The organism is Tepidibacillus sp. LV47, from assembly GCF_048381575.1.
Taxonomy (GTDB): Bacteria; Bacillota; Bacilli; order Tepidibacillales; family Tepidibacillaceae; genus Tepidibacillus.
This window is the reverse complement of sequence record NZ_JBLWIF010000009.1, coordinates 1-56,293: the sequence shown is the minus strand read 5'-3', so window position 1 is coordinate 56,293 and position 56,293 is coordinate 1. Positions and strand designations below refer to the sequence as shown.

General features: G+C 37.5%; 76 protein-coding genes and 2 other annotated features (1 of these 78 cut by a window edge). Of the genes, 74 read left to right on the top strand and 2 right to left on the bottom strand.

What is annotated here, in order from left to right:
• The 71 genes from ACMW72_RS10420 to ACMW72_RS10070 all read left to right on the top strand — a co-directional run.
• Positions 1–164: the final stretch of an ATP-dependent Clp protease ATP-binding subunit gene (locus ACMW72_RS10420; protein ID WP_418368778.1), read on the top strand. Its footprint begins 2,254 nt before the window's first position; only the last 164 of its 2,418 coding nucleotides appear in the window; the start codon falls outside the window, past its left edge; its stop codon occupies positions 162–164.
• A 136-nt stretch (positions 165–300) separates the two neighbouring features.
• Positions 301–1,671 (top strand): DNA repair protein RadA, encoded by a 1,371-nt coding sequence (gene radA / locus ACMW72_RS10415; RefSeq protein ID WP_418368777.1) that lies wholly within the window; start codon positions 301–303, stop codon positions 1,669–1,671.
• Positions 1,671–2,747: a DNA integrity scanning diadenylate cyclase DisA gene (disA, locus tag ACMW72_RS10410; RefSeq protein ID WP_418368776.1), complete on the top strand. Its 1,077-nt coding sequence runs from the start codon at positions 1,671–1,673 to the stop codon at positions 2,745–2,747. Before radA ends, disA begins: the two co-directional genes overlap by 1 nt.
• Positions 2,748–2,767: 20 nt before the next feature.
• On the top strand, positions 2,768–3,406 hold the full coding sequence (locus ACMW72_RS10405; protein WP_418368775.1) for a phosphatidylserine decarboxylase family protein: 639 nt from the start codon (positions 2,768–2,770) through the stop codon (positions 3,404–3,406).
• On the top strand, positions 3,399–4,112 hold the full coding sequence (gene pssA, locus ACMW72_RS10400) for a CDP-diacylglycerol--serine O-phosphatidyltransferase (protein ID WP_418368774.1): 714 nt from the start codon (positions 3,399–3,401) through the stop codon (positions 4,110–4,112). Before ACMW72_RS10405 ends, pssA begins: the two co-directional genes overlap by 8 nt.
• Positions 4,113–4,441: 329 nt before the next feature.
• Positions 4,442–4,945, top strand: coding sequence for a CarD family transcriptional regulator (locus ACMW72_RS10395; RefSeq protein WP_418368773.1), 504 nt, complete (start codon positions 4,442–4,444; stop codon positions 4,943–4,945).
• A gap of 101 nt (positions 4,946–5,046) precedes the next feature.
• The gene (locus ACMW72_RS10390; RefSeq protein WP_418368772.1) at positions 5,047–6,135 is read left to right on the top strand and encodes a PIN/TRAM domain-containing protein; all 1,089 of its coding nucleotides are present in this window, start codon (positions 5,047–5,049) and stop codon (positions 6,133–6,135) included.
• Positions 6,136–6,147: 12 nt separating this feature from the next.
• Positions 6,148–6,837 carry a 2-C-methyl-D-erythritol 4-phosphate cytidylyltransferase gene (gene ispD, locus ACMW72_RS10385; RefSeq protein WP_418368771.1) on the top strand — a complete coding sequence of 230 codons (690 nt, stop codon included), beginning with the start codon at positions 6,148–6,150 and terminating at the stop codon, positions 6,835–6,837.
• Entirely contained in the window at positions 6,834–7,313 is a 480-nt protein-coding gene (gene ispF, locus ACMW72_RS10380; protein ID WP_418368770.1) for a 2-C-methyl-D-erythritol 2,4-cyclodiphosphate synthase, read from the top strand. The genes ispD and ispF overlap by 4 nt, the downstream gene beginning before the upstream one ends.
• Before the next feature lie 66 nt (positions 7,314–7,379).
• Positions 7,380–8,840 (top strand): glutamate--tRNA ligase, encoded by a 1,461-nt coding sequence (gene gltX / locus ACMW72_RS10375; protein WP_418368769.1) that lies wholly within the window; start codon positions 7,380–7,382, stop codon positions 8,838–8,840.
• Positions 8,841–8,874: 34 nt separating this feature from the next.
• Positions 8,875–9,089: a binding site (T-box leader), on the top strand.
• Between the two features lie 70 nt (positions 9,090–9,159).
• Entirely contained in the window at positions 9,160–9,798 is a 639-nt protein-coding gene (gene cysE / locus ACMW72_RS10370; protein ID WP_418368785.1) for a serine O-acetyltransferase, read from the top strand.
• The gene (gene cysS / locus ACMW72_RS10365) at positions 9,795–11,210 is read left to right on the top strand and encodes a cysteine--tRNA ligase (RefSeq protein ID WP_418368768.1); all 1,416 of its coding nucleotides are present in this window, start codon (positions 9,795–9,797) and stop codon (positions 11,208–11,210) included. The genes cysE and cysS overlap by 4 nt, the downstream gene beginning before the upstream one ends.
• Positions 11,195–11,635 (top strand): Mini-ribonuclease 3, encoded by a 441-nt coding sequence (locus tag ACMW72_RS10360; protein ID WP_418368767.1) that lies wholly within the window; start codon positions 11,195–11,197, stop codon positions 11,633–11,635. The genes cysS and ACMW72_RS10360 overlap by 16 nt, the downstream gene beginning before the upstream one ends.
• Complete coding sequence (rlmB, locus tag ACMW72_RS10355; RefSeq protein ID WP_418368766.1) at positions 11,613–12,389, top strand: 23S rRNA (guanosine(2251)-2'-O)-methyltransferase RlmB; 777 nt, start codon at positions 11,613–11,615, stop codon at positions 12,387–12,389. Before ACMW72_RS10360 ends, rlmB begins: the two co-directional genes overlap by 23 nt.
• A 2-nt stretch (positions 12,390–12,391) precedes the next feature.
• Positions 12,392–12,907 (top strand): NYN domain-containing protein, encoded by a 516-nt coding sequence (locus ACMW72_RS10350; protein WP_418368765.1) that lies wholly within the window; start codon positions 12,392–12,394, stop codon positions 12,905–12,907.
• Positions 12,908–12,983: 76 nt separating this feature from the next.
• The gene (gene sigH, locus ACMW72_RS10345) at positions 12,984–13,640 is read left to right on the top strand and encodes an RNA polymerase sporulation sigma factor SigH (RefSeq protein ID WP_418368764.1); all 657 of its coding nucleotides are present in this window, start codon (positions 12,984–12,986) and stop codon (positions 13,638–13,640) included.
• A gap of 290 nt (positions 13,641–13,930) precedes the next feature.
• Positions 13,931–14,080, top strand: a complete 150-nt coding sequence (gene rpmG, locus ACMW72_RS10340) for a 50S ribosomal protein L33 (protein WP_418368763.1) — start codon at positions 13,931–13,933, stop codon at positions 14,078–14,080.
• 15 nt (positions 14,081–14,095) lie between these two features.
• Positions 14,096–14,323: a preprotein translocase subunit SecE gene (gene secE / locus ACMW72_RS10335; protein WP_418368762.1), complete on the top strand. Its 228-nt coding sequence runs from the start codon at positions 14,096–14,098 to the stop codon at positions 14,321–14,323.
• Between the two features lie 36 nt (positions 14,324–14,359).
• Positions 14,360–14,893, top strand: a complete 534-nt coding sequence (gene nusG / locus ACMW72_RS10330) for a transcription termination/antitermination protein NusG (RefSeq protein ID WP_418368761.1) — start codon at positions 14,360–14,362, stop codon at positions 14,891–14,893.
• Between the two features lie 147 nt (positions 14,894–15,040).
• Positions 15,041–15,466, top strand: a complete 426-nt coding sequence (gene rplK / locus ACMW72_RS10325) for a 50S ribosomal protein L11 (RefSeq protein ID WP_418368760.1) — start codon at positions 15,041–15,043, stop codon at positions 15,464–15,466.
• Between the two features lie 83 nt (positions 15,467–15,549).
• Positions 15,550–16,239 carry a 50S ribosomal protein L1 gene (gene rplA / locus ACMW72_RS10320; RefSeq protein WP_418368759.1) on the top strand — a complete coding sequence of 230 codons (690 nt, stop codon included), beginning with the start codon at positions 15,550–15,552 and terminating at the stop codon, positions 16,237–16,239.
• A 47-nt stretch (positions 16,240–16,286) separates the two neighbouring features.
• Positions 16,287–16,414, top strand: a sequence feature (ribosomal protein L10 leader region).
• Between the two features lie 54 nt (positions 16,415–16,468).
• The gene (rplJ, locus tag ACMW72_RS10315; protein WP_418368758.1) at positions 16,469–16,963 is read left to right on the top strand and encodes a 50S ribosomal protein L10; all 495 of its coding nucleotides are present in this window, start codon (positions 16,469–16,471) and stop codon (positions 16,961–16,963) included.
• Between the two features lie 53 nt (positions 16,964–17,016).
• Positions 17,017–17,382, top strand: coding sequence for a 50S ribosomal protein L7/L12 (gene rplL, locus ACMW72_RS10310; protein ID WP_418368757.1), 366 nt, complete (start codon positions 17,017–17,019; stop codon positions 17,380–17,382).
• A gap of 129 nt (positions 17,383–17,511) precedes the next feature.
• Entirely contained in the window at positions 17,512–18,126 is a 615-nt protein-coding gene (locus tag ACMW72_RS10305; RefSeq protein ID WP_418368756.1) for a class I SAM-dependent methyltransferase, read from the top strand.
• A gap of 228 nt (positions 18,127–18,354) precedes the next feature.
• Positions 18,355–21,876, top strand: a complete 3,522-nt coding sequence (gene rpoB, locus ACMW72_RS10300) for a DNA-directed RNA polymerase subunit beta (protein WP_418368755.1) — start codon at positions 18,355–18,357, stop codon at positions 21,874–21,876.
• A 21-nt stretch (positions 21,877–21,897) separates the two neighbouring features.
• Positions 21,898–25,509: a DNA-directed RNA polymerase subunit beta' gene (gene rpoC, locus ACMW72_RS10295; RefSeq protein ID WP_418368754.1), complete on the top strand. Its 3,612-nt coding sequence runs from the start codon at positions 21,898–21,900 to the stop codon at positions 25,507–25,509.
• A gap of 75 nt (positions 25,510–25,584) precedes the next feature.
• Entirely contained in the window at positions 25,585–25,836 is a 252-nt protein-coding gene (locus ACMW72_RS10290; protein ID WP_418368753.1) for a 50S ribosomal protein L7ae-like protein, read from the top strand.
• Positions 25,837–25,945: 109 nt separating this feature from the next.
• Entirely contained in the window at positions 25,946–26,365 is a 420-nt protein-coding gene (gene rpsL / locus ACMW72_RS10285; RefSeq protein WP_418368752.1) for a 30S ribosomal protein S12, read from the top strand.
• Positions 26,366–26,405: 40 nt separating this feature from the next.
• The gene (gene rpsG / locus ACMW72_RS10280; RefSeq protein WP_418368751.1) at positions 26,406–26,876 is read left to right on the top strand and encodes a 30S ribosomal protein S7; all 471 of its coding nucleotides are present in this window, start codon (positions 26,406–26,408) and stop codon (positions 26,874–26,876) included.
• Between the two features lie 37 nt (positions 26,877–26,913).
• Entirely contained in the window at positions 26,914–28,986 is a 2,073-nt protein-coding gene (gene fusA / locus ACMW72_RS10275; protein ID WP_418368750.1) for an elongation factor G, read from the top strand.
• A 123-nt stretch (positions 28,987–29,109) separates the two neighbouring features.
• The gene (tuf, locus tag ACMW72_RS10270; protein ID WP_418368749.1) at positions 29,110–30,300 is read left to right on the top strand and encodes an elongation factor Tu; all 1,191 of its coding nucleotides are present in this window, start codon (positions 29,110–29,112) and stop codon (positions 30,298–30,300) included.
• Between the two features lie 95 nt (positions 30,301–30,395).
• Positions 30,396–31,301: a DMT family transporter gene (locus ACMW72_RS10265; protein WP_418368748.1), complete on the top strand. Its 906-nt coding sequence runs from the start codon at positions 30,396–30,398 to the stop codon at positions 31,299–31,301.
• A 185-nt stretch (positions 31,302–31,486) separates the two neighbouring features.
• Positions 31,487–31,795, top strand: coding sequence for a 30S ribosomal protein S10 (rpsJ, locus tag ACMW72_RS10260; protein ID WP_418368747.1), 309 nt, complete (start codon positions 31,487–31,489; stop codon positions 31,793–31,795).
• Between the two features lie 34 nt (positions 31,796–31,829).
• Positions 31,830–32,456 carry a 50S ribosomal protein L3 gene (gene rplC / locus ACMW72_RS10255; protein WP_418368746.1) on the top strand — a complete coding sequence of 209 codons (627 nt, stop codon included), beginning with the start codon at positions 31,830–31,832 and terminating at the stop codon, positions 32,454–32,456.
• 27 nt (positions 32,457–32,483) lie between these two features.
• Positions 32,484–33,107, top strand: coding sequence for a 50S ribosomal protein L4 (gene rplD, locus ACMW72_RS10250; RefSeq protein ID WP_418368745.1), 624 nt, complete (start codon positions 32,484–32,486; stop codon positions 33,105–33,107).
• Positions 33,107–33,394 carry a 50S ribosomal protein L23 gene (gene rplW / locus ACMW72_RS10245; RefSeq protein WP_418368744.1) on the top strand — a complete coding sequence of 96 codons (288 nt, stop codon included), beginning with the start codon at positions 33,107–33,109 and terminating at the stop codon, positions 33,392–33,394. The genes rplD and rplW overlap by 1 nt, the downstream gene beginning before the upstream one ends.
• A gap of 28 nt (positions 33,395–33,422) precedes the next feature.
• Entirely contained in the window at positions 33,423–34,253 is an 831-nt protein-coding gene (rplB, locus tag ACMW72_RS10240) for a 50S ribosomal protein L2 (protein ID WP_418368743.1), read from the top strand.
• 64 nt (positions 34,254–34,317) lie between these two features.
• Positions 34,318–34,599, top strand: coding sequence for a 30S ribosomal protein S19 (gene rpsS / locus ACMW72_RS10235; protein ID WP_418368742.1), 282 nt, complete (start codon positions 34,318–34,320; stop codon positions 34,597–34,599).
• Positions 34,600–34,625: 26 nt separating this feature from the next.
• Complete coding sequence (rplV, locus tag ACMW72_RS10230) at positions 34,626–34,967, top strand: 50S ribosomal protein L22 (protein ID WP_418368741.1); 342 nt, start codon at positions 34,626–34,628, stop codon at positions 34,965–34,967.
• 3 nt (positions 34,968–34,970) lie between these two features.
• Complete coding sequence (rpsC, locus tag ACMW72_RS10225) at positions 34,971–35,630, top strand: 30S ribosomal protein S3 (protein ID WP_418368740.1); 660 nt, start codon at positions 34,971–34,973, stop codon at positions 35,628–35,630.
• 1 nt (position 35,631) lies between these two features.
• Positions 35,632–36,066, top strand: a complete 435-nt coding sequence (gene rplP, locus ACMW72_RS10220) for a 50S ribosomal protein L16 (RefSeq protein WP_418368739.1) — start codon at positions 35,632–35,634, stop codon at positions 36,064–36,066.
• A complete protein-coding gene (gene rpmC / locus ACMW72_RS10215) occupies positions 36,056–36,256 on the top strand; it encodes a 50S ribosomal protein L29 (protein ID WP_418368738.1) in 201 nt (66 codons plus the stop codon). The genes rplP and rpmC overlap by 11 nt, the downstream gene beginning before the upstream one ends.
• 26 nt (positions 36,257–36,282) lie before the next feature.
• On the top strand, positions 36,283–36,546 hold the full coding sequence (rpsQ, locus tag ACMW72_RS10210; RefSeq protein WP_418368737.1) for a 30S ribosomal protein S17: 264 nt from the start codon (positions 36,283–36,285) through the stop codon (positions 36,544–36,546).
• A 37-nt stretch (positions 36,547–36,583) separates the two neighbouring features.
• Positions 36,584–36,952, top strand: coding sequence for a 50S ribosomal protein L14 (gene rplN / locus ACMW72_RS10205; protein WP_418368736.1), 369 nt, complete (start codon positions 36,584–36,586; stop codon positions 36,950–36,952).
• A gap of 36 nt (positions 36,953–36,988) precedes the next feature.
• Entirely contained in the window at positions 36,989–37,330 is a 342-nt protein-coding gene (gene rplX, locus ACMW72_RS10200; protein ID WP_418368735.1) for a 50S ribosomal protein L24, read from the top strand.
• Between the two features lie 26 nt (positions 37,331–37,356).
• Positions 37,357–37,899, top strand: coding sequence for a 50S ribosomal protein L5 (gene rplE, locus ACMW72_RS10195; RefSeq protein WP_418368734.1), 543 nt, complete (start codon positions 37,357–37,359; stop codon positions 37,897–37,899).
• Positions 37,900–37,925: 26 nt separating this feature from the next.
• Complete coding sequence (locus tag ACMW72_RS10190) at positions 37,926–38,111, top strand: type Z 30S ribosomal protein S14 (RefSeq protein ID WP_418368733.1); 186 nt, start codon at positions 37,926–37,928, stop codon at positions 38,109–38,111.
• Positions 38,112–38,138: 27 nt separating this feature from the next.
• Complete coding sequence (gene rpsH, locus ACMW72_RS10185; protein ID WP_418368732.1) at positions 38,139–38,537, top strand: 30S ribosomal protein S8; 399 nt, start codon at positions 38,139–38,141, stop codon at positions 38,535–38,537.
• A gap of 29 nt (positions 38,538–38,566) precedes the next feature.
• Positions 38,567–39,106, top strand: coding sequence for a 50S ribosomal protein L6 (gene rplF / locus ACMW72_RS10180; RefSeq protein ID WP_418368731.1), 540 nt, complete (start codon positions 38,567–38,569; stop codon positions 39,104–39,106).
• Positions 39,107–39,139: 33 nt separating this feature from the next.
• The gene (rplR, locus tag ACMW72_RS10175; protein ID WP_418368730.1) at positions 39,140–39,508 is read left to right on the top strand and encodes a 50S ribosomal protein L18; all 369 of its coding nucleotides are present in this window, start codon (positions 39,140–39,142) and stop codon (positions 39,506–39,508) included.
• 24 nt (positions 39,509–39,532) lie between these two features.
• Positions 39,533–40,030, top strand: coding sequence for a 30S ribosomal protein S5 (gene rpsE, locus ACMW72_RS10170; RefSeq protein WP_418368729.1), 498 nt, complete (start codon positions 39,533–39,535; stop codon positions 40,028–40,030).
• A gap of 12 nt (positions 40,031–40,042) precedes the next feature.
• Positions 40,043–40,228, top strand: coding sequence for a 50S ribosomal protein L30 (gene rpmD, locus ACMW72_RS10165; RefSeq protein ID WP_418368728.1), 186 nt, complete (start codon positions 40,043–40,045; stop codon positions 40,226–40,228).
• A gap of 29 nt (positions 40,229–40,257) precedes the next feature.
• Positions 40,258–40,698, top strand: coding sequence for a 50S ribosomal protein L15 (gene rplO / locus ACMW72_RS10160; protein ID WP_418368727.1), 441 nt, complete (start codon positions 40,258–40,260; stop codon positions 40,696–40,698).
• Complete coding sequence (gene secY, locus ACMW72_RS10155) at positions 40,698–41,993, top strand: preprotein translocase subunit SecY (RefSeq protein ID WP_418368726.1); 1,296 nt, start codon at positions 40,698–40,700, stop codon at positions 41,991–41,993. Before rplO ends, secY begins: the two co-directional genes overlap by 1 nt.
• Before the next feature lie 57 nt (positions 41,994–42,050).
• A complete protein-coding gene (locus ACMW72_RS10150; RefSeq protein WP_418368725.1) occupies positions 42,051–42,701 on the top strand; it encodes an adenylate kinase in 651 nt (216 codons plus the stop codon).
• Positions 42,701–43,447, top strand: a complete 747-nt coding sequence (gene map / locus ACMW72_RS10145; RefSeq protein ID WP_418368724.1) for a type I methionyl aminopeptidase — start codon at positions 42,701–42,703, stop codon at positions 43,445–43,447. Before ACMW72_RS10150 ends, map begins: the two co-directional genes overlap by 1 nt.
• A 9-nt stretch (positions 43,448–43,456) precedes the next feature.
• The gene (locus ACMW72_RS10140; protein WP_418368723.1) at positions 43,457–43,774 is read left to right on the top strand and encodes an RNA-binding protein; all 318 of its coding nucleotides are present in this window, start codon (positions 43,457–43,459) and stop codon (positions 43,772–43,774) included.
• A 3-nt stretch (positions 43,775–43,777) separates the two neighbouring features.
• Positions 43,778–43,996 carry a translation initiation factor IF-1 gene (gene infA, locus ACMW72_RS10135; protein WP_418368722.1) on the top strand — a complete coding sequence of 73 codons (219 nt, stop codon included), beginning with the start codon at positions 43,778–43,780 and terminating at the stop codon, positions 43,994–43,996.
• Positions 43,997–44,051: 55 nt separating this feature from the next.
• Positions 44,052–44,165, top strand: coding sequence for a 50S ribosomal protein L36 (gene rpmJ, locus ACMW72_RS10130; RefSeq protein WP_029091518.1), 114 nt, complete (start codon positions 44,052–44,054; stop codon positions 44,163–44,165).
• Positions 44,166–44,183: 18 nt separating this feature from the next.
• Positions 44,184–44,552: a 30S ribosomal protein S13 gene (rpsM, locus tag ACMW72_RS10125; protein WP_418368721.1), complete on the top strand. Its 369-nt coding sequence runs from the start codon at positions 44,184–44,186 to the stop codon at positions 44,550–44,552.
• A gap of 13 nt (positions 44,553–44,565) precedes the next feature.
• Positions 44,566–44,964 carry a 30S ribosomal protein S11 gene (rpsK, locus tag ACMW72_RS10120; RefSeq protein WP_418368720.1) on the top strand — a complete coding sequence of 133 codons (399 nt, stop codon included), beginning with the start codon at positions 44,566–44,568 and terminating at the stop codon, positions 44,962–44,964.
• A gap of 203 nt (positions 44,965–45,167) precedes the next feature.
• Positions 45,168–46,112 carry a DNA-directed RNA polymerase subunit alpha gene (locus ACMW72_RS10115; RefSeq protein WP_418368719.1) on the top strand — a complete coding sequence of 315 codons (945 nt, stop codon included), beginning with the start codon at positions 45,168–45,170 and terminating at the stop codon, positions 46,110–46,112.
• A gap of 32 nt (positions 46,113–46,144) precedes the next feature.
• Positions 46,145–46,510 carry a 50S ribosomal protein L17 gene (rplQ, locus tag ACMW72_RS10110; protein WP_418368718.1) on the top strand — a complete coding sequence of 122 codons (366 nt, stop codon included), beginning with the start codon at positions 46,145–46,147 and terminating at the stop codon, positions 46,508–46,510.
• Between the two features lie 163 nt (positions 46,511–46,673).
• The gene (locus ACMW72_RS10105) at positions 46,674–47,501 is read left to right on the top strand and encodes an energy-coupling factor transporter ATPase (protein WP_418368717.1); all 828 of its coding nucleotides are present in this window, start codon (positions 46,674–46,676) and stop codon (positions 47,499–47,501) included.
• Positions 47,486–48,367, top strand: coding sequence for an energy-coupling factor transporter ATPase (locus ACMW72_RS10100; RefSeq protein WP_418368716.1), 882 nt, complete (start codon positions 47,486–47,488; stop codon positions 48,365–48,367). The genes ACMW72_RS10105 and ACMW72_RS10100 overlap by 16 nt, the downstream gene beginning before the upstream one ends.
• Positions 48,354–49,157, top strand: coding sequence for an energy-coupling factor transporter transmembrane component T family protein (locus ACMW72_RS10095; RefSeq protein ID WP_418368715.1), 804 nt, complete (start codon positions 48,354–48,356; stop codon positions 49,155–49,157). The genes ACMW72_RS10100 and ACMW72_RS10095 overlap by 14 nt, the downstream gene beginning before the upstream one ends.
• Positions 49,158–49,162: 5 nt before the next feature.
• Positions 49,163–49,912: a tRNA pseudouridine(38-40) synthase TruA gene (truA, locus tag ACMW72_RS10090; RefSeq protein ID WP_418368714.1), complete on the top strand. Its 750-nt coding sequence runs from the start codon at positions 49,163–49,165 to the stop codon at positions 49,910–49,912.
• 152 nt (positions 49,913–50,064) lie between these two features.
• On the top strand, positions 50,065–50,508 hold the full coding sequence (gene rplM / locus ACMW72_RS10085; RefSeq protein WP_418368713.1) for a 50S ribosomal protein L13: 444 nt from the start codon (positions 50,065–50,067) through the stop codon (positions 50,506–50,508).
• Between the two features lie 15 nt (positions 50,509–50,523).
• Positions 50,524–50,916 (top strand): 30S ribosomal protein S9, encoded by a 393-nt coding sequence (gene rpsI / locus ACMW72_RS10080; RefSeq protein WP_418368712.1) that lies wholly within the window; start codon positions 50,524–50,526, stop codon positions 50,914–50,916.
• Between the two features lie 124 nt (positions 50,917–51,040).
• Positions 51,041–51,799, top strand: a complete 759-nt coding sequence (gene cwlD / locus ACMW72_RS10075) for an N-acetylmuramoyl-L-alanine amidase CwlD (RefSeq protein ID WP_418368711.1) — start codon at positions 51,041–51,043, stop codon at positions 51,797–51,799.
• 86 nt (positions 51,800–51,885) lie between these two features.
• Entirely contained in the window at positions 51,886–52,959 is a 1,074-nt protein-coding gene (locus ACMW72_RS10070; protein WP_418368710.1) for an Mrp/NBP35 family ATP-binding protein, read from the top strand.
• 54 nt (positions 52,960–53,013) lie between these two features.
• Here ACMW72_RS10070 and gerD read toward each other — a convergent pair whose 3' ends face one another.
• Positions 53,014–53,646, bottom strand: coding sequence for a spore germination lipoprotein GerD (gene gerD, locus ACMW72_RS10065; protein ID WP_418368709.1), 633 nt, complete (start codon positions 53,644–53,646; stop codon positions 53,014–53,016).
• A gap of 126 nt (positions 53,647–53,772) precedes the next feature.
• Entirely contained in the window at positions 53,773–54,534 is a 762-nt protein-coding gene (gene pdaB / locus ACMW72_RS10060) for a polysaccharide deacetylase family sporulation protein PdaB (RefSeq protein ID WP_418368708.1), read from the bottom strand.
• Between the two features lie 137 nt (positions 54,535–54,671).
• Here pdaB and ACMW72_RS10055 point away from each other — a divergent pair, with 137 nt between their 5' ends.
• The 3 genes from ACMW72_RS10055 to ACMW72_RS10045 all read left to right on the top strand — a co-directional run bounded on the left by ACMW72_RS10055 (position 54,672) and on the right by ACMW72_RS10045 (position 56,079).
• Complete coding sequence (locus ACMW72_RS10055) at positions 54,672–55,286, top strand: stage II sporulation protein M (protein WP_418368707.1); 615 nt, start codon at positions 54,672–54,674, stop codon at positions 55,284–55,286.
• A gap of 30 nt (positions 55,287–55,316) precedes the next feature.
• Entirely contained in the window at positions 55,317–55,745 is a 429-nt protein-coding gene (locus tag ACMW72_RS10050; protein ID WP_418368706.1) for an OsmC family protein, read from the top strand.
• A 115-nt stretch (positions 55,746–55,860) separates the two neighbouring features.
• On the top strand, positions 55,861–56,079 hold the full coding sequence (locus ACMW72_RS10045; protein ID WP_418368705.1) for a hypothetical protein: 219 nt from the start codon (positions 55,861–55,863) through the stop codon (positions 56,077–56,079).
• Positions 56,080–56,293 lie beyond the last annotated feature (214 nt).

The following is a 56,293-nucleotide window of genomic DNA, read 5'->3' as shown; positions in this document are numbered from 1 at the left end:
CAAAAGAAGGATATGATCCCAATTTTGGAGCTCGTCCATTACGTCGAGCCATTCAAAAACATATAGAAGATAAACTATCAGAGGAATTATTAAAAGGAACGATCACAAAAGGGGATAAAGTTACGATTGATGTAGAGAACGGTGAATTAGTCGTAAAGAAATAAGAATTGCATAAAATGAATGAGCTCCCAAGTGGAGCTCATTTTTTTGTGCAAAGATTCTTTTCATTTATTCACCTTTATTATATGATTATTCAATATGGAATGTTAAATGCTTTTACAAAGAAAGGGAAGTGGAATCGTGGCAAGAGTTAAGTCAAGTTTTGTTTGCCAAGAGTGTGGATATGAGAGTCCAAAGTGGTTAGGTAAATGCCCCAGCTGTCAATCTTGGAACAGTATGGTCGAGGAAATGAAAAACGATTATTCTAAAACCAATCACTTATCGATCTCATCATCAAATAAACCACAGCCCATTTCCCGTATAAATATGGAAGAGGAGCTAAGAATAAATACTAATATACATGAATTAAATCGTGTATTAGGCGGAGGAATTGTACCTGGTTCCCTAATTCTCGTTGGCGGAGATCCGGGAATTGGTAAATCCACATTGCTTTTACAGACTTCTCAAAGCATTGCAAAACAAGGTCATTCCATATTGTATGTTTCAGGAGAGGAATCAGTAAAACAAATTAAACTACGCTCTACGCGTTTGAATATTCATTCTGACCAACTTTACGTGATTACAGAGAATCAACTAGAACAAATTGAAAGCGTAATATTAGAGCTTAAGCCCGAGGTCGTAATCATCGACTCCATTCAAACTATATATCATTCGCAAATTGCTTCAGCACCTGGAAGTGTTGCACAGGTTCGTGAGTCTACCGCACATCTTATGAGACTGGCAAAGAGCAATGGAATTGCAATTTTTATCGTAGGACATGTAACAAAACAGGGGGAAATTGCTGGTCCGAGATTATTGGAACATATGGTAGATACAGTTTTATATTTTGAAGGAGAAAGACATCATACTTATCGAGTCCTTCGTAGTGTCAAAAATCGTTTTGGATCGACTAATGAAATTGGAATCTTTGAAATGAAAGAAAATGGTCTTGTTGAAGTTGAAAATCCATCAGAATTATTTTTGTCACAGCGTCCAATCGGTATTGCTGGTTCTGCTGTTGTTAGTAGTATGGAAGGAACAAGACCCGTTTTAGTTGAAATTCAAGCTCTTCTCTCATCAACAAGTTTTGTTACCCCTCGAAGAATGGCAACAGGTGTAGATCAACAAAGGGTAGCGCTAATTATGGCCGTGTTAGAAAAAAGGATTGGTATGTTTTTACAAAATCAAGATGCGTATGTTAATGTAGCAGGTGGTGTGAAACTAGCTGAACCAGCCATTGATTTAGCGATAGCCATTAGTATTGCTTCTAGTTTTCGTGACCAAGCCACCAATCCATACGATGTATTTATTGGCGAAATTGGTTTAACAGGTGAAGTTCGAGGTGTATCACGAATCGAACAACGAGTGAAAGAAGCCAAAAAATTAGGGTTTAAACGTGTGATCATACCAGCCAAAAATTTAAAAGGGTGGAATCTACCAGCTGAGATTGAGATTATAGGGGTTAACACCGTTGCTGAAGCGTTAGAAATTGCTTTGGGAGGAAATATGTGATGAGTAAGGATATAAAAAGAGAAGAATTTATTATGAATGTTTTAAAGCTGGTAGCTCCTGGAACCTTCTTTCGTGAGGGTTTAGATAATGTATTAAGAGCAAAAACAGGAGCTTTAATCGTTGTTGGTTATAGTAATGAAGTAATGGAACTTGTTGATGGTGGATTTTCTATTAATTGCGATTTTACTCCTGCTCATTTATATGAGTTAGCAAAAATGGATGGAGCGATCATAATAAGTGATGACCTAAAAAAAATATTGTATGCCAATACCCATCTTAATCCTGATTCTTCGATTCCATCTTCGGAAACGGGAATCAGGCATCGAACTGCTGAACGAGTTGCAAAGCAAACTGGCCATTTGGTCATCTCCATTTCCCAACGAAGAAATGTTATTACATTGTATCAAGGAAATTATCGCTATTCCTTAAAAGATATTGGTGTGATTCTAACAAAAGCCAATCAAGCGATTCAAACCTTGGAAAAATATAAATCGGTATTAGATCAGGCATTGACCAATTTATCCGCGATGGAATTTGAAGAATTAGTCACCTTAAACGATGTGGTCTCTGTTATACAACGAATTGAAATGGTACAACGGATAAAGAGTGAAATTGAAATGTATATCCAGGAACTAGGAACAGAAGGACGTTTAATTAGTATGCAATTAGAAGAATTAGTTGCCAATATTGATCATGAAGCCTATCTACTCATCAAAGATTACCAAAAGGGAAAAGAGGATGATAGCAAGAAAATATTAATGGAATTAAAAAAATTAAGCTCTGATGAATTATTAGAAAGCACTCATATTGTTCGCATATTAGGTTATTCCAGTAATACAAATATACAAGAGGAACCTGTTTATCCAAGAGGTTATCGTATTCTAAGTAGAATTCCAAAACTTCCCGCAGCGATTATTCATAATTTAGTTGAACAATTTGAGAATTTATCGCAAGTATTAATGGCGACGATTGAAGAATTAGATGAAGTTGACGGTATTGGAGAAGTAAGGGCTAGAGCGATTAAAGAAGGATTAAAAAGAATTCAAGAACAAGTATTTATTGATCGGCACATTTGATTGGATGAAGAGGTGAGCATATGAAAGACCATGTATTGATTAGAGAGGGATTGCCTACTTTAGGAGTATTACTTATTTTTACTGTTATTTTATACTTGCTTTATCCTGCGTTAGCGGTAATTGGAATTGGACTTATTCTGTATGTCTTATTTTTTTTTAGAGACCCCAAAAGAACCATTACAATCGATGACAAACTAGTTTTGGCGCCAGCAGATGGATTAGTCACCAATATTGAGAAAGTCTTTGAACCTCAATATTTACAAGAAGAAGCAATTCGGGTAAGTATATTTATGAGCCCTTTTGATGTTCATGTGAATCGCAGCCCCATTTCAGGTACGGTTAACTATCTTGAATACCGGAAAGGGGAATTTATCTCGGCAACAAAATCAGAAAGTCACGAGGTCAATGAAAAGAATTTTATTGGCATCACCAATGGGAAGAGGAAAGTTCTCGTTGTGCAAATCGCAGGAATTATGGCAAGGAGAATCGTAAATTGGACAAAAATGGATCAAAATTTGACCCAAGGTGAAAAGATCGGAATGATTAAATTTAGTTCAGGAACCCAAATATACCTTCCCTGTTCAACCGAGATTCTAGTGAAAAAAGGAGAAAAAATACAAGCAGGGAAAACAATTATCGGGAGGTTTGCAAATGATTAACCGTATTCTTCCCAGTTTATTCACTGTTGGGAACTTGTTTTTGGGGATTATTTCGATTATTTTAGCGTTTGATAACAACGTTGAATACGCGGCCATTATGGTGATTATCGGAATGTTGTTAGATGGACTGGATGGAAGAATTGCAAGGCTTCTTCACACCCAAAGCGAATTTGGCAAGGAGTTAGACTCATTATCGGATGTGATTTCATTTGGTGTGGCACCAGCATTTATTATGTATGTCGCCGCTTTACATGAAATGGGGGCTTTAGGTTGGGGAGTCACTGCTCTTTTTCCTATTGCTGGGGCTTTAAGACTAGCAAGGTTTAATGTAAGCTCTGGCGTACCTGGTTATTTTACAGGGTTACCGATTACTGCTGCTGGTGGCGTTCTTGCAACAATGACACTATACCATCACGTATTTCCACCGATTGCGTTGCCATTAGCGATGATTTTTTTATCTTATTTAATGGTAAGTAATATCAAATATCCTAATTTTAAAAAAGTAGGAATTCCCAAAACCGCTTACTTTGTAACTCCATTTATCATCTTAATCGTTGTTTACTTAGCCAAAAAATATCCTGTTCAATTTCCTAAGGTCGTTTTCTTACCCTTAGTCATTTATGCACTACTTGGCGTTCATAGGGCGATCTTTCGAAAAAGGAAAAATCCATTTTTAGAGGATGATTATGAATCTGAGGTAGAATAAAATGAAGATTTCATTCATAAATTGAAGGGGCAGCGAAATTGCTCCTTTTTTTTACGCTCTCTTTTCAAACATATAATGGCTTGTATGTTCTAACGCTGATCCCTCGCGTTTTTTCTTGAATAAACATTCGGTAGGAAATCGCTTAACGAAAGTCGCAGCTTATAGAACATACAAACCTTTTTTCATTTGATTTTATTGAAGACAAATTGGAAAATAGCTCTCTTAGTTTGATATATTGACTTTATGCTTTAAAATATGCTAATATATTATTTTTAATTTTGACATGATATTTCAAATGTGATAAAATGTAAATATATTTTAGCCCGGGGGTGACGCGATTGTTTAATGTTGGTGACAAGGTCGTTTATCCAATGTATGGTGCGGGGATTATTGAAGCAATTGAAGAGAAAGAAATTTTAGGGGAAAAGAAGTGCTACTATGTGATGAGAATGCCAATTGGGGATATGAAGGTGATGGTTCCAATTCAAAGTGTAGATGAAATTGGACTTCGACAAGTGGTTGATGAAGAAGTAATCAATCAGGTGATCGGTCGGTTAAAATTAGAATCTACGGATCAATCCACCAATTGGAATCGTCGCTATCGGGCAAACATGGACAAAATGAAAAGTGGAGATATCTACGAAATCGCAGATGTAGTCAGGAATTTGATGTTGCGAGAGCGGGAGAAAGGATTATCTACAGGTGAGAGGAAAATGCTAGAAAATGCAAAAACGATTTTTATCAGTGAATTGGCTTTAGCAAAAGATCTTACTGAGGAAGAAGCTATCGCCTTATTAGATAATATTATTTATGAGAAAAATGCGTCAATTTGACGCTTTTTTTCTGCGATAAAACGTTAATAAATATAGAGAGTTTCAAAATGATAGGTTTGTTTTTGAGGAAAATGTTAATAATGATAGAAGGAGGTGAAAATATGTTAAAAAGGGTTTTTCAAATCTTTTTTGTCATTTTAGGTGGTACGCTGGGATATTTGTTGATCCCTGAATTACTTTTAGCGAACCACTTATTTGGCATTGATCAATCGTTTAATAAAATTGTATTAAATTTGATTGGAATCGCCTTAGGTGGACTTGTATTATTTTTATTAACAGCTTGGTTTATGGATACCATCATTCGTTGGATTCAAAAAGGTGAGGAATTTATTTTAAAAATTCCGGTAACTGATTTTCTTTTTGGATTAATTGGTATGATTTTTGGACTCATTATCTCTACATTACTTTCACAGGCAATCAAATACATACCTGTTATCAACCTGATCGTTCCTATTTTTTTATCCATAATATTAGGGTATTTTGGTTTTCGCCTAGGGTTTAAGAAACGAGATGAATTCATGGCTGTATTCTCATTAGGAAAGTTTAATAAAGAGAAGGCAACCAAAAAGGACTCTCCTAAATATGAACATAAAATTTTAGATACAAGTGTGATTATTGATGGGCGAATTGCTGATATTTGTAAGACAGGATTTATTGAAGGAATTCTTGTCATTCCTAGTTTTGTTCTTGCGGAACTTCAGCATATTGCAGACTCTTCTGATACCTTAAAAAGGAATCGTGGCCGTAGAGGTCTAGATATTCTAAACAAAATTCAAAAGGAATTAGATATTAAAGTATTGATTTATGAAGGTGATTTTGAAGAAATCCAAGAGGTGGATAGCAAATTAGTGAAACTAGCAAAAGTGTTAGAAGGAAAAGTAGTCACCAATGATTATAATTTGAATAAGATTTGCGAATTGCAAGGAGTTCCTGTACTGAATATTAATGATTTGTCTAATGCAGTGAAGCCTGTCGTCCTACCTGGTGAAGAATTAAATGTTCAAGTTATTAAGGATGGGAAAGAACATAATCAAGGAATTGCATATCTTGATGATGGCACTATGATTGTCGTTGAAGGAGGAAGGGAATATATTGGCCATCATTTAGATGTATTAGTGACAAGTGTATTACAAACATCGGCAGGAAGAATGATCTTTGCGAAACCAAAATTATTAGAAAAGGCATTATAGGTGGTTTGAAAGATGAAATGTGGAATCGTGATACCAGCAGCTGGGAGAGGCAAACGAATGGGGGGAGAAGTGAACAAGCTATTTATTTTGCTTGATGGAAAGCCAATTCTTGTTCACACACTAGAAAAATTTTCGCAAGTGCCTTGGATTGAAGAAATCGTTATTGTCTCTCACCCTGAAGAAAGAAAGATAATAGAACAACTAGTTGAACAATATGAAATAAAGCGTGTCAAGGCGATTGTGCCAGGTGGCAAAGAACGACAAGATAGTATCTATAATGGTCTTGTATTTTTAGAAAGCGAATATGTAATGGTTCATGATGGAGCAAGGCCATTTGTGAAACAAAAGCATCTAGATCTTCTTTGGCAAACCCTTCAACAAAAGGATGCTGTTGTCTTAGGTGTACCGGTGAAAGATACGATTAAAATGGCAGATCAGGATGGTTTTATCCAAAATACCCCTGATCGTAAGAGCTTGTGGGCGGTTCAAACCCCACAAGCTTTTCGTCTTTCCATTCTAAGAAAAGCCTACGAAAAAGCGAAAGAGGATGGTTTTTTAGGGACGGATGATTCTTCTTTAGTGGAACGTTTGGGAATTGAGGTTGTGATCGTTAAAGGAGATTATCATAATATCAAGATTACAACTCCTGAAGATTTAATTCTCGCAGAAAGTATTTTAAAACATTGGAGTGAAGAGGTTTGATTCGAATTGGCCAAGGCTTTGATGTTCATCAATTTGCTAGAGATCGCAAATTAATCATTGGTGGAGTCGAGATCCCTTATGAAAAAGGGTTACTGGGTCATTCTGATGCAGATGTGTTATTACATGCATTAGCGGATGCGATTTTAGGAGCCCTTGGGAAGGGAGATATCGGTAAATGGTTTCCTGATAATGACCCAGCGATAAAAGGGATTGATAGCAAAGTGATCTTAGAAAAAGTTTGGCAAGAAGCAGTAAAAGAGGGTTTTCAATTAGAAAACGCAGATCTGACAATTATTGCCCAAAAACCCAAGATGGCTGGGTATATCCCCATGATGAGGGAAATTATTGCTGGTATCTTAGAAGCTAATGTGGAACAGGTTAATGTCAAAGCGACAACGACAGAAAAACTAGGATTTATAGGTCGGGAAGAAGGAATCGCTGCCTTAGCTATTGTTTTATTATCAAAAAAGCAATGAAAGTTCATTTTTCCTATGGTATGATAGCTAAAGTGTAAAGGTAATCATTTAGGAAAGGATGAGAGTATGTCAGATCAGGTTCGTGTAAGATTTGCTCCAAGTCCCACCGGACATTTACATATTGGAAGTGCACGTACGGCTTTATTTAATTTTTTATTAGCAAGAAAAATGAATGGAAAGTTTATTATTCGCATTGAAGATACAGATCAAGCAAGAAATGTAGAAAATGGCGAAGAAAAACTACTAAAGGGATTAAAATGGTTAGGAATCAATTGGGATGAATCAGTTGATGTAGGTGGAGAATTTGGACCTTATCGATCTATGGATCGTTTAGATATTTATAAAAAATATGTAAACCAGCTGATTGAGCAAGGACAAGCATATCATTGTTATTGTACGCCAGAAGAAATTGAAGCAGAAAGACAAAGTCAACTTGCAAAAGGTGAAACGCCAAAATACTCAGGGAAATGTCGTTATCTCACCCCTGAACAAAAAGAACAATATGAAAAAGAAGGTCGTAAACCAAGCATCCGTTTCCTTGTTCAAGAAGGACAAATCTTAAAAGTAGACGATATGATTCGTGGGGAAGTAAAGTTTGAATCTGATGGGATTGGCGACTTTGTCATTGTTCGTCCAGATGGGATTCCAACTTATAATTTTGCGGTGGTTGTTGACGATTATTTAATGGAGATTACGCATGTTATACGTGGTGAAGAACACTTATCCAACACACCAAGACAATTGCTGATTTATCAAGCTTTTGATTGGCAACCCCCTCGGTTTGCTCATATTCCACTGATTTTAAATCCGGATCGAAAGAAAATGAGTAAACGCGATGAATCAATTATTCAATTCGTGGAACAATATAAAGAACTAGGCTTTCTACCTAAAGCGATTTTGAATTTTATCGCATTACTTGGATGGAGTCCAGAAGGGGAGGAGGAGATTTTTACTTTAGAAGAATTAATCTCCCAATTTTCTCTAGATCGAGTGGCAAAGAGCCCTGCTGTTTTTGATATTCAAAAATTATATTGGATGAATAACCACTATATCAAAACAACTCCTTTAGAGAAAGTCGTTGAACTATGTTTACCTCATTTACAAAAAGAGGGAGTTGTGCCTGAAATATTAAGTGAGGAACAACAAATATGGGTGAAAACTCTAGTTGCTCTCTATCAAGAACAATTAAACTATGGACAAGAAATTGTCGAATTTGCAAAAATGTTCTTGACAGATGAGATTCACCTTGAAGAGGAAGGGAAAAAGATTTTATCAGAGAATCATATTCCTATTATTATGGAAGAATTTAAAAAACAATTAGAATCCTTAAATGAATATGTGCCAGAAACGATTAAAGGAGCGTTAAAGGCTGTTCAAAAAAATACAGGCTATAAGGGAAAACAATTATTTATGCCGATACGAGTAGCGACAACAGGTTCTACGCATGGACGCGACTTGCCAGAAACCCTTTTCCTCTTAGGAAAAGAGAAAGTGTTAAAACGAATCGACCAACTATTGACAAGTTAGTGTCTATCATAGAGAATAATATAAAAGTGAAAACGAACATGCGATGAGAAAGAGAGTAGATCTTTTGCTTGGTCAACAGAGAGGGCTTCCTTGGCTGGAAGAAGTCTGTCCAACTTAAGATTGAAATGCGCTTTTGAGCTTTGAATCTGAAGGTAGTAGGATTCAACGGGGCTGCCGTTATCAAGATAAAGTGAGGATAGGCTCATCCTATCCTAAACAGAGTGGGACCGCGGTATAACCGTCTCTGTGCTAAGGCTCAGAGACGGTTATTTATTTTTAAATAAAAAGGTGTGATGGAGGTGGGAATGTGTTTAAAAGGATGATAGAAGATGTTAAGGTAATCCTTGAAAAGGATCCGGCGGCCAGAAATATATGGGAAGTTATTCTTGCATATCAAGGTTTACATGCAATATGGATTTATCGTATCGCTCATGCTCTATGGAATCGAAAATTTTATACATTGGCTAGAATTTTGTCCAATTTTGGGCGTTTTTTAACGGGGATTGAGATCCATCCAGCAGCAAAAATCGGTAAAGGTTTGTTTATCGATCATGGTACAGGTGTCGTCATTGGAGAAACTTGTGAAATCGGGGATTACGTAACCATCTATCAAGGAGTAACTCTTGGCGGTACTGGAAAAGAAACGGGAAAACGTCATCCTACGATTGGAAACCATGTATTAATCTCAACAGGTGCCAAGATACTAGGTTCCATCAAGGTTGGAGATTATGCAAAGATTGGTGCTGGATCCGTCGTTCTAAAAGAAGTACCACCTTATTCAACGGTAGTGGGTATTCCAGGAAGGATTGTCATTCAAAATGGAATGAGAGTTAAGGATGATTTAGACCACGTTCATTTGCCAGACCCTGTGGCTGATACCATTCGCTCGATGCAAGAACAAATTGATGAATTGAAAAAGGAATTGGAAATCCTAAAAGCAGGAGGAGGGAAAAAGTGATTCAAATTTATAATACATTAACGAGAAGAAAAGAAAAGTTTCAACCCATTGAACCAGGTAAGGTGAAAATGTATGTCTGTGGACCAACCGTTTATAACTATATTCATTTAGGCAATGCAAGGCCTTTAGTTGTATTTGATACGGTACGCCGTTATCTTGAATACAAAGGTTATGAAGTCACTTATGTACAAAATTTTACGGATATCGATGATAAAATTATTAATAAAGCAAAAGAAACAGGAAAATCTCCATTAGAAATTTCCGAACAATATATTCAAGAGTTTTTTGTAGATGCCGATGCTTTAAATGTTAAAAGGGCAAGCATTCATCCAAAAGTAACAGAAAATATGAAGGAAATCATCGATTTTATTCAAGGATTGTTAGATCAAGATGTAGCTTATATTGCAAATGGCGATGTTTATTTTAAAACCAATCGTTTTAAAGATTATGGGAAACTTTCCCATCAATCTATTGATGATCTGCAATCAGGAGCTAGAGTAGAAGTAGATAAGAATAAGGAAAATCCACTAGACTTTGCATTATGGAAAAGGGAAAAACCTGAAGAAATCGCTTGGGATAGTCCTTGGGGCAAGGGAAGACCAGGGTGGCACATTGAATGCTCTACGATGGTTCGAAAGTATCTAGGTAATACAATAGATATTCATGCTGGAGGGGCAGATCTCATCTTTCCTCATCATGAAAATGAAATCGCTCAATCTGAAAGCCTTACCCATCAACCTTTAGCCAACTATTGGATGCATAATGGGTATATTAATATCAATAATGAGAAAATGTCTAAATCTTTGGGGAATGTGATCACCATCCATGATTTAAGCCAAAGAGTGAATCCCATTGTTTTACGGTTTTTGCTTTTAAGCGTCCATTATCGCCATCCCATCAATTTTACTGAGGATTTAATCGAACAATCAAAAAATGGATTAGAACGAATTAGAACGACCTATCTCAATCTCACCCATCGGTTGGATGGTACAAGGATTGGAAAAAGGCGTGATTTAGAAAACGAAGCCATAGAAAAGATCCAAGAGTTCCAACAACAATTCGAAAAAGAAATGGATGATGATTTTAATACAGCGAATGCCATTACGGTGATTTTTGATTTGATCAAGCAAGCCAACCTTTATTTGCAAAATCAAACGGTCTATCAAGAGGTTATTCAAATTTTTATGGATAAATTACAGTTATTATTAGGGATTTTAGGCTTAGACCGAATCTTAGTAAAAAGCCAAACAAATACTAAAGATGATCTCTGGATTGAAGAATTGATTGAAAAAAGACAAGTCGCAAGGAAAAATAAAGATTGGGCTTTAGCTGACAAAATACGGGATCAGTTAAAAGAAGCAGGAATTATTCTCGAGGATACACCTCAAGGAGTTAGATGGCGAAGAAAATGATAGGAAACAATGTCAATTCAAAAAAAGCAAAAGAAATGAACGCTCTAAACTTAGCTTATATTGGCGATGCTGTATATGAAATGTATATTCGTCACTTTCTCGTTTTACGAGGCGGGAAACCTAATATGCTCCATAAGAAAGCGATTCAATTTGTGTCTGCCAAAGCACAAGCTCATATCCTTCATTATTTAATTTCCAAATTGACAGAAGAAGAAATGGACATTGTAAAACGGGGACGAAATACAAAATCTCCTTCTTCACCCAAAAATGCGGATATTGCTGATTATCGTTATAGTACCGCGTTTGAGGCTTTAATTGGCTATCACTTTTTATCTCAGAATATCGAAAGAATGGAGTCATTAATTCAAGAATCTATAGCTTTTATTGAAAGGGAATATAGCAATGAACAAAATAAGACAAAATGATCAAGAACATACGTATATTTTGGGCAAAAATCCCGTATATGAAGCTCTTAAATCGGATCGTTCCATCAATAAAATCTATATTGCAGAAGGAATTCAAAAGTCAAGTTTGCAAAAAATACTTGCTCTTGCAAAAGAAAAGGGAGTCATTACTCAATATTACCCAAAAAAGAAATTAGATCAAATGACTGAAAACAAAAACCACCAAGGGATCGTCGCTTCCATCGCTGCATATGAATATACAGAATTAAGGGATCTCGTTTCCGAAGCCAAAAAAGCAAATCATCTACCTTTTCTTGTATTATTGGATGAAATCGAAGACCCCCATAATCTAGGTTCGATTCTTCGTACGTGTGATGTTGTAGGCGTTGATGGAGTGATTATCCCAAAACGGCGATCAGTTGGCTTAACCCCAACTGTTTCTAAAACTTCCGCTGGTGCGATTGAGTATGTTCCTGTCTCGCGAGTGACAAATCTTGCTCAAACGATTGATTACTTAAAAGACGAGGGTTTTTGGATTGTTGGTACTGACGCAGCAGCTGACCAAATGTATCATGAAATTGACTATAAAATGCCTGTTGTGATTGTCATTGGCAGTGAGGGAAAAGGAATTTCGAGGCTCGTGAAAGAAAAATGCGATTTTATGGTCAAATTGCCAATGCAAGGACATATAAATTCCCTTAACGCGTCAGTAGCAGCAGGTATAATTCTTTACGAAGTCTATCGAAATCGAGGTTTCTATCGTGAACGGAGTTAAATATGGAAGAGTTACTCATTGTTGATGGATATAATATCATTGGAGCATGGCCGAAGTTACGGGAACTAAAAGAGGCAGGGAACTTAGAAGAGGCTAGGGATCAACTGATTGATTGGTTAAGCGAGTATCAGGCTTATTCGGGGCGAACCGTCATTGTTGTTTTTGACGCTCACCAAGTACCTGGTCTAGGGAAAAAATATCAAGATCGCCGGTTAACCATTTACTTTACGAAAGAGAATGAAACAGCTGATGAATTTATTGAAAAATTAATAGGTGAACTTAAGAATCAGAAGCGGACAATCTATGTTGCTACTTCCGATTATACTGAACAAAGGGTAACCTTTGGACAAGGAGCTTTGCGGATCTCTGCAAGGGAACTCCTTCTCGAACAAGAAATAGTAAAAGATTTAATTCAACAAACCGTAAGTAAACGTAATCAAGGACTAAAACAAAATATCTTTTCTGCAATTGATTCAGAAACAATTAAATTTTTTGAAAATTTCCGCAGGAAAAAATAGACTCAACTTGACGAGTAAGGTTACATAATGTATAATATTTCTATCTTTTGAAGTGGCAATTGGCGGAGGGGTCGCGGTGAGTGTTAACCTCAAAGAAAGTAACACATTGATCCAATATGAATATGCTCTTGATGAAGAGTTAGTTGATCAAGTCCACGAAGGAGATATTGTTGCACTAGAATATTTAATTCAACGTTATAAACATTTTGTCAGATCAAAAGCGCGATCCTATTTTTTAATCGGTGCTGATCGAGAAGATATTATTCAAGAGGGAATGATTGGATTATATAAGTCGATTCGCGACTTTCGCGGGGATAAGCTCTCATCGTTTAAAGCTTTTGCTGAATTATGTATTACAAGGCAGATTATCACAGCGATAAAAACAGCAACGAGACAAAAACATATTCCATTAAACTCTTATGTATCGTTGGACAAGCCTATCTATGATGAAGAATCGGATCGAACCCTTCTTGATGTCCTTTGTGGCAATAAAGCAACAGATCCAGAAGAGTTAATTATCAATCAAGAAGAATTTGAAGATATTGAAGAAAAAATGGGCGAATTATTAAGCGATCTAGAAAGACAAGTATTACGTTTTTATCTAGATGGAAGGTCTTATCAAGAGATCGCTGAAGCACTAGGTCGGCATGTTAAATCGATTGATAATGCATTGCAGCGTGTAAAAAGGAAATTAGAACGATATCTCGAAGGGAAAAAGGAGAACAATACATAAGACTTCTTCATTGAAGTCATACAAACCAGCTGATTAGGTTTGTATATTCCGTAAGCAGCGACTTTTGGAGTTTATTTATACACGGACAACAAAGCGCGTTGGAATATACAAACCTTTTCTTGTTTAAATATCTAAAGGATGTTATAAACTGTATCACTGTATTTTATTGACATTGATTTTTGATTATGTTAAAGTATTTGGGGTAACCATGCATTCATGGCTGTAAAAAATTTAGCCATCAGATAAATGTGTCATGGATAGATTAGCATGTGGGAGGTGTGTTATTTAATATGCGCGTGATTATAACCTTGGCTTGCACCGAATGTAAACAACGGAATTATACCACGACCAAAAACAAGCGTAATAATCCTGACCGCCTTGAATTAAAAAAATATTGCAAGTTCTGTAATGACCATACATTACATCGTGAAACCCGTTAATGGAGGTGCTCCTTTATGTTTTTAGTAAATATAGGGGCAGGACTAATGAATAGCTTGCGGTCAACTCGGGATTTTTTTAAAGAAAGTCTACGGGAATTAAAAAAGGTTCGTTGGCCGAACCGCAAAGAGCTGATTAGTTATACGACCATCGTCATTTCGACGGTTGCCTTTATAGCTATATTCTTTGCTATTGTCGACTTAGGAATTTCTTCTATACTATCATTAATTGGCTTAGGTAAGTAATCACAAAGGAGGATAAGGACTAGCGTCCAGTATATTATGGAAAAGAAATGGTATGTGGTTCATACTTATTCAGGGTATGAGAACAAAGTAAAAACCAACTTAGAAAAAAGAGTCGCATCCATGGGAATGGAAGACAAAATTTTTCGCGTCTTAGTACCTATGGAAGAAGAGATTGAGAATAAAGATGGCAAGAAAAAGTCAGTGATGAAAAAAATATTCCCTGGCTATGTACTTGTAGAAATGATTATGACGGATGATTCTTGGTATGTTGTTCGTAATACACCTGGAGTAACAGGTTTTGTTGGTTCATCAGGCGCTGGTTCTAAGCCAATTCCTTTATTAGATGAAGAAGCAAAAGCGATTTTAAAACAAATGGGTATAGAAGAAGTTCGTCCAAAAGTTGACTTTAAGTTAAAAGAAAATGTGAAGGTGATTGAAGGGCCTTTTCAAAACCTTGTTGGTCATATTGAAGAAATCAATGAAGAAAAACAAAAGTTGAAAGTTTTGGTCAATATGTTTGGTCGGGAAACGCCTGTAGAGTTGGATTTCGATCAAGTGGAAAAAATTTAATATATTCTACCAATAAGATAAGTTGAAATAAATTTGTGATTATGGTAAATTGAATTTGTTATGCTTATTCGCTCCCATAAATAGGATTTGTTGTAAGTGGGAGGGACTTACCCGTTAACCACATTTTGGACTAAGGAGGTGTGTCGCATGGCAAAAAAGGTAATTAAAATCGTTAAACTACAGATTCCTGCTGGAAAAGCGAACCCAGCACCACCAGTTGGTCCTGCACTTGGTCAAGCAGGCGTAAATATCATGGGATTCTGCAAAGAATTTAATGCGCGAACAGCTGATCAAGCAGGTTTAATCATTCCTGTTGAAATTACCGTATATGAAGATAGATCATTTACATTTATTACGAAGACTCCACCTGCTGCGGTCTTACTTAAAAAAGCTGCAGGCATTGAAAGCGGTTCTGGCGAGCCAAATAGGAAAAAGGTAGCGACAATAAAACGTGCAAAAGTTCGTGAAATCGCTGAACAAAAGATGCCTGACCTAAATGCTGCTAATGTTGAAGCGGCTATGCGTATGATTGAAGGTACGGCTCGTAGTATGGGTATTATTATTGAAGATTAGTTGTTTGGAGGGTTGGTTCAAATGAACCAACCCTAAATAGTGGGAGGTTTAACCGTTAATAACCACAAAAGGAGGAAAATGATATGGCAGGAAAAAAATATCTTGAAGCTTTAAAACAAATTGATCGCGAAAAAGCTTATGATCCATTAGAGGCAATTGAACTTGTGAAGAAAATCTCTACTGCAAAATTTGATGAAACAGTCGAAGTTGCAGTTCGTTTAGGAGTTGACCCGAAAAGAGCGGATCAACAAATTCGTGGAGCAGTCGTATTACCCCATGGAACTGGTAAAACTCAACGTGTATTAGTATTTGCCAAAGGTGAAAAGGCAAAAGAAGCGGAAGCTGCTGGCGCAGATTATGTTGGCGATGAAGAATATATCAATAAGATTCAACAAGGTTGGTTTGATTTTGATGTCGTTGTTGCTACACCTGATATGATGGGACAAGTAGGTAAACTTGGTCGTGTATTAGGACCAAAAGGTTTAATGCCAAACCCTAAAACAGGTACTGTTACTTTTGACGTTGCTAAAGCTGTAAAAGAGATTAAAGCGGGTAAGATTGAATACCGTGTTGATAAAGCTGGAAACATTCATGCACCAATCGGTAAGGTTTCTTTTGATAGTCAAAAACTGCACGAAAACCTACAAACTCTTATTGATACATTGATTAAGGTAAAACCAGCAGCTGCAAAAGGACAATACATCCGCAACGTAACCATTAGTTCTACAATGGGGCCAGGAGTTAAAATTAATCTTGCTAAAGTTGTGAAATAATGGGTTTTGACTTTCCTTATTTCCTATGTTAATATAGATGTCGTTAATTGAATAGAATAGCTATACCGTAGACAGTAGGTGCCGATTGGCTTAATTTCCTACCGAGGTAATAAAGATATCTGTATGTAGGTATCGAGTGCCTTCGCTGTTTGCGTGGGCCTTTTTTATTGGTCCCGCAACAATATTGGATTAATCTAGGTGATCATCAAACCACAGGAGGTGTGAAAAAGTGGGCGTGCGCGAGGAAAAACAAAAATTAGTTGCAGAAATCACCGACAAGCTTCGCAATAGTAAAACGACAATTCTTACTGATTATCGCGGTTTAAATGTTGCGGAAGTGACAGAATTAAGAAAAAATTTACGAGAAGCAGGCGTTGAATTCAAGGTATTAAAAAATACATTAGTGCGCCGTGCAACGAAAGAAGCTGATCTGACTGAACTCGATGAATTTTTAACTGGGCCAACAGCAATTGCATTTAGTTATGATGATGTTGTCGCTCCTGCCAAAATTATTGTAGATTTTGCCAAAAAACACGAGGCATTAGAAGTAAAAGCAGGGATATTAGAAGGAAGAATCGTAAACGTTGATGAAGTAAAAGCTTTAGCATCCTTGCCATCTCGTGAAGGGTTACTTTCTATGTTGCTTAGTGTATTACAAGCACCTATGCGTAATTTTGCACTTGCTGTTAAAGCGGTGGCTGAAAAACAAGAACAACAAGCATAATTATGATTATTTGCTTATTCAATATCAATTGATAAAATAGGAGGTTAAATAGAATGACAAAAGAGCAAATTATTGAAGCGATTAAAAATATGTCTGTTCTTGAATTAAATGATTTAGTAAAAGCAATTGAGGAAGAGTTTGGTGTAACTGCAGCTGCTCCTGTAGCGGTTGTTGGTGGTGCTCAAGCAGTTGAAGCTGCTGAAGAACAAACTGAATTTGATGTCATCTTAACAAACGCTGGAGCTTCTAAGATTAACGTAATCAAAGTTGTTCGTGAAATCACAGGCCTTGGCTTAAAAGATGCAAAAGACCTTGTTGACAATCTTCCAAAACCAATTAAAGAGAAAGTTTCTAAAGAAGAAGCAGAATCCATTAAAGCAAAACTTGAAGAAGCTGGCGCATCTGTTGAAATTAAATAATCGAATTCACGTATAACAACCCGCTTGTAAACACAGCGGGTTTTATTCTTTCTGATATTACTTGTAAATTTCTCTCATACGATGGGTAAAATACATATGTATATTTTTTGTAGTATTGGAGAGTATAATATGAATGAACATTACTATACAGAAAATCCTCGTTCTAAACATGATGAGCGGTTTATTGAAGCGAATTTCTTCGGAAAAAGATTTCGATTTAAAACAGATGCGGGCGTTTTTTCGAAGAAAAGGGTCGACTTTGGCACAACTTTGTTAATCGAAACGGTAAAATATCCGAAGCAAGCCAAGATCTTAGATTTGGGGTGTGGATATGGAGCCGTTGGAATCGTTTCTGCTTCTGTGATTGAAAAAGGCCTCGTTCAGATGGTCGATATCAATGAAAGAGCGATTGAACTGGCAAAATATAACGTTGAACATAACTTGAAAAATATAAATGGGAATATCATGATCGAAGTTTACCAAAGTAATGGGTTTCATAATGTAAATGTTAATGACTTTGATCTCATTTTGTTAAATCCCCCAATTCGTGCTGGTAAAAGTATTGTGTATCAACTATTTGAAGATTCCTTACTCCATTTAAAAGAAGGCGGCGAACTTTGGATTGTTATTCAAAAGAAACAAGGAGCACCTTCGGCGATCAAAAAATTAGAATCTTTATTCTCTGAAGTAGAAGAAGTAGAAAGAAGCAAAGGATATTCGATTGTTCGATCTATTAAAAGTTAATTTTTAAAATTAAGTATTGACTCTATTTTTTAATTATGGTAATATACGAAAATGCTATAGTCTAAACATTGCAAAACCGTGTTTCATGTTCCAAATTATACATAAAAAGGAATGGTTTAGATAATTTTTGTTAAAAATCAATAATATATGAGTCTTTAAAAATGAGGTTTCTTTAACCCATTTTTATTTTTTTATGATTATGATCTCTGATTCTAAGGGGTGAATGTTTTGGCGGGCAAACTTGTGCAGTATGGTCGCAGACAACGTAGAAGTTATGCAAGAATTGAAGAGGTTTTAGAGATCCCATATTTGATTGAAATTCAGAAAAATTCATATCAGTGGTTCTTAGAGACCGGTCTGAGAGAATTATTCAAAGACATTTCACCAATTCAAGATTTTACGGGAAATTTAATCCTCGAATTTATCGATTACAGTTTAGGTGAACCAAAATATACTGTAGATGAGGCGAAAGAACGGGATGTAACCTATGCAGCTCCTTTAAGGGTAAAGGTGCGTCTTATCAACAAAGAAACAGGAGAAGTAAAAGAACAGGAAGTCTTCATGGGTGATTTCCCACTGATGACTGAGACGGGTACCTTCATTATTAATGGGGCAGAAAGGGTCATCGTCAGTCAGCTCGTTCGTTCGCCAAGCGTCTATTTTAGCACAAAAGTTGATAAAAATGGTAAAAAAACTTATACCTCGACGATTATTCCTAATCGAGGTGCTTGGCTAGAATTAGAAACAGATGCAAAAGACGTGATTTATGTACGTATTGATCGTACGAGAAAATTACCAGTAACGGTTTTACTCCGTGCTTTAGGATTTGGAACAAATGAACAAATTATTGACCTCTTAGGCGATAATGAATATATTCGCAACACGTTAGATAAGGACAATACCGATTCGGTTGAAAAAGCATTAATTGAAATCTATGAACGTTTGCGGCCAGGTGAACCTCCTACCCTTGAAAATGCGAGAAGTTTATTAGTCTCCCGATTCTTTGACCCAAAGCGGTATGACTTGGCCGAAGTGGGTCGTTACAAAATCAATAAAAAGCTACATATTAAGAATCGTTTGTTTAACCAACGACTTGCTGAAACGCTGGTTGATCCAAATACGGGAGAGATCATTGCAGAAGCGGGTCAAGTTGTTGATCGCCGCCTTCTTGATAAAATCTTACCTGCTTTGGAAAATGGAGTTAATTATGTAAATTATGATCCTCGTGGTGGAGTGATTGAAGAAACGATTCCGCTGCAAGCTATTAACATTTTTTCTCCTAAAGAAGACGGACAAATTATTAAGATTATCTCTAATCGAGTTGTTGATAAAAATGTAAAACATATTACTCCCGCTGATATTATTGCATCAATTAACTATTTTATTAATCTTCTATACGGTGTTGGCGATACGGATGATATTGACCATTTAGGCAATCGGCGATTGCGTTCTGTTGGTGAGTTATTACAAAACCAGTTCCGCATTGGTTTATCACGAATGGAACGTGTTGTTCGAGAAAGAATGTCGATTCAAGATGCAGACATCATCACGCCACAAGCATTGATTAATATTCGCCCTGTGATTGCAGCGATTAAAGAATTCTTTGGTAGCAGCCAGTTGTCACAGTTTATGGATCAAACCAACCCCCTTGCAGAACTTACTCATAAAAGGCGCCTTAGTGCTTTAGGACCGGGGGGATTAACAAGAGAGAGAGCGGGCTTTGAAGTACGGGACGTTCACCACTCCCATTATGGGAGAATGTGTCCTATTGAAACCCCTGAAGGTCCAAACATTGGTTTAATTAACTCCCTTTCTACTTATGCTAGGGTTAATGAATATGGGTTTATAGAAACCCCTTATCGGAAGGTAGATCCTGAAACCCATCGAGTAACAAATGAGATTGTTTACGTTACCGCAGATGAAGAAGATAATTACGTTATTGCACAAGCCAATGCGAAAATTGATGAAAACGGCTATTTCCTTGAAGACCAGGTTATTGCTCGTTATAAAGATGAGAATATCGTTGTACCAAAAGAACGTGTGGACCTGATGGACGTTTCGCCAAAACAAGTTGTCTCTGTTGCAACGGCGATGATTCCATTTTTAGAAAATGACGACTCAAACCGTGCGCTGATGGGTTCGAACATGCAACGTCAAGCTGTTCCATTATTGGTTCCAGAAGCTCCATTGGTGGGAACTGGAATGGAACATAAAGCTGCCAAAGATTCAGGTGTTTGTGTCATTGCAAAACATGATGGCATTGTCGAATATGTCGATGCAAGATCCATTTGGGTTCGAAGACAAGAAATTATCGATGGGAAAGTGGTAAAAGGGGATTTGGACAAATATAAACTTCATAAATTCATGCGATCAAATCAAGGAACATGTATTAATCAGCGTCCAATTGTACGGAAGGGAGACCTAGTAAAAGCTGGAGATATCATCGCTGATGGCCCTTCAACTGACTTAGGTGAAATCGCCTTGGGTCGAAATGTTGTCGTTGCCTTCATGACTTGGGAAGGTTATAACTATGAAGATGCAATTCTATTAAGTGAACGATTGGTAAAAGAAGATGTTTATACATCCATTCATATTGAAGAATATGAATCAGAAGCAAGGGATACGAAACTTGGGCCAGAAGAGATTACAAGGGATATTCCAAATGTAGGTGAAGATGCATTAAAAAATCTTGATGAACGAGGCATTATTCGCATCGGAGCTGAAATTCGTCCAGGAGACATTCTTGTTGGGAAGGTAACGCCAAAGGGAGTAACCGAATTAACTGCAGAAGAACGGTTATTACATGCGATCTTTGGTGAAAAAGCTCGTGAAGTGCGTGATACCTCTTTACGTGTTCCTCATGGTACAGATGGTATCGTCGTCGATGTGAAAGTCTTTACCCGTGAAAATGGGGATGAACTCCCTCCAGGGGTAAATCAACTGGTTCGTGTCTATATTGCGCAAAAAAGAAAAATATCTCAAGGGGACAAAATGGCAGGACGCCATGGGAATAAAGGGGTTATCGCAAGGATTCTTCCTGAAGAAGATATGCCATTTTTACCAGATGGAAGACCTGTTGATGTTGTGTTAAACCCTCTAGGTGTTCCATCGAGGATGAATATCGGACAAGTATTGGAAGTTCATTTAGGTTGGGCTGCTAAAGCATTAGGAATCCATGTTGCTACACCTGTTTTTGACGGGGCGAGAGAAAATGATGTTTTTGATGCTCTAGAAGAAGCAGGTTTTGATCGAGATGGGAAAACGATCCTTTATGACGGGCGTACAGGGGAACCTTTTGAAAGAAGGGTTACCGTTGGCGTCATGTATATGATCAAATTGGCACACATGGTTGATGATAAGATCCATGCACGCTCAACAGGACCTTATTCCCTTGTTACCCAACAACCTCTTGGTGGTAAGGCGCAATTTGGTGGGCAGCGTTTTGGTGAGATGGAGGTATGGGCACTTGAAGCTTATGGTGCAGCATATACACTTCAAGAACTCTTAACGGTTAAATCGGATGATGTTGTTGGTCGTGTGAAAACGTATGAAGCGATCGTGAAAGGTGAAAATGTTCCTGAGCCAGGTGTGCCTGAATCATTTAAAGTTCTAATTAAAGAATTACAAAGCTTGGCAATGGATGTAAAAATTCTATCAGAGAACGAAGAGGAAATTGAAATCAAAGAGCTTGATGATGATGAACGTCCTACAGATAATTTGGCTTTACATTTAGATGTAAATGAAGATTAGTGAAATTGGGAGGTATGCCCAATGTTTGATTTGAACAACTTCGAATATATGAAAATTGGTTTAGCTTCTCCAGAAAAAATTCGCTCTTGGTCTTATGGAGAAGTAAAAAAGCCTGAAACGATTAACTACCGAACCCTAAAACCAGAAAAAGAAGGATTATTTTGCGAAAAGATTTTTGGACCGACAAAAGATTGGGAATGCCATTGTGGCAAGTATAAACGTGTGCGTTATAAAGGCGTTGTTTGTGATCGATGCGGTGTTGAGGTAACAAAATCGAAAGTTCGCCGTGAGAGAATGGGGCATATTGAATTAGCTGCTCCAGTCTCTCATATCTGGTACCTTAAAGGAATTCCAAGTCGAATGGGACTTGTCCTTGATATGTCATCGAGGGCTCTTGAGGAAGTGATCTATTTTGCATCTTATGTTGTAACGGATCCAGGAGACACACCCCTTGAAAAGAAACAATTACTATCAGAAAAAGAATATCGCACATATCGTGAAAAATATGGACAATCCTTTGCTGCTGGAATGGGTGCAGAAGCAATTAAAAAACTTCTTGAAGATATTGACTTAGATAAAGAGGTCAATTTACTCAAAGAAGAATTAAATACTGCGCAAGGCCAAAGAAGAAATCGGATTATTAAACGTTTGGAAGTACTAGAAGCTTTTCGAAGCTCTGGGAATAAACCGGCTTGGATGATACTAGACGTCCTTCCGGTGATACCGCCAGAACTTCGGCCAATGGTTCAATTAGACGGTGGCCGCTTTGCGACTTCTGATCTAAATGACTTGTATCGTCGAGTCATTAATCGCAATAACCGTTTGAAACGACTTCTTGATTTAGGTGCTCCAGATATTATCGTTCAAAATGAAAAGCGGATGCTGCAAGAAGCAGTTGATGCGTTAATTGATAATGGTCGTCGTGGACGCCCGGTAACAGGTCCTGGAAACCGTCCACTAAAATCTTTGAGTCATATGTTAAAAGGAAAACAAGGACGTTTCCGTCAAAACCTACTAGGTAAAAGGGTGGATTACTCTGGTCGTTCCGTTATCGTGGTTGGTCCAAACTTAAAGATGTACCAATGTGGTCTACCGAAAGAAATGGCTTTAGAGCTATTTAAGCCATTTGTGATGAAAGAATTAGTAAGCAAAGGAATCGCCCATAACATCAAGAGTGCGAAACGGAAAGTAGAAAGAGTAAGCCCTGAGGTTTGGGATGTTCTTGAAGAAGTGATTAAAGAGCATCCAGTTCTCTTAAACCGTGCGCCTACTCTTCACCGTTTAGGAATTCAGGCGTTTGAGCCCGTTTTAGTTGAAGGACGTGCGATCAAACTTCATCCATTAGTATGTACCGCCTATAATGCTGACTTTGATGGCGACCAAATGGCCGTTCACGTGCCTTTATCTGCTGAAGCACAAGCAGAAGCTCGTCTTTTGATGCTTGCGGCACATAATATCTTGAATCCGAAAGATGGGAAACCTGTTGTTACGCCAACTCAGGATATGGTATTAGGTTGTTACTATTTAACCATTGAAAAAGAAGGCGCAAAAGGTGAAGGAATGATCTTTCGTGATCCAAACGAAGCGATTGCCGCATATCAAAATGGTTATACGACCTTGCAATCAAGAGTGGTTCTTCCAGCGAAATCATTAAATAAGACAAGTTTTACGGAAAAACAACAAAACGCCTTGATCGTAACTACGGTTGGTAAAATTATTTTCAATGAAATTTTCCCTTCAGATTTTCCATATATTAATGCTCCAACAAAGGAAAATCTTATTGAAGGGACACCTGACGACTATTTTATTTACGAGAAAGGTATAAACATTCACGAATTTATTAAAAACGTGCCAAATCGTGGAGCGGTCAAAAAGGGTTATCTGGGACAAATCATTTTTGAAATTTTTAGACGCTATCAAACCACACAAACGGCGATCATCTTAGATAAAATTAAGGAACTTGGATTTACTTATTCTACAAAAGCAGGAATTACCATCTCTGTTTCTGATGTAACTATTCCAAAAGAAAAAGATGAAATCTTACGGGAAGCAGAGGAAAAAGTTCAAAATGTCTTAAAGCAATACCGTCGAGGCTTAATTACTGAAGAAGAACGTTATGATCGGGTCATTTCCATCTGGAGTAAAGCGAAGGACAAAATTACGGAAGTCTTGATGAATTCATTAGATCGTTTTAATTCGATCTATATGATGGCCAATTCTGGAGCTCGGGGTAATGTTTCTCAGATTACACAACTTGCTGGAATGCGCGGATTAATGGCTGCCCCATCAGGCCGAATTATCGAATTGCCAATTAAATCGAATTTCCGTGAAGGTTTAACGGTATTAGAATATTTTATTTCAACCCATGGTGCTAGAAAGGGACTTGCGGATACTGCTTTAAGGACAGCTGACTCAGGATACCTTACAAGACGTTTAGTTGACGTAGCGCAAGATGTCATTGTTCGTGAAGAAGATTGTGGTACGGATAAAGGTCTTGTGGTAACAGACATCAGAGATGGTAACGAAGTGATCGAAAACCTTTATGACCGTATCGTAGGTAGAGTTTCACTAGAAACAATCCGTCATCCAGAAACGGATGATGTGATTGTAAAACGGAATGAACTTATTGATGAAGAAAAGGCGAACCGGATCATTTCTGCAGGGATTAAGGCGGTTAATATTCGTTCTGTTCTTAGTTGCCGTACTCAACACGGGGTTTGTAAAAAATGTTATGGCCGTAACCTTGCAACAGGTAAAGAAGTTGAGATTGGTGAAGCGGTTGGAACGATTGCTGCTCAATCCATTGGCGAACCAGGTACACAGCTGACAATGAGAACATTCCATACCGGCGGTGTTGCAGGGGATGACATTACCCAAGGTTTGCCACGTATCCAAGAGCTTTTTGAAGCAAGGAATCCAAAAGGGCAAGCAGTGATTACCGAAATTGATGGAACGATTACTGACATACGCGACGGAAAAGATCGCCGTGAAATTGAAGTTGTAGGTGAAACAGAAGAAAAAGTTTACTCTGTTCCCTTTGGATCTCGTATTCGTGTATCAGTAGGGCAAGCTGTAAAAGCTGGAGACGAATTAACAGAAGGCTCCATCGATCCAAAAGAAATGCTAAAAGTAAAAGGTTTGTCTGGCGTTCAGAACTATATCTTACAAGAGGTACAAAAAGTATATCGCCTGCAAGGGGTCGAAATTAACGATAAACATATTGAGATCATGGTGCGCCAAATGTTACGTAAAGTTCGAATTCTCGATAATGGTGGAACAGACCTTCTTCCTGGTTCAATGGTTGATATCCACGAATTTGAGAATGCTAATCGTCAAGCTTTCATGAATGGGAAAGATCCAGCGATTGCTCGGCCCGTGTTATTAGGGATTACCAAAGCGTCTCTTGAGACTGATTCATTCCTTTCTGCAGCATCTTTCCAAGAAACGACAAGAGTGTTAACAGAAGCTGCGATCAAAGGAAAAGTTGATAAATTACTTGGTTTAAAAGAGAACGTGATTATTGGTAAGCTGATTCCTGCTGGTACTGGTTTGGCTCGATACAGAAATATCAAAATAAAGACAGTAAACGAAATAAAACAAGAAGCGAAAGAAACAGTAGGAATTGAATCATAAAACATTGACATTTAATTTACCAAGTGATAATATATTCAAGTGTGTGTAGAATCCTGTACTTTGGAGGATATAAAGATGTCTTATGAAAAAGTAAAACAGGCGAAACACCTTTCTGTAGGATTAAAACAAACACTTAAAGCACTTGATCGGGGAACAGCATTAGAAATTGTTATTGCAAAAGACGCTGAAAAAAGGATCACCCAAAAGGCGATTCAACTAGCTGAAGAAAAAAAGGTACCTATCTATTATGTAGACTCGATGAAGCAGCTTGGTAAAGCGTGCGGGATAGATGTTGGGGCATCTACCGTAGCAATACTAAGAGATTAAAGCTGCAGGGCAAACATCGCGAGATTGCGATGTTTGCCATGCAATTTATTTTTCTTATTATTGAACCGCCTGGATCAGTGGGCTTAAATTTTTGGAAGGAGGTGGCGGTATGCCAACAATTAATCAGTTAGTACGCAAAGGGCGTAAAAGTAAAGTATGGAAATCAAAATCCCCTGCATTACAAAAGGGTTATAATAGTTTCCGAAAAGAGCAAACAAATATGAGTTCCCCGCAAAAACGTGGTGTATGTACTCGTGTGGGTACGATGACCCCAAAGAAGCCTAACTCTGCTTTGCGTAAATATGCCCGTGTTCGTTTAACCAATGGAATTGAAGTTACGGCATATATTCCAGGTATTGGGCATAACCTTCAAGAACATAGTGTAGTACTTGTTCGTGGAGGTAGGGTAAAGGATTTGCCAGGGGTACGTTATCACATTGTTCGTGGAGCTTTAGACGCTGCTGGTGTGCAAAACCGCATGCAAGGGCGTTCAAAGTATGGTACAAAACGTCCTAAAGAGAAGAAGTAAATCCATAAATTGACTACTTAGATGAAAAGGAGGGGAAAGGATGCCACGTAAAGGACCTGTTCCACGCCGTGATGTATTACCTGATCCAATATATAATAGTAAACTTGTTACTCGCCTAATCAACCGTTTGATGGTTGATGGGAAAAAGAGTGTTGCTCAAAGAATCCTTTATAAAGCATTTGATATTGTAAGAGAGCGTACTGGCAAAGATCCAATGGAGATTTTTGATCAAGCGCTGAAAAATATCATGCCCGTATTAGAGGTAAGAGCACGTCGTGTTGGTGGTGCGAACTATCAAGTTCCTGTTGAAGTAAAACCAGAACGTCGTATTTCATTAGGGATTCGTTGGTTAGTCAATTATTCACGTCTTCGCGGTGAAAAAACGATGGAAGAACGTTTAGCAGCTGAGATTATCGATGCTGCTAACAATACAGGTGCTGCTGTGAAGAAACGTGAAGACACACATAAAATGGCAGAAGCAAATAAAGCATTTGCTCATTATCGTTGGTAATCTAAAATCATTGTTTGGAAAGGAGAAGCAATTAAACATGGCTCGAGAATTCTCCTTAAAAAATACACGTAATATCGGGATCATGGCTCATATTGATGCGGGAAAGACGACAACGACTGAGCGGATCCTTTACTATACGGGTCGTACTCATAAGATCGGTGAAGTGCACGAAGGTGCCGCAACCATGGACTGGATGGAACAAGAACAAGAGCGTGGTATCACCATTACTTCTGCTGCGACCACTGCTCAATGGAAAGGGCACCGCATTAATATCATTGATACCCCTGGACACGTCGACTTTACCGTTGAAGTTGAACGTTCCTTACGTGTATTAGATGGAGCGGTTGCTGTATTAGATGCAAAAAGTGGAGTAGAACCTCAAACTGAAACCGTATGGCGCCAAGCAACAACATATGGAGTTCCTCGTATCGTATATGTAAACAAAATGGATATTATCGGCGCAAACTTCTTAAGATCGGTTCAAACTATCTATGATCGTTTACAAGCAAAAGCTGTACCTGTTCAACTTCCAATTGGAGCTGAAGATTCGTTTGTAGGAATTATCGACTTAATTGAAATGGTCGCCTATTACTATGAAGATGATTTAGGAACCAAAATTGTAAAAAAAGAGATTCCTGATGAATACAAGGACTTAGCGGAAGAATGGAGAACCAAAATGATTGAAGCAGCTGCTGAAGTTGATGAAGATCTAATGATGAAGTACTTAGAAGGGGAAGAAATCTCAAATGAAGAGATTAAAGCTGCCCTTCGTAAGGGAACGATTAATGTAGAATTATTCCCTGTACTTTGTGGTTCCTCCTATCGCAACAAAGGCGTTCAGTTGATGCTTGATGCTGTGATTGATTACCTACCATCTCCAGTTGATATCCCGCCAATTAAAGGACATAAAGAAGATGGAACAGAAGATGAGAGACAAGCTGATGATAATGCGCCATTTTCCGCATTAGCATTCAAAATTATGACTGACCCTTATGTTGGTAAATTAACATTCTTCCGCGTTTATTCAGGAACATTAAACTCTGGTTCCTATGTATTAAATTCAACTAAAGGTAAGCGGGAGCGTATTGGTCGTATCCTGCAAATGCACGCAAATCACAGACAGGAAATCAGCACCGTATATGCTGGTGATATTGCGGCGGCTGTAGGGTTAAAAGATACGACAACAGGTGATACGCTTTGTGATGAGAAGGCGCCAATTATTCTCGAATCCATGACTTTCCCAGAACCTGTTATCCGCTTATCTGTTGAGCCAAAAACAAAGGCAGACCAAGATAAAATGGCGATGGCATTAGCAAAACTTGCTGAAGAAGATCCAACGTTTAAAACCCATATCGACGAAGAAACGGGTCAAACCATCATTGCAGGTATGGGTGAGCTTCACTTAGACATTATCATTGACCGTTTAAAACGGGAATTTAAAGTTGAAGCTAACGTTGGTGCGCCTCAAGTTGCCTATAAAGAAACCATTCGTAAGTCTGCAAAAGTAGAAGGAAAATTCATTCGTCAATCTGGTGGGCGTGGTCAATATGGTCACGTTTGGATCGAGTTTGAACCATTAGAGCGAGGCCAAGGTTTTGTATTTGAGAACAAAATTGTCGGTGGTGTGGTTCCAAAAGAATATGTTCCAGCGGTACAAGCTGGTATTGAAGAAGCGATGCAAAATGGAATCTTGGCTGGTTATCCAGTAATTGACTTAAAGGCAACCCTGTTTGATGGTTCTTATCATGATGTTGACTCCTCTGAAATGGCATTTAAAATCGCAGCTTCCATGGCGTTAAAAGCTGCAGCATCAAAATGCGACCCTGTACTTTTAGAACCGGTGATGAAAGTTGAAGTCACTGTACCTGAAGAGTATATGGGCGATGTCATGGGTGATTTAAATTCACGCCGAGGACGAATCGAAGGAATGGAAGCTGTTGCAGGAGCACAAATTATTCGTGCTATGGTACCTTTAGCTGAAATGTTTGGATATGCGACTGCTTTACGCTCCAAAACACAAGGTCGCGGAAACTATACGATGCAGTTCGATCATTATGAAGAAGTTCCTAAAAATATTGCAGATACAATTATTGAAAAAAATAAAGGATAATTAAATTTCACCTCGAATAAATAACATAGAAATTACCTGCGGGTTATGCCCGTTAGGTACCTTTCTTCAAACATAAATCAATCAATAAATACACTATAATTATACTTAAGGAGGATATTGAAAATGGCAAAAGCTAAGTTTGAACGTACAAAACCACACGTTAATATTGGTACCATTGGCCACGTTGACCATGGTAAAACTACTTTAACCGCTGCGATCACAACTGTTTTAGCAAAAACTGGTGGTGCAATTGCTACCGCATATGATCAAATCGATAAAGCTCCAGAAGAGCGTGAACGTGGTATCACTATTTCAACTGCACACGTTGAATATGAAACAGAAAATCGTCACTATGCACACGTTGACTGTCCAGGTCATGCCGACTATGTGAAAAACATGATTACTGGTGCTGCTCAAATGGACGGTGCAATCTTAGTTGTATCAGCTGCTGATGGTCCAATGCCACAAACCCGCGAGCACATTCTTCTTTCTCGTCAAGTAGGCGTGCCTTACATCGTTGTTTTCATGAACAAAGTAGACATGGTTGACGATGAAGAATTATTAGAATTAGTTGAAATGGAAATTCGCGATCTCTTATCTGAATATGATTTCCCAGGAGACGAAATTCCTGTTATCAAAGGTTCTGCTTTAAAAGCATTAGAAAACCCAGACAGTGAATGGGCAAATGCTATTCATGAATTAATGAAAGCAATCGACGAATACATTCCAACACCTGAGCGCGATATCGATAAGCCATTCTTAATGCCAGTTGAGGACGTATTCTCCATCACAGGTCGTGGTACTGTTGCAACTGGTCGTGTTGAGCGCGGTACGATTAAAGTTGGTGACGAAGTTGAAATCGTAGGTCTAAACGATGAAACTAAGAAAACTGTTGTTACTGGTGTTGAAATGTTCCGTAAGCTTCTTGATGTAGCACAAGCTGGAGATAACATTGGTGCACTTCTCCGCGGTGTAGATCGTAAAGAAGTAGAACGGGGACAAGTTCTAGCAAAACCAGGTACTGTTAATCCACATACAACATTTAAAGCAGAAGTATACGTTCTTACAAAAGAAGAAGGTGGACGCCATACCCCATTCTTTAATGGTTATCGTCCTCAATTCTATTTCCGTACAACAGACGTTACTGGGGTAATTAAGTTACCTGAAGGTACTGAAATGGTTATGCCTGGTGACAACGTTACAATGGAAGTAGAACTTATCGCACCAATCGCTATTGAAGATGGTACACGTTTCGCTATTCGCGAAGGCGGTCGTACCGTTGGTGCTGGTGTTGTTACATCAATCGTTAAGTAATCAAATTTAGAGAGGGCCTCAAGATAGAGGCCCTTTTTTTAATAATAAATTAAAGCTGATTAAACTAGGTGGAAAATTGAGAGGATGAAAAGGGATTGGAAGAACGTCCTGTGAAGTACGGCTTACTTTTTTCTTCATTATTTATAGCCATTCTAGCTATATCATCATCTGCTATCCTCGTTAAAGAAACAAGGGCACCTGCAGCAATCATCGCTACATATCGGCTTTTGTTTACCGTCTTGATTTTAATCATACCTACCATCATCTATCATCGTGATGAATTACTTCATGTTAAAAAATATCCATTGATTTCTTCGATTATCTCAGGGTTGTTTCTTGCGCTTCATTTTGTTACATGGTTTGAATCGTTAAGTTATACTTCGATTGCAAGCTCGGTAGTATTGGTCACGATGCAACCCATATTTTCGCTGATTGGAGGAATCCTCTTTTTTAAAGAAAGATATTCAGTTATTGCAATATTGGGAAGTGTGATTGCTGTTATTGGTGGAATCATTATCGGTTGGGGCGACTTGCGCATTGGCGGTTTAGCACTTTGGGGTGATATCCTCGCTTTATTGGGAGCAGTATTTTCTACTATATATTGGCTCATTGGTCAATCTGTTCGTTCGAAATTATCCTTACTTCCATATGCACTTATTGTATATGGCTCAGCTGCCATTATGATTATCATTTATGATCTCTTTCTTTCTTATTCTTTTTTTTCTTATTCAAAAAGGGATTGGATGATCTTCATCCTCATTGCAATCATTCCCAATATATTAGGACATACCATTTTTAACTGGTCGATGAAATACATTCGTGCAACAACTGTATCGATGTTGATTCTTGGTGAACCCATTGGATCGAATATTTTAGCTTATTTCATGTATCATGATATACTATCGATTACACAATGGGTGGGGAGTTTTTTCATTCTCTTTGGAACCTATCTATATCTAAGGAATCCAGTTGATCAAAAAATGGAAAAGAAAAGTTTTTGAGAATCTGAATATGAAAACTTGCAATGAAATCTTTTTTTTTATATAATACTTAACGTTGGTCCTTAGGGCTTGCGATGAGGTGGAAGGTTGACGATACACCCGGCCCCATTGCCATGGGTGTAACGTGAAATTTTCACTGAGAAATTGTCCGTTAAAAAAATGGGCGTGAAGGAGGGAATTTTATCATGGCAAAACAAAAAATTCGTATTCGTTTGAAAGCTTACGACCACAGAATATTAGATCAGTCGGCCGCAAAAATTGTAGAAACAGCGAAACGTTCTGGGGCTCAAGTTTCTGGACCAATTCCATTGCCTACAGAAAAGTCTGTTTACACAATTTTACGAGCAGTTCATAAGTATAAGGATTCTCGTGAGCAGTTTGAAATGCGTACTCATAAGCGTCTGATCGATATTATCAATCCAACACCGCAAACAGTCGATTCCTTAATGCGACTTGATCTACCATCTGGAGTAGATATTGAAATCAAACTATAAAAGATTCAGTGATTCGATATAGGAGGTGGCAAAAATGGCCAAAGGAATCTTAGGGAAAAAATTAGGAATGACACAAATCTTTACTGAAGAAGGGAATGTGGTTCCTGTAACCGTTGTTGAAGCAGGACCTTGTGTTGTTCTCCAGAAAAAAGACCTTGAAAACGATGGCTATGAGGCAATTCAATTAGGATTTGATGATAAGAAAGAATCCAGAGCCAACAAACCTGAACTAGGTCATGTAAAAAAAGCTGGTACAGCACCTAAGCGCTTCATTCGTGAAATCCGGGGTATGACGGATTATGAAGTAGGTCAGGTTATTAAAGCAGATCTATTTACTCAAGGAGAATATGTTGACGTAACAGGGATTTCCAAAGGTAAAGGATTTGCTGGTTCCATTAAAAGACATAATCAAGCTCGCGGGCCAATGGCACATGGTTCTCGTTATCATAGAGGTCCAGGTTCAATGGGTCCAATTGCTCCAAACCGTGTAGTAAAAGGAAAACCATTGCCAGGGCGTATGGGACATGAAAGAGTAACGATTCAAAATCTAGAGATTGTAAAAGTTGATCCTGATCGTAACTTGTTGTTAATTAAAGGTTCAATTCCAGGACCTAAAAATAGTTACGTGATTATTAAAGAAGCAGTGAAAAAAAGCAAATAATCTTTGTGAAAGAAAGGAGGATTCGCTATGCCAAAAGTAGCTATCTATAATATGAGTGGTGCTCAAGTAGGAGAAATGGAATTATCTGATGCCATTTTTGGAATTAAACCAAACATCGCAGTGCTTCATGAGGCAGTGTTGATGCAACAAGCTTCTGAACGCCGTGGAACCCATAAAACAAAAGGTCGTTCTGAAGTAAGTGGTGGTGGACGTAAACCATGGCGACAAAAAGGAACAGGCCGTGCCCGTCAAGGAAGTATTCGTGCACCCCAATGGGTAGGCGGTGGTACTGTATTTGGGCCTACACCTCGTAGTTATGCATATAAATTACCGAAAAAAGTGCGTCGCTTAGCATTAAAATCAGCACTATCTTCGAAAGTGATTGATTCTCAAATAATCGTGTTAGATGAATTAAAATTTTCCCAACCAAAAACAAAAGAAATGGTTAATGTTCTAAATAATTTAAAAGCAGATCGCAAAGTCTTAATTGTTGATCGTGAATATAATGATACCGTTGCATTATCTGCACGTAATATTCCTGGTGTGAAATTTGTGTCTGTTGATGGTATCAATGTCTTAGACATCATGAAGCACGATCATTTAATTATGACGAAAGAGGCTGTTGCGAAAGTAGAGGAGGTGCTTGCGTGATGAAAAACCCACGTGATATCATTAAGCGCCCAGTCATAACAGAAAAGACGTCTGACTTAATGGAAGAAAAAAAATATGTTTTTGAAGTGGATATAAAGGCGAATAAGACGGAAATTAAAAAAGCAATCGAGGATATTTTTGGTGTGAAAGTGGAAAAAGTAAATACAATTAAAATGCCTGCGAAACCAAAGCGCTTTGGTCGGTATAGTGGATATACTTCTCCTTGGAAAAAAGCGATCGTTAAATTATCAGAAGACAGCAAACCGATCGAACTATTTGAAGTTTAGTAGTTAAAAGTGAAGGAGGGAAATCGTAATGGGAATTAAGAAATACAAACCAACCTCTGCTGGCCGCCGTAACATGTCTGTTTTAACATTTGAAGAGATCACAACAGACAAACCAGAGAAATCATTGCTTGCTCCTTTGCATAAAAAGGCTGGCCGTAACAATCAAGGGAAAATTACTGTTCGCCATCATGGCGGTGGACATAAGCGAAAATATCGTATCATCGACTTTAAGCGCAATAAAGATGGCATTCCAGGACGTGTTGCTACGATTGAATATGATCCAAACCGTTCCGCAAATATCGCGTTAATCCATTATGTTGATGGTGAAAAAAGATACATTATCGCACCAAATGGTTTAAAAGTTGGCGATATGATTGAATCTGGGCCTCAAGCTGATATTAAAGTAGGAAATGCTTTACCATTAGAAAATATTCCAGTAGGTACAATCATTCATAATATTGAGTTAAAACCAGGAAAAGGTGGTCAATTAGTACGTGCAGCTGGTGCAGAGGCTCAATTGCTAGGTAAAGATGGGGATTATGCGATTGTTCGTTTAAGTTCTGGAGAAGTTCGTATGATTCGCAAAGAATGCCGTGCAACCATTGGTCAAGTAGGAAACCTTGATCATGAAAATGTACGGATCGGGAAAGCTGGTCGTGCTCGTTGGCTAGGTAAAAGACCAACTGTTCGCGGGGTAGTCATGAATCCAAACGATCATCCGCATGGTGGTGGTGAAGGAAAAGCACCAATTGGACGCAAATCACCAGTTACTCCATGGGGTAAACCAACCTTGGGTTATAAAACACGTAAGAAGAATAAAGCATCTGATAAATATATCATACGTCGTCGCAAAGGCTAATCTGTTAATGAGAATTTACTGATTCAATTCAAAAAAACAGGCGATCGTGAAGGGGGGTTTTTTTGTGGGTCGTAGTTTGAAAAAAGGACCATTTGTCGATGACCATTTAATGAAAAAGATTGTTGAATTAAATGAAAAAAACGAAAAGAAAGTCATCAAAACTTGGTCTCGACGTTCGACGATTTTCCCAGAGTTTGTTGGTCATACCATTGCCGTTTATGACGGACGTAAACATGTACCCGTATATATTACAGAAGATATGGTCGGCCATAAATTAGGAGAATTTGCGCCAACACGCACTTTTAAAGGGCATGCGGGCGATGATAAGAAGACTGCGAAGCGTTAATCAATATTTGAGAGGAGGTACAGTTTATGGAAGCTAGAGCTGTAGCTAGATATGTACGGATTTCTCCTCGAAAAGTTAGTCTGGTTTTAGACTTAATTCGAGGCAAAGATGTAGGAGAAGCTATTGCCATTTTGCGTCATACACCAAAGGCAGCTTCACCCATTATTGAAAAAGTAGTAAAATCCGCTATTGCTAACGCTGAACATAACTATAATATGAGTCCAGAAAACTTGATTGTAAAAGAGGCTTATGCAAACCAAGGTCCAACGTTGAAACGTTTCCGTCCACGTGCTATGGGACGTGCAAGTCGAATCAATAAGCGTACCAGTCATATTACGATCGTATTAACTGAGAAAAAGGAGGGATAATTCGTGGGTCAAAAAGTTAGTCCAACTGGACTTCGAATCGGTATTATTCGCGATTGGGAATCGAGATGGTATGCGGATAAAGATTATGCAGATTTGCTTTTAGAGGATCTACGTATTCGTGAATTTTTAAAGAAAAGATTGTACGATGCTGGTGTTCCCACGATAGAAATTGAACGAGCAGCTAATCGTGTCAATATCACGATTCATACTGCAAAACCTGGTATGGTTATTGGTAAAGGTGGGGCGGAAGTTGAAGTACTTCGTCAAGAATTAAGTAAAATGACTGGGAAAAAAGTTCACATCAATATAAGTGAAGTGAAAAACCCAGATTTAAGTGCCCAATTAGTTGCTGAAAATATCGCACAACAATTAGAAAGACGCATTTCGTTCCGTCGTGCAATGAAACAAGCGATTCAACGTACAATGCGTGCAGGTGCAAAAGGAATTAAAACAATGGTAAGTGGTCGTTTAGGTGGTGCTGAGATCGCCCGTAGTGAAGGATATAGTGAAGGTACTGTACCCCTTCATACACTTCGTGCGGATATTGACTATGGAACTGCCGAGGCACACACCACATATGGGCGTATCGGGGTAAAAGTATGGATTTATCGTGGTGACGTTCTGCCAACAAAGAACAAAGAAGCAAAGGAAGGAGGCAGATAATATGTTGATGCCAAAACGTGTCAAGTATCGGAAAGAACAAAGGGGAAAAATGCGTGGACGTGCAAAAGGCGGCACTGAAATCGCATTTGGTGAATATGGATTGCAAGCTTTAGAGCCTGCATGGATCACCAACAGACAGATTGAAGCAGCTCGTATTGCCATGACACGTTATATTAAACGTGGTGGTAAGGTATGGATCAAAATCTTCCCATCAAAACCAATTACCCAAAAACCGCTAGAGGTAAGGATGGGTAGTGGTAAAGGTTCACCTGAAAAATGGGTTGCAGTTGTAAAACCTGGCAAAATTCTTTTTGAATTAGCTGGTGTATCCGAAGAAGTTGCTCGCGAAGCTATGCGTCTGGCATCTCATAAGCTGCCAATTAAGACCAAGTTCGTGAAGCGTGAGGAATTAGGTGGTGATGCTAATGAAAGCTAAAGATTTCCGTAACATGACCACTGCTGAAATCGAAGAAAAAATCAATGCCTTAAAGGAAGAATTATTTAACCTCCGTTTTCAATTAGCAACCGGTCAATTAGAAAATACCGCACGAATTAAAGAGGTGCGTAAAGCAATAGCAAGAGCAAAAACTGTGATTCGCGAAAGAGAATTAGGGATTCGACAATAATCGAAAACTGAAAGGAGGTTTTCATGATGTCTGATCGTAAGCAACGCAAAATTCAGATCGGTAAAGTCGTAAGTGATAAGATGGATAAAACGATCGTTGTGGCAGTAGAAACTTATAAAAAGCATCCACTATATGGAAAACGGATTAAATATACGAAAAAGTTTAAGGCTCATGATGAAAACAACCAAGCCAAAATTGGCGATATTGTAAAAATTATGGAAACAAGACCATTATCAAAAGAAAAACGTTGGCGTTTAGTGGAAATTATTGAAAAAGCAGTTATCGTCTAAAAAAGTGTGTTAACTTCCGAAGGGAGGGAAAAGAAAGATGATTCAAACACAAACAATTTTAAATGTTGCAGATAACACTGGAGCGAAAAAGTTAATGGCAATTAAAATCTTAGGTGGATCGAATCGTAAATTTGCAAATATTGGTGATATTATTGTCTGCTCTGTCAAAGAAGCAACACCAGGTGGCGTTGTTAAAAAAGGTGACGTTGTAAAAGCAGTTATCGTTCGATCTAAACGTGGTATTCGTCGAAATGATGGTTCTTATATTAAATTTGACGAAAATGCGGCTGTGATTATTCGCGATGATAAAAGTCCACGAGGAACGCGAATTTTCGGACCAGTTGCTCGTGAATTGAGGGATAAGGACTTTATGAAAATTATATCTTTAGCTCCTGAAGTTATATGATGAACGTTTCAATAGCTAAACAAGGAGGTGCTTTTGATGAAATCCTCAAAGAAAGTAAATAAATTACACGTAAAAAAAGGTGATACAGTCATTGTCATCACTGGGAAAGATAAAGGAAAAAAAGGGCGTGTATTAGCAGCATTTCCTAAAGAAGGACGTGTGATTGTAGAGGGTGTAAATCTTGTAAAGAAACACACAAGACCTTCTCAAGCAAATCCAGAAGGCGGTATTATTACGCAAGAGGCGCCAATTCATTCTTCAAATGTTATGCTCGTTGATCCCAAAACTGGTGAAGCTACACGTGTTGGCCATAAGATTTTAGAAAATGGTAAAAAAGTGCGAGTTGCGAAAAAGTCTGGCGAAATAATCGACAAGTAGTCAGGTGAAGAAAGGAGGCACAACAAATGGCAGCAAGATTGCTAGAAAAATATAAAAAAGACGTGATCCCGTCGTTAATGAAAAAATTTAATTATAAATCAGTGATGCAAGTACCACGGGTAGAAAAAGTGGTTATTAATATGGGTATTGGTGAGGCTGTCCAAAATGCAAAAGCATTAGATGGAGCAGTGGCAGATCTTGAAAAAATAGCTGGTCAAAAACCGGTCATTACGCGAGCAAAAAAATCAATCGCAGGTTTTAAAGTTCGAGCAGGTATGCCAATTGGAGTAAAGGTTACTTTACGTGGTGAGCGTATGTATCATTTTATGGATAAATTATTTAATATTGCTCTTCCGCGTGTACGCGATTTCCGCGGTGTATCGAACAAGGCTTTTGATGGTCGCGGTAATTATACACTAGGACTAAAAGAACAACTTGTATTTCCAGAAATCGATTATGATCAAGTAGATAAAGTTCGCGGTATGGATATAGTATTCGTGACAACAGCGAAAACGGATGAAGAGGCACATGAGTTACTTGCTCAATTAGGAATGCCCTTTGCTAGATAAGTCATAGGCTGAGGAGGGAAGATAGCGTGGCAAAAAAATCGATGATCGCAAAGCAACGCCGCCGTCAAAAATTTAAAGTAAGAGAATATACACGTTGTGAACGCTGTGGACGACCACATGCTGTAATGCGTAAATTTAAATTATGTCGTATTTGTTTCCGTGAACTTGCTTATAAAGGTCAGATTCCTGGCGTTAAAAAAGCAAGTTGGTAAGCCTATTTTAGGAAGGAGGTTATCTACATGGCGATGACAGATCCGATTGCTGATATGTTAACTCGTATTCGTAATGCAAACCTTGTACGCCATGAAGTTGTAGAAGTACCAGGCTCGAAGATGAAAAGAGAAATTGCAGAGATTCTAAAACGTGAAGGTTTTATCCGTGATGTCGAATATATTGACGATAATAAGCAAGGGATTATTCGCTTGTTCTTAAAATACGGTCCAAATAATGAACGAGTAATTACTGGTTTAAAACGTATTAGTAAACCAGGACTTCGTGTGTATGCAAAAACAAATGAAATCCCTAAAGTGCTTGGTGGATTAGGAATTGCAATCATCTCCACTTCCCAAGGGCTTTTGACCGATAAAGAAGCTCGCAAAGCTAAAGTTGGTGGAGAAGTCATTGCATACATCTGGTAATCATCTGAAAAACGATTGGGGGTGTAGATATGTCTCGTATAGGAAAAAAACCCATCGATATTCCATCTGGTGTGGAAGTAACAATTGATGGAAATAACCAAGTGACAGTAAAAGGTCCTAAAGGGACTTTAATAAAAACATTCCATAAAGATGTGATCATTAAGGTCGAAGGAAATCAAGTCATTGTTGAGCGCCCATCTGAAGAAAAATTACACCGTGCATTACATGGTACAACACGTAGTATTATCTATAATATGATCGAGGGTGTTACAAACGGTTATCAAAAAACGCTTGAACTTGTTGGTGTTGGTTATCGCGCATCCAAGTCAGGAAATAAAGTTGTATTAAGCTTAGGTTTTTCTCACCCTGTTGAAGTTGTACCTGAAGACGGAATTGAATTTGATGTTCCAGAACAAACAAAAATTATAGTAAAAGGTATTGATAAAGAACTTGTTGGTTCAGTTGCGGCAAAAATCCGTTCAATCCGTGAACCAGAACCATACAAAGGGAAAGGTATTCGTTATCAAAATGAGCATGTTCGTCGTAAGGTTGGTAAGACTGGTAAATAATTTATCAGTTGAAGTGAAGGGAGTGAATCTAGCTTGATTAACAAAGGTGACAAAAATAAAATACGTAAAAGAAGACATTTACGTATTCGTAAAAATATTGTTGGAACTGCAGAACGCCCACGTTTAAATGTCTTCCGTTCAAATAAGCATATTTATGCGCAAATCATTGACGATGTTGCTGGGACAACATTAGTAGCTGCCTCAACATTAGACAAAGAATTAAAGGATCAAGTTAAAAATGGTGGCTCTGTTGAAGCAGCGAAACTTGTCGGAAATCTTATTGCAAAACGAGCATTAGAGAAGAAAATTGAAAATGTTGTATTTGATCGTGGTGGATATTTATATCATGGCCGTGTAAAAGCACTTGCTGAGTCTGCTCGTGAGGCTGGGCTTAAGTTTTAACGTTCATAAAAAGGAGGGAAACACATGCGTATTGACCCAAATGCACTTGATCTTCAAGAAAAGGTCGTTGCGATCAACCGTGTTGCCAAAGTTGTAAAAGGTGGTCGCCGTTTCAGCTTTAGTGCCTTAGTTGTAGTTGGAGATAAAAATGGCCATGTTGGAGCAGGAATTGGTAAAGCTGCTGAAGTGCCTGATGCCATTCGTAAAGGAATTGAAGATGCAAAGAAGAACTTAATTCATGTACCATTAGTTGGAACAACAATACCTCATAGCATCACTGGTGAATTTGGTGCTGGTAAGGTTTTCTTAAAACCTGCTGCTGAAGGTACTGGAGTAATTGCTGGTGGTCCTGTTCGTGCGGTACTTGAATTAGCTGGAATTGAAGATATTTTAAGTAAATCTCTTGGCTCTTCAAATGCAATCAACATGGTGAGAGCTACACTTGATGGTCTTAGTCGTTTAAAACGCGTAGAAGAAGTTGCAAAATTACGTGGAAAATCCGTAGAAGAACTGTTAGGATAGGGGGGATATTTAATGAAAAAACTTCAAATTACCCTCAAGCGGAGTTTAATTGGTCGCCCAGAAGCTCAACGTAAGATCGTGAAAGCTTTAGGGTTACGTAAACTTAACCAAACAGTTGTTCAAAATGATAATCCTGCAATACGTGGTATGATCAATAAAGTGAACCACTTGGTTGAAGTAACGGAAGTTGATGAATAATTCTTCTAAAACTCTAAGGAGGTGAAACCATGAAACTACATGAATTAAAACCAGCTGAAGGAGCACGTCATACTCGTAAACGTGTTGGTCGCGGTATTGGTTCGGGAAATGGTAAAACGGCTGGACGCGGAACGAAAGGTCAAAATGCTCGTTCTGGAGGTGGTGTTCGCCCTGGTTTTGAAGGGGGGCAAAACCCTTTATATCGCCGTTTACCAAAACGGGGTTTTAGAAATCCAATGCGTAAGGAATATGTGGTTGTTAATCTAGATGCGTTAAATCGCTTTGAAGCAGGTACAACGGTGACGCCTGAATTATTAAAAGAAAAAGGTTTAGTGAAACAAATAAAAGATGGCGTGAAGATCTTAGGAAATGGAGAATTAAATGTACAGCTAACAGTAAAGGCTCATAAGTTCTCTCAATCTGCAATTGAGAAAATTGCTGCTGCTGGCGGTAAAACTGAGGTGATCTAATGTTTAATACGATCTCCAATATTTTTCGGATTCGCGACTTGCGTAAGAAGATTATTTTTACCCTTCTTATGCTAGTCGTCTTCCGTATTGGAAGTTTTATTCCAGTGCCCAATATTAATACGAAAATACTTGCTGTTCTAACAGAAAGGGATATTTTTGGTTTTCTCAATACCTTTTCAGGTGGAGCCCTTCGGAATTTCTCTATCTTTGCGATGGGGATTATGCCTTATATTACTGCGTCCATTATCGTTCAATTGTTAAGTATGGATGTCATACCAAAATTTGCGGAATGGGCACGTGAAGGGGAAAATGGACGAAGAAAATTAGCTCAAATCACCCGTTATGGAACAATTGTTCTTGGTTTTATTCAAGCGATTGGTTTGTCCATTGGTTTTAATAACTTCTATGGTGGACAGTTGATTATTGATCCTGGATTAACAACTTACCTGCTTATTGCTATTACTTTAACAGCAGGAACTGCTTTTTTAATGTGGCTTGGAGAACAGATCACAGAAAAAGGGATTGGTAATGGTATTTCAATTATCATCTTTGCAGGAATTATTGCAGGAATTCCAGATAGTATCATTGCCATTTATCAAACTCAGTTTAAAACTGCCAGTGATCAATTATTCTTACAGATTATCAAATTTATTCTTATATTATTAGCAATTCTTCTCATTATTACTGGGACTATTTTCGTCTATCAAGGTGTCCGCAAAATTCCAGTAAACTACACAAAACGGGTTGTTGGCCGAAAAATGTATGGCGGTCAATCGACGCATATTCCTTTTCGCATTAACTCAGCAGGTGTAATTCCAGTGATTTTTGCACTCTCTTTATTGATGTTTCCATCAACCATTGCGAGTTTCTGGAGAGGGAATAAAGTTGCAGATTGGTTTATCCAGCATTTTAATTATGCGGATCCTTTCGGCGGTTTTCTTTATGTTATATTCATCATTGGATTTACCTATTTCTATACATTTGTACAGATTAATCCAGTTCAATTAGCTGAAAATATGAAGAAGAATGGTGGGTTTATTCCAGGAGTAAGACCTGGAAAAAACACTGCCGAATACATCACAAAAGTATTAAACCGTATTACTTTGACCGGAGCCATTTTCTTAGCAGCCATTGCAATTTTGCCAGTCATCTTTACCGCAGCAACAGATCTTCCACAATCTGTTCGGATTGGGGGTACTTCATTACTGATTGTCATCGGGGTTGCCCTTGATCTGATGAAACAGATTGAGACCCAATTAGTGAAGCGTCATTATGATGGATTTTTAAAACGATAATAGAGAGATAGAGATAAGCGTCGATCGAGTTTGATTAGGTTGATGGAGGGATGTTTTTTGAATATCGTACTAATGGGTTTACCTGGTGCAGGGAAAGGGACCCAAGCGGAACGGATCGTTGATGAATTTAAAATCCCACATATCTCAACAGGAGATATGTTTCGAAGTGCGATTAAAGAAGGAACTCCATTAGGGCTTAAAGCAAAGTCCTATATGGATAAAGGTTTGTTGGTCCCCGATGAAGTCGTCATAGGTATTGTTCGTGAACGTTTGGGTAATGATGATTGTAAAAAAGGTTTTCTATTAGACGGATTTCCACGTACAGTAGAACAAGCAAAGGCACTAGATCAGATGTTAGAGGAATTAAAGAAGAAGATTGATCATGTCATTTATATTGAAGTAGACAAAGATCGGCTATTAAAACGACTGACAGGACGTAGAATATGCCGTCAATGTGGTGCAACATATCATGTCGTGTATAACCCACCGAAAAAAGAAGGTGTTTGTGATAAATGCGGTGGTGAACTTTATCAGCGGGATGACGATAAAGAGGAAACTGTTGCAACTCGTTTAGAAGTGAATCTGTCACAAACTGAACCATTGTTGAAATACTATAAAGATAAAAACGTACTGAGAATCATCGACGGAAACCAAGAAATTGATAGAGTTTTTGACTCTATCAAAGAATTGTTGAGAGGTCAGGCGTAATGATCATACGTAAGTCCACTTATGAAATTGACCTGATGCGAATTGCTGGCCGAATTGTCGCACAGACACACCAACTCTTATCAAGTTATATTCGTCCAGGAATTACAACAAAAGAGTTAGATAAAATTGCTGAGAACTTTATTCGAAGCCAAGGTGCTACTCCTTCGTTTCTTGGGTATGGTGGCTTTCCAGCAAGCATTTGTACTTCAGTAAATGACGAATTAGTTCATGGCATACCTAGTGACCGTGTATTAAAAGAAGGAGATATTATTAGTATTGATATCGGGGCTGAATATAAGGGGTATCATGGAGACTCTGCTTGGACCTATCCTGTTGGGGTAATTTCAGATGAGGCTGCAAAACTTTTACAAGTGACAGAAGAGTCTTTATATAAAGGTTTGGAAAAAGCAACCCCTGAGTATCGCTTATCCGATATCTCACATGCGATTCAGAACTATGTAGAAGCACATGGTTTTTCAATCGTTCGTGAATACGTCGGTCATGGAATTGGTGCAAATTTACATGAAGATCCACAAATCCCGAACTACGGTCCTCCTAATCGCGGTCCTCGATTAAAACCAGGGATGACTTTAGCGATTGAACCAATGGTAAATGCCGGTGAACGTTTTGTAAAAACCTTAAGTGACCGTTGGACAGTGGTCACACAGGATCATTCTTTATGTGCACATTTTGAGCATACGATTGTGATCACAGAAACCGGTCATGAAATTCTTACAAAACTATAGGAGGCATTTATGAAAGAAGTTGAGCATAATTTTCAAATTGGTGAAATCGTAGAGGTTACAAAAGGCCGTGAAACGGGTAAGTATGCGATTGTAATCGGGTTTGAAAATGATCGGTTACTTATCGCCGATGGTGATAAGAGAAAATTTGATAAGCCAAAGAAAAAAAACATTCGTCATGTGAGATCTACTGGACATATTTCACAAGAAGTACTTCGTGCAATCAAGGATACAGGAAAAGTTACCAATGCGAAAATGCGCTATGTTATTCAAGATTTCCTTACAAATCACTTGAATAAGAATGATGAAGAAGAAATGAAAGGAGTGTGAACCATGGCTAAAGAAGATTTAATCGAAGTTGAAGGTACTGTTATCGAGCCATTACCCAATGCGATGTTTCGTGTAGAATTAGAAAATGGCCATAAAGTTCTAGCACATGTATCAGGCAAGATTCGTATGCATTTCATTCGGATACTACCAGGGGATAAAGTTACCGTTGAATTATCTCCTTATGATCTGACCAGAGGCAGAATTATTTATCGTTATAAATAAAATCAGACTTAAAGTAAACTTTTCGTTCGTCTTTTCACTTAAGGAGGGTAAAAAAATGAAGGTAAGACCATCCGTTAAGCCAATTTGCGAAAAATGTAAAGTTATTCGTCGTAAAGGTAAAGTTATGGTAATCTGTGAAAATCCAAAACACAAACAAAGACAGGGTTAATTAAAGGGAGGTGTACAAATGGCACGTATCGCAGGTGTAGACTTACCTCGTGACAAACGAGTAGAAATTGCGTTAACCTATATTTACGGGATTGGTCGCCCCACTTCAAATAAAATTTTAAAAGAGACTGGAATTAATCCAGATACTCGCGTTCGCGATTTAACCGAGGATGAAGTGGCAAAATTGCGTGATTATATTGATAAAAACGTTAAAGTTGAGGGAGATCTTCGACGTGAAGTGGCGCTTAATATTAAACGCCTGATCGAAATTGGCTCATATAGAGGTATTCGTCATCGTCGTGGTCTTCCAGTTCGTGGTCAAAGAACGAAGACCAATGCACGTACACGTAAAGGCCCACGCCGCACTGTAGCAAATAAGAAAAAGTAAGGAGGGATAGATAGTGGCTACGAAAAGAAAAACAACAATACGTACAAAAAGACGTGATCGAAAAAATATTGAACACGGAATTGCTCATATTCAGTCTACATTTAATAACACAATCGTAACGATAACTGACCCACATGGTAATGCGATTTCATGGAGCAGTGCTGGTGCACTTGGCTTTAAAGGTTCTAGAAAGAGTACTCCATATGCTGCCCAAATGGCAGCTGAAGCTGCTGCAAAAAGCGCAATGGAACACGGTATGAAAACAGTAGAAGTATTAGTGAAAGGGCCTGGTTCTGGTCGTGAAGCGGCAATTCGTTCATTACAAGCAGCTGGTCTTGAAGTAAGTGTGATTAAAGACGTAACACCAATTCCTCATAATGGATGTAGACCACCTAAACGCCGTCGCGTGTAATGAATTCATAATAGAAGTATAGATTACCTAAAAATGTAAATAATAGTTAAGGTAAACTAGGGTAAGTATGTCTCTCAACAAGATTCACTTCTAAGATGAAAGCTTAAAAACTTGGTATCACCGTGATTCTTTCTTTGTACTTTACCCTCGAATAACCATGAATGCCATTTGGAAATGGACGTTTAGAAGGAGGGTTTTTATTCATGATCGAAATTGAAAAGCCTCGAATTGATGTCGTCGAAATTAGCGATGATGCTACTTATGGCAAATTTGTGGTTGAGCCATTAGAACGAGGCTATGGGACGACATTAGGCAATTCCTTAAGAAGAGTTCTATTATCTTCTTTACCTGGGGCAGCAGTAACCTCGATCCAAATTGACGGTGTATTGCATGAATTTTCTACGATTCCTGGGGTTGTTGAAGATACGACGGAAATTATTCTCAACCTAAAAAAGCTTTCGTTAAAAATACATTCTGATGAAGAAAAGATTTTAGAGATTGAAGCTGATCATGGTGGCGAGATTACTGCTGGCGATATTCGCGCAGACAGCGATGTGGAAATTTTAAATCCTGATCTTCATATTGCCACTGTTGAAGAGAATGCTCGTTTTCATATGAAAATGCGTGCAAACCGTGGTCGTGGTTATGTACCTGCTGAGCGAAACAAAAGCGAGGAACAAGTGATTGGTGTTATTCCAATCGATTCTATTTATTCTCCAATTACACGAGTAAACTTTACCGTTGATAATACTCGTGTAGGACAAGTTACTAACTATGACAAATTGACTTTAGAAGTATGGACTGATGGAAGTATCCGCCCTGAAGAAGCAGTAAGTTTAGGTGCGAAGATTCTTACTGAACACTTAAATCTATTCGTTGGTTTAACAGAAGAAGCAAAAGAAGCAGAAATTATGGTCGAAAAAGAAGAGGACCAAAAAGAAAAAGTTCTAGAAATGACGATTGAAGAGTTAGACCTTTCTGTTCGTTCTTATAATTGTCTGAAACGAGCGGGTATTAATACTGTTCAAGAACTAACCACGAAGACGGAAGAGGATATGATGAAAGTTCGGAATCTTGGTCGTAAGTCGCTAGAAGAAGTAAAACAAAAATTAAGTGAGCTTGGTTTATCACTCCGTAAAGAAGACTAAGTTTTAATTTATGGCCAAAGGAGGGACAAGGAATGCCAAAAAGAAAGCTTGGACGTAATACAGCTGCTCGTAAAGCATTATTTCGTGATTTAGTGACAGATTTGTTCATCAATGAAAGGATTGAAACGACTGAAGCAAAGGCAAAAGCCGTTCGTTCCATCGCTGAAGAGTTGATCACATTAGCAAAACGCGGTGATTTACATGCTCGCCGCCAAGTAGCTGCTTATGTGAGAAAAGAAATTGCAGATGGGGAAACAAAACAAGACGCAATTCAAAAATTATTTAGTGATATTGCACCACGTTACGCTGAACGCCAAGGAGGATACACTCGGATTCTAAAGCTTGGTCCTCGCCGTGGAGACGCTGCACCAATGGTATATCTAGAATTAGTAGAATAGTTATTATAAAAAGGGTGAGGGCAGAATCTATTCATAGATTCTGATTCGTACCCTTTTTCTTTTTTCCGAAACTTGAACATATAAAACCCTCCATTAAAGAAGGCCTCGACTATATTTTCGAGAAGACTTCGATAGAAGTTTTTTTATACTGGAGGAAAAAGGAATGAATCCGATTATTCAAATTAGAAATTTAACTTTTCGATACCCCCATTCTAAAGAACCAATTTTAAAAGATCTAACATTGGATTTACAAAAAGGCCAATTTATTGCTGTATTAGGGCCCAATGGATCAGGAAAGTCAACTCTAGCTAAACTTTTAATAGGTATTCTTCAACCAGAAAAAGGTTCAATAGTGATTAATGGAAAACCCTTACAAAATGAAGAAGACATTTGGGAAATAAGAAAAACGATAGGGATTGTCTTTCAAAACCCTGATAACCAGATCGTTGCACCTACTGTCGAAGATGATGTGGCATTTGGACTTGAAAATCAGGGAATTCCCTCAGAGGAAATACGTATTCGTGTTGATGAAGTACTAACGAAATTGGGACTAATGGATTACAAACATGTGGAACCTCATTATTTATCTGGAGGACAAAAGCAAAAAGTGGCGATAGCGGGAATTTTGGCGATGAAGCCTAAGGTGATCATTTTTGATGAGGCGACTTCCATGCTCGATCCTCAAGGAAGGAAAGAGGTCATTGAGGCAGCAAAACGTTTAAATGAAACGGAAAACATCACGGTTATCCATATTACCCATTTTATTCAAGAAACTCTTTTTGCCAATCGAGTGATTGTCTTAAATGAAGGGAAAGTTCTTCTTGATGGAACGCCGAAGGAAATTTTTACGCAAGGTCAAATATTAAAAGAGATTGGTTTAGATGTTCCACTCTCTGTTGACTTATCCAATCGCCTAATAGAAAAAGGATTACTAAAAGACATTATAGTAGATGAAGAGGAGCTTATTATGAAACTATGGACATTCATATAGAAAATGTATCTTTAACGTATAACAAAGGAACCCCATTTGAACGATTAGCATTATATCCGTTGAATCTCACGATTAAAAGTGGGACGGTTACGGGAATCATCGGCCATACTGGGTCAGGTAAGTCTTCTTTCATCCAATTAATAGCAGGTTTGGTTCAACCAACAACAGGTACAATTCGTATTGGTAATATAGAATGGTCTTCACTAAAAAAGAAAACTTCAATCGCTTTAAGAAAGAAAATTGGACTTGTTTTTCAATACCCAGAACATCAACTTTTTGAAGAAACAGTGGAAAAGGATATCGCTTTTGGACCTAGAAACTTTGGTTTTAAAGAAGAAGAGATCATCCAGCTTGTGAAAGAAGCGATGGCTTTAGTAGGACTTCGTTATGATCAATTTGCTCACCGTTCTCCCTTTGAGTTAAGCGGAGGTCAAATGCGAAGAGTTGCGATTGCAGGAGTGCTTGCTTTTCAACCTGAGATTTTGATTTTGGATGAACCAACTGCAGGATTAGATCCTAAAGGGAGAAAAGAGATTCTTGAGATGGTAAAGAGATTACACCATACGAAGAAAATGACAACGATCATTGTTTCACATAGTATGGATGATGTAGCCAATTTAGCGGATCAATTAATCGTTTTAAATGCTGGTAAAGTAACTCTTTATGGAAGTCCAAAAGAAGTTTTCCAAAAGGTTGACGCACTTCAGCAAGCAGGGCTTGATATTCCAGAAATCACCAAGTTTATTCAAAAATTAAATCAAAGATTGGAACAAAAGATACCACTCGATTGCTTTACATTAGATGAATTAGAAGAGCAGATTGTAGAGAAATGCAAAAGGGGAAAAAATAATAATGAGTTTCTCTGAACATATGACAATTGGACAATATGTTCCGGCAGAGTCTTATTTGCATAAACTTGATCCAAGAAGCAAATTACTATTTTTATTTATTTATATTATTCTTGTTTTTTCTATTCATGATTTACAAGGTTATCTTGTTCTTTTTCTCTTTACATTACTAGGAATGGTAATTTCTAAGATTCCCTTTTCTTATTACTTTAGGGGTATAAAACCAATTTTTTGGCTGATTTTATTTACTATAATTATGCATCTTACGATGACAAAGGGCGGAGAGATTTATTTAAAGTGGAAGTACATTATGATCTATGAACACGGGGTAAACCAAGCGATACTCGTTTCTATTCGTTTATTATTACTTGTTTTTGTTGCAATGATGTTGACATTAACGACGTCTCCTATTGATCTGACCATAGGACTAGAAAAATTAATGTTTCCCCTTAAATGGCTAAGGGTGCCTGTTTCCGAATTGGCTTTGATGATGTCGATCTCTTTGCGTTTTATTCCCATTTTATTGGAAGAAGCTGATAAGATCATCAAAGCACAAAAGGCCAGGGGAGCTAATTTTGAGACAGGTCCAATTCATCACAGATTGCTTAAAATGGTATCGATTATTATTCCTTTATTGATCAGCGCTTTTAAACGAGCTGATGAATTGGCAACAGCAATGGAAGTAAGAGGATATCGCGGGGAAAAAGGGAGAACAAGGTTAAGAACGATTGCATTTACTTGGAGAGATCTCCTTTTCTTTTTGATTTTTTCTTTATTTTTTACATTATTATGGTTTTTAAGGAAATGAAAACAATGAAGGAAAGAAACATAAAATTAGAATTAAGTTATGACGGGACCTATTTTCATGGGTTTCAAGTACAACCAAACCAAAGAACGGTTCAAGGGGAATTACAAAAAGCCATCGAAAAATTAACAGGTTCTTCTGTAAAGGTGATTGGATCAGGTCGTACCGATGCACGAGTTCATGCGCGAAAACAAGTTTGTAATTTTATTACCCATTCTTCTATCCCTATATCGAAATGGCCGAATGCAATAAACTCTGTATTACCTGAAGATATTGTGGTATATTCTGCTGAAGAAAAACCAATCACCTTTCATTCTCGCTTTGATGTGAAAAAAAAGACATATCGTTACACCATTTATAATGATCAGTTTATTGATGTCTTTAGACGACATTATACTTGGCATTATCCTTATCCGCTGAATATGAATGAAATGATTGAAGCAAGCCGCTTTTTTTTAGGGGAACATGATTTTACCTCTTTTTCCTCGGTAAAATCTGATATCAAAGATCGGGTTCGGACCATCTATCACTTTGATCTATGGCAGGAAGGGAAAGAGATTTATTTCCAAATTACTGGGAATGGTTTTCTATACAATATGGTTCGAATCATCGTAGGTACACTTGTAGAAATTGGCAGGTCCAAAATAAAAAAAGAGGAGATTCCTAAAATTTTGGCTAAAAGGGATCGTAATTTAGCAGGATTAACTGCACCGCCACAAGGACTGATTCTTTGGGATGTGCTTTATTCAGACAACTGAATCATGTATAGAAAAAGTATTTGACTCCGCATTTTAGATATAGTATTATAAACTTTGGTACTTTAAACAAGTATTTAGCCCCGGTTTAAGATAAATAGGTTTGATTGTAAATATGTAAATGATGATTGGTAAAGAACGATCTAGGAGGGAAAATGATGCGTACCTACATGGCAAAGCCAAATGAAATTGAGCGTAAATGGTACATTATTGACGCAGAAGGTAAGGAACTTGGTCGCATTGCTAGTGAAGCAGCACGCATCCTTCGCGGTAAACATAAACCACAATATACTCCTCATATAGATACTGGAGATTTTGTGATTATCTTAAATGCGGATAAAGTTGTTTTAACAGGAAAGAAATTACAAAAGAAAAAATACTACCGCCATTCAGGCTATCCAGGTGGGTTAAAAGTGACTGTTGCACAAGATATGCTTAAAAATAAACCAGAGCGTATGGTTGAATTAGCGGTAAAAGGGATGTTGCCACATAATCGCCTAGGACGTAAACAAGGTAAAAAATTAAAAGTTTATGTTGGGACAGAACATCCACATCAAGCTCAAAAACCAGAAGTATGGGAAATCAGGGACTTAAAATAAGAGGAGGTATAGCTGGTGGCACAAGTACAATACTACGGTACAGGTCGTCGTAAGCATTCCGTAGCTCGTGTACGTTTAGTACCAGGCGATGGTCGAATCATTATTAATAAACGCGATATTGATGACTATTTTGGATTAGAGACTTTAAAATTAATCGTGAGACAACCATTAGTAGCAACGGATACTTTAAACTCTTATGATGTATTGGTAAATGTACGTGGTGGTGGATATACAGGACAAGCAGGAGCAATCCGTCATGGTATTGCACGTGCATTATTAAAAGTAGAACCAAATTTCCGTCCGATCTTAAAGAAAGCTGGATTCTTAACACGTGACCCACGGATGAAAGAGCGGAAAAAATACGGTCTTAAAGCAGCTCGTCGTGCTCCACAATTCTCTAAACGTTAATATGGAAACAAAAGCACCCATTTCATTGGGTGCTTTTTTTTATGGACAAAATTAGTTCTATTTTCATAACTCGTCCCATAAAAATAAAAGGACAAGAAAGGTAGGTAGTATAGGAGGAGTTCAAATGGGGAGAAAATTAAAAGACAAAATTCAGAACATTGGTTTAACGAAGATCATCGGTTTTATAATAGCGATTATCTTGTTAACGTTCATTATGTTTTCCGATATTCCATTAAGCGAATCTTGGTCTACTTTTAATCTACCCCTATCAGGAAAAATTCTTGTTTTAGATCCTGGACATGGTGGTAGCGATGGTGGGGCTGTTAGCGATAATGGCTTAGTAGAGAAAGAGATTACGTTAAAGATTGCAAAGTATTTGCAAGATTATTTAAATGAAGCTGGAGCACTTGTGATCATGACTAGAGAGACGGATGTAGATCTCGCAGATAAGGGGACAAAAGGGGTAGCAAGAAGAAAGTTGGAAGATCTACAAAATCGAATACGACTGGTTAACGACAGTATGGCAGACTTTTTAATTAGTATTCATTTAAATAGTATTCCTTCACAACGTTGGCATGGAGCACAAACCTTTTATTATCCCGTTCGCAAAGAGAATGAATTAATGGCAAAAATAATTCAGCAAGAAATCACCAAAAGTTTAAAAAATACCGATCGTCTTCCATTGCCAAGGAACGATATTATGGTATTAAAATATGTGAATACCCCATCAGTATTAGTAGAGGTCGGTTTTTTGTCTAATCCATACGAAGCACAATTATTAGCAACAGAAGAATATCAAAGAAAAGTTGCATTTGCCATTTATCAGGGAATCGCAAAATATTATGCGATGGAGGATGTAAAAAAGAATGATAATGTAAAATAAATTAAATTTGTTAAATTTTATGCTATAATAATGATGATTGTTCTCATATATTTAGCAATATTTATAAAATTAAATGGGGTGTCAAAATGATTACAAAAGAACAGATTCTTGAGGCACTAAAAGGGGTAGAGGATCCAGAGATTCATCGTAGTATTGTAGAACTGGATATGGTTCGCAATATCACAATTGATGGCAATAAAGTGAGTTTAGAAGTTGTTTTAACGGTTCCAGGGTGTCCATTAAAAGTAAATATCCAAAAAGAGGTTGAAGATGCGATAAAAGCACTTGGGGCTCAAGAAGTGGATGTCATATTTGGTTCAATGACTGATGAAGAACGAGCGGCTTTAGCGCGAAAATTACAAGGACCTAAAAATACAGTTTCATTAACTCCACAACAAGGTTCTCCTCTATTAAGAAGTGATTCAAAAACCAAATTTATTGCAATCACAAGCGGCAAAGGTGGAGTTGGTAAATCAACAGTTTCTGTAAACTTGGCAGTTGCTCTAGCCAGAGAAGGCAAAAAAGTCGGTTTAATCGATGCAGACATCTATGGTTTTAGTGTACCTGATATGATGGGGATTGAGAACAAACCTACCGTGATTGATAATTTGATTTTACCCGTTGAACGCTTTGGGGTACAGGTTATGTCAATGGGATTTTTTGTACCAGATAATTCTCCAGTCATTTGGCGTGGTCCCATGTTAGGAAAAATGTTAAAAACGTTCTTTGATGAAGTTCATTGGAATGATTTAGATTATATGATTTTAGATTTACCACCGGGAACAGGTGACATGGCGCTTGATGTGCATAATACGATTCCTCAAAGCAAAGAAATCATTGTTACGACACCACATGCAACGGCCGCATTTGTTGCTGCAAGAGCAGGTACAATGGCTTTAAAAACCAATCATGAAATTTTAGGCGTCGTTGAAAATATGTCTTATTATGAATGTTCAAATGGAGAAAAAGCTTATATCTTTGGAAAAGATGGTGGTAAAAAATTAGCTGAAGAGTTAGGGGTGGAGTTGTTACTTCAAATCCCATTAGGTGCACCAGAACGGGATGATGAGGAAGAATTTGCACCCTCTGTATATCCCCAAGGTAGTGTTATTGCTAAATTATATCAACAACTTGCACAAAAAGTGTTAGAGAAAGCTTAATCATAAATAGAAAAAAGGAGTGGCAATGTTTGCTACTCCTTTCTTATTGATTGATTATTTTGTTCCTCCTTGTTGGCTTTTCTTTCCTTTTTGTTCCTCTTTGTCTTCTTTTCCTTTTTCCTCTGGTTTTAATGCTTCTTCATTTGCTTTTTTCATTAATTTGAGGAGATCTTCTTGAAAAAGGGGACTTTCAAGTGATTCCTTAATAACCATCATCATTTGTTTTCGATAGGTGTTTGATTTTAAAAGTTCAAGAACCAATTTTTGATATTCAGGATCATTCATTACCTCAAGCAACATTTTCCGATATTCAGGATCTTTCATTAGATCCTTCATTAGATTTTTATTTTCTTTTTTCAGTATTTTTGCCAATTGAGAGGTAAATTTAGGATCTTGATACATTTCTTTTAATATCATTGTATTATTACTGGAGAGAAATTCATCTTGAACAATTTTTTTTACTTCGTCACCTATAGCAAGCTTTTTTTCGTTAGATTGTAGTTTTTGCCCTGCAGCTTCTTTTATCGCTTTTTTTCCTTCTTCTGTCTGAAGAATATCGATCACCATTTGTTTCATTTCTTTATAATCTGGAGATGAAGAGGGGGATTTGACAGCATTACAACCACTAAAAAAGATACTTATGAAGAACATGAGAAGAAATAATTGAACTATCATCTTCTTTTTCATCGCTTATACTTCCTTCCGTTTTTGTTCAAATCCTTTGTTATTAGCTAATATGTGATGAAAAAAGGCTGTTTATCCATCATGGATGAAATGAACAAAAACTCCCATACTAAAAACGGAGGAGAATATTTATTCGATTTCAATTGACTTTACGTTGGCATTAGCGATTAATTGAGAAACAGTTACAAATTCATATCCTTGTTGTCTTAGTTTATCAATAATCACAGGTAAAGCTTCATGTGTTTGTTTACATGAATCACTGGCATGCATCAAAATAATATCTCCAGGATGAACCCGTTTTAAGACTCGATTGATAATTTCATCTACTCCTGGATTCATCCAATCTCTTGAGTCCGTATCCCATTGGATGACCGTATATCCTAAGCGTTCCGCTATATTTAATACACGACTATCAAAATCTCCATTAGGCGTACGGATTAAGGTCGGTTTTTGATTTGTTAGATCTTTTAGAATCGATTCCGCTTTTAGAATTTGGTTTTCGATTTCTTGATCGGATAGTTCACTATAGTTTACATGTTTATGGCCATGGCTTCCGATTTCGTAACCCCCATCGACGATTCGCTTTACAATTTCAGGATGGTCTTTACTCCAAGGGGAAGATAAAAAGAATGTAACTTTCCCTTTTAGTCCTTTTTGTTCAAGAATGTCTAAAATAGGACCAGGTCTTTTTTCTCCCCAACTAATATCGAAGGTTAAGGCGATTTGTTTTTTGTCCGTTTTCACGCTGTAGATTGCTTTTTTTCCTCCATTTGTAAAGACACTAATATTTTCTTGTTCTGTATAGACAATCCCAACGGTGAAGAATAAAGCAGTAAGTATTACAATCCATTGTTTTATTTTTTTTCCGCTTAATGCAAGGATAAATCTCAATTGATTCGCCCCCTGTCCTATACCTTTACTTAAATATGTATGCATGTTAGACAAGGATATGTTATTATACTTCAGATAGGACAAAAAAGGAGCAAATATGTTATGATAACATTTGTATAGTTAAGAGGTGAATATAATTGACCCTATTGTTTTGGAAGGTTTTATTAAACCTTAAAAAATATCTATATTTAGCTTTATTAGTGTTTATCATAGGAATCTTCATTGGCTATTTGTTTTTAGAGCAAAACCATCCTATGATTCAAGATATTTTGAAGCAAATTGGCTCGATAGCAGAAAAAGTTAGGGAAAAAAATAGTTTATTCTATATGATTCAAACCATTTTCTTCAATAATTTGCTCATTGCGATTTTGATGATACTAAGCGGTTTTCTCTTTGGCATCTATCCGATGGTTAATTTAATGGTTCAGGGGATTATGATTGGTTTTTTAATTAAATTCCTATTTCAACAAGGAAAGACAATTGGGTTTGTTGTAATGGGGATTTTACCTCATGGCATTTTGGAAATTCCCGCTATTTTAATTGCCAGTTCGTTTGGAATGAAAGTCGGTTTTTCTACAATTCAATTTATTGTGCAAGGAATGAGAAGAAAAAAGGACAATATCGTTAAAAATTTTTTAAATACACTTAAAGAAATTCCGATTGTAAGTTTAGGGTTAGCAATTCTATTGTTTATTGCAGCGATCATTGAAAGTACTTTAACAGTATTTCTCTTACAGACGGTTTACCATTAATCAAATTTACATAGATAAGGAGTGGTAGATGTGAAAGTAAATGTAGAATGGAAAGGAAATATGGCTTTCGAAGGAAAAGGTGAATCTGGTCATTCAGTACTTCTTGATGCGGCGCCTCAAGTAGGTGGGCAAAATCAAGGGCCACGCCCGATGGAAACATTATTGTTTGCATTAGGTGGTTGTACAGGAATGGACGTTGTATCGATTTTAAAAAAAATGCGTCAAGAAATTGAAACCTTTAATATGGAGATTACAGGAGAACGTGCCAATGAACATCCAAAAAGGTATACCAAAATTAATGTTCATTACGATCTTACAGGTCCTGACCTAAATGAAGAAAAAGTAAGAAAAGCAATAAAACTTACTCAAGAAACCTATTGTTCTGTAGCTAAATCATTAAATGCAGAAGTAACCTATAGTTTTTCGATCAATGGGAAGAAGTATGAGCCTACTCTATAACCAATTTTTTTAAAAAAAATACCTCGTATTCGAGGTATTTTTTTTGTTTAAATATGGAAAATTAAAAAATACAGAACTCACCAAGATAATCATTAATATGATTTGGAGTGATTCAATGTTAGGGTTCTTATTTAGCGAAAAAGAATGTAATGAATTAGAGTATATGATTAAAAAAGAATTAGAAGAAATGCTATTAGATTTAAGCGATGAAAGGATAGATGGCGCTTTAAGAAAAGCAATTGAGGAAAGATATCAAATAATTTTTCGATTATATTCAAGGTTTGCTTCTTCCAAAGAACTTTCAAAATATGTAAGAAACCGACAATATCACTAAAAATTAAAATCATAAAACGATATTGACATGCATAGTTTTGATATGTTAAATTATAAATCGTCGTTAAAAGTCAATTATATATCATATTCGATTCATGATAGGTAACAAACGATAAAAAAGTCATTGACAAATGATGATTAAATATTATATAATATAATTTGTCGTCACGAAATTTGTTCTTTGAAAACTGAACAGTGTCTGCTTAGCGAACCCT

Coding starts and splice junctions, on each gene's coding strand:
- disA (WP_418368776.1), top strand. CDS start 1,671: ATGAGTAAGGATATAAAAAGAGAAGAATTTATTATGAATGTTTTAAAG.
- ACMW72_RS10405 (WP_418368775.1), top strand. CDS start 2,768: ATGAAAGACCATGTATTGATTAGAGAGGGATTGCCTACTTTAGGAGTA.
- pssA (WP_418368774.1), top strand. CDS start 3,399: ATGATTAACCGTATTCTTCCCAGTTTATTCACTGTTGGGAACTTGTTT.
- ACMW72_RS10390 (WP_418368772.1), top strand. CDS start 5,047: ATGTTAAAAAGGGTTTTTCAAATCTTTTTTGTCATTTTAGGTGGTACG.
- ispD (WP_418368771.1), top strand. CDS start 6,148: ATGAAATGTGGAATCGTGATACCAGCAGCTGGGAGAGGCAAACGAATG.
- gltX (WP_418368769.1), top strand. CDS start 7,380: ATGTCAGATCAGGTTCGTGTAAGATTTGCTCCAAGTCCCACCGGACAT.
- cysE (WP_418368785.1), top strand. CDS start 9,160: ATGATAGAAGATGTTAAGGTAATCCTTGAAAAGGATCCGGCGGCCAGA.
- ACMW72_RS10360 (WP_418368767.1), top strand. CDS start 11,195: ATGGCGAAGAAAATGATAGGAAACAATGTCAATTCAAAAAAAGCAAAA.
- rlmB (WP_418368766.1), top strand. CDS start 11,613: ATGAACAAAATAAGACAAAATGATCAAGAACATACGTATATTTTGGGC.
- ACMW72_RS10350 (WP_418368765.1), top strand. CDS start 12,392: ATGGAAGAGTTACTCATTGTTGATGGATATAATATCATTGGAGCATGG.
- rpmG (WP_418368763.1), top strand. CDS start 13,931: ATGCGCGTGATTATAACCTTGGCTTGCACCGAATGTAAACAACGGAAT.
- secE (WP_418368762.1), top strand. CDS start 14,096: ATGTTTTTAGTAAATATAGGGGCAGGACTAATGAATAGCTTGCGGTCA.
- nusG (WP_418368761.1), top strand. CDS start 14,360: ATGGAAAAGAAATGGTATGTGGTTCATACTTATTCAGGGTATGAGAAC.
- rplK (WP_418368760.1), top strand. CDS start 15,041: ATGGCAAAAAAGGTAATTAAAATCGTTAAACTACAGATTCCTGCTGGA.
- rplA (WP_418368759.1), top strand. CDS start 15,550: ATGGCAGGAAAAAAATATCTTGAAGCTTTAAAACAAATTGATCGCGAA.
- rplL (WP_418368757.1), top strand. CDS start 17,017: ATGACAAAAGAGCAAATTATTGAAGCGATTAAAAATATGTCTGTTCTT.
- ACMW72_RS10305 (WP_418368756.1), top strand. CDS start 17,512: ATGAATGAACATTACTATACAGAAAATCCTCGTTCTAAACATGATGAG.
- rpoC (WP_418368754.1), top strand. CDS start 21,898: ATGTTTGATTTGAACAACTTCGAATATATGAAAATTGGTTTAGCTTCT.
- ACMW72_RS10290 (WP_418368753.1), top strand. CDS start 25,585: ATGTCTTATGAAAAAGTAAAACAGGCGAAACACCTTTCTGTAGGATTA.
- rpsL (WP_418368752.1), top strand. CDS start 25,946: ATGCCAACAATTAATCAGTTAGTACGCAAAGGGCGTAAAAGTAAAGTA.
- rpsG (WP_418368751.1), top strand. CDS start 26,406: ATGCCACGTAAAGGACCTGTTCCACGCCGTGATGTATTACCTGATCCA.
- fusA (WP_418368750.1), top strand. CDS start 26,914: ATGGCTCGAGAATTCTCCTTAAAAAATACACGTAATATCGGGATCATG.
- tuf (WP_418368749.1), top strand. CDS start 29,110: ATGGCAAAAGCTAAGTTTGAACGTACAAAACCACACGTTAATATTGGT.
- rpsJ (WP_418368747.1), top strand. CDS start 31,487: ATGGCAAAACAAAAAATTCGTATTCGTTTGAAAGCTTACGACCACAGA.
- rplC (WP_418368746.1), top strand. CDS start 31,830: ATGGCCAAAGGAATCTTAGGGAAAAAATTAGGAATGACACAAATCTTT.
- rplD (WP_418368745.1), top strand. CDS start 32,484: ATGCCAAAAGTAGCTATCTATAATATGAGTGGTGCTCAAGTAGGAGAA.
- rplW (WP_418368744.1), top strand. CDS start 33,107: ATGAAAAACCCACGTGATATCATTAAGCGCCCAGTCATAACAGAAAAG.
- rplB (WP_418368743.1), top strand. CDS start 33,423: ATGGGAATTAAGAAATACAAACCAACCTCTGCTGGCCGCCGTAACATG.
- rplV (WP_418368741.1), top strand. CDS start 34,626: ATGGAAGCTAGAGCTGTAGCTAGATATGTACGGATTTCTCCTCGAAAA.
- rplP (WP_418368739.1), top strand. CDS start 35,632: ATGTTGATGCCAAAACGTGTCAAGTATCGGAAAGAACAAAGGGGAAAA.
- rpmC (WP_418368738.1), top strand. CDS start 36,056: ATGAAAGCTAAAGATTTCCGTAACATGACCACTGCTGAAATCGAAGAA.
- rpsQ (WP_418368737.1), top strand. CDS start 36,283: ATGTCTGATCGTAAGCAACGCAAAATTCAGATCGGTAAAGTCGTAAGT.
- rplN (WP_418368736.1), top strand. CDS start 36,584: ATGATTCAAACACAAACAATTTTAAATGTTGCAGATAACACTGGAGCG.
- rplX (WP_418368735.1), top strand. CDS start 36,989: ATGAAATCCTCAAAGAAAGTAAATAAATTACACGTAAAAAAAGGTGAT.
- rplE (WP_418368734.1), top strand. CDS start 37,357: ATGGCAGCAAGATTGCTAGAAAAATATAAAAAAGACGTGATCCCGTCG.
- rpsH (WP_418368732.1), top strand. CDS start 38,139: ATGGCGATGACAGATCCGATTGCTGATATGTTAACTCGTATTCGTAAT.
- rplF (WP_418368731.1), top strand. CDS start 38,567: ATGTCTCGTATAGGAAAAAAACCCATCGATATTCCATCTGGTGTGGAA.
- rpsE (WP_418368729.1), top strand. CDS start 39,533: ATGCGTATTGACCCAAATGCACTTGATCTTCAAGAAAAGGTCGTTGCG.
- rpmD (WP_418368728.1), top strand. CDS start 40,043: ATGAAAAAACTTCAAATTACCCTCAAGCGGAGTTTAATTGGTCGCCCA.
- rplO (WP_418368727.1), top strand. CDS start 40,258: ATGAAACTACATGAATTAAAACCAGCTGAAGGAGCACGTCATACTCGT.
- secY (WP_418368726.1), top strand. CDS start 40,698: ATGTTTAATACGATCTCCAATATTTTTCGGATTCGCGACTTGCGTAAG.
- map (WP_418368724.1), top strand. CDS start 42,701: ATGATCATACGTAAGTCCACTTATGAAATTGACCTGATGCGAATTGCT.
- ACMW72_RS10140 (WP_418368723.1), top strand. CDS start 43,457: ATGAAAGAAGTTGAGCATAATTTTCAAATTGGTGAAATCGTAGAGGTT.
- infA (WP_418368722.1), top strand. CDS start 43,778: ATGGCTAAAGAAGATTTAATCGAAGTTGAAGGTACTGTTATCGAGCCA.
- rpmJ (WP_029091518.1), top strand. CDS start 44,052: ATGAAGGTAAGACCATCCGTTAAGCCAATTTGCGAAAAATGTAAAGTT.
- rpsM (WP_418368721.1), top strand. CDS start 44,184: ATGGCACGTATCGCAGGTGTAGACTTACCTCGTGACAAACGAGTAGAA.
- ACMW72_RS10115 (WP_418368719.1), top strand. CDS start 45,168: ATGATCGAAATTGAAAAGCCTCGAATTGATGTCGTCGAAATTAGCGAT.
- rplQ (WP_418368718.1), top strand. CDS start 46,145: ATGCCAAAAAGAAAGCTTGGACGTAATACAGCTGCTCGTAAAGCATTA.
- ACMW72_RS10105 (WP_418368717.1), top strand. CDS start 46,674: ATGAATCCGATTATTCAAATTAGAAATTTAACTTTTCGATACCCCCAT.
- ACMW72_RS10100 (WP_418368716.1), top strand. CDS start 47,486: ATGGACATTCATATAGAAAATGTATCTTTAACGTATAACAAAGGAACC.
- ACMW72_RS10095 (WP_418368715.1), top strand. CDS start 48,354: ATGAGTTTCTCTGAACATATGACAATTGGACAATATGTTCCGGCAGAG.
- truA (WP_418368714.1), top strand. CDS start 49,163: ATGAAGGAAAGAAACATAAAATTAGAATTAAGTTATGACGGGACCTAT.
- rplM (WP_418368713.1), top strand. CDS start 50,065: ATGATGCGTACCTACATGGCAAAGCCAAATGAAATTGAGCGTAAATGG.
- cwlD (WP_418368711.1), top strand. CDS start 51,041: ATGGGGAGAAAATTAAAAGACAAAATTCAGAACATTGGTTTAACGAAG.
- ACMW72_RS10070 (WP_418368710.1), top strand. CDS start 51,886: ATGATTACAAAAGAACAGATTCTTGAGGCACTAAAAGGGGTAGAGGAT.
- gerD (WP_418368709.1), bottom strand. CDS start 53,646: ATGAAAAAGAAGATGATAGTTCAATTATTTCTTCTCATGTTCTTCATA.
- ACMW72_RS10045 (WP_418368705.1), top strand. CDS start 55,861: ATGTTAGGGTTCTTATTTAGCGAAAAAGAATGTAATGAATTAGAGTAT.